The organism is Sphingomonas beigongshangi (assembly GCF_016820445.1).
In the GTDB taxonomy this organism is placed as follows: Bacteria; Pseudomonadota; Alphaproteobacteria; order Sphingomonadales; family Sphingomonadaceae; genus Sphingomonas; species Sphingomonas beigongshangi.
The window spans coordinates 1-52,347 of the sequence record NZ_JADHDT010000012.1 but is presented as its reverse complement, the minus strand read 5'-3'; the positions used below and the strand labels follow the sequence as shown (position 1 = coordinate 52,347).

The window sequence follows — 52,347 nt, the reverse complement described above, 5'->3', positions numbered from 1 at the left end:
GAACTTGTTCGTCGTCTTGCTCGTCATAGCCCCTTCCTCTCAGGAGTTAGAGCCTCCGACAAACCCGGCGCGGTTCAATAGCCATCGCACCCTGGCTCAAGCTCGATGTCGTGCATCACCTTCATACGTCCTTCCAGCAGACGGAGGAAGAGCTGGAGGCCTCGCGTATGGAGCGCGTCCAGGAACTGCAGCAAGCCGGCCTTCTGTCAGCCGAAGTCGGCGACGACGACTTCGACGACAAGGGTTCGACGGTCGCTTCCACTGCCGCGTCGACGGACGATTGAGCTCGGTTTCGCGCCCCTAGTTGTTGAAGAAACCAGCCGTCGGTCAGGAGCGACGAAGCGAGACGGAGCGGTGCTCGGCAAAGCTATTCGCCGAGCAGCGCTCCCGACCTGATCGCCTCCAGTTCATCGACCCACTCCGGCCGGGCCGTTTCGAGCAATTCGATGACGCGGGCGAGCTGCGCGAATTCGTTGGGGTTCAGCCCCGAGTTGACCAGCCGCCTCAGATGGCGTCCTAGAGAGGCGGTACGCTCGCCCTCGGGAAACGCGGCGCCCGCCGTAACGAGAAGTTGGACGACGGCGGGCACGGCGAGCCTGTATTCGGTTCGCCGGTCGACGATCCGGCAGGCGACGCCCTCCGCCAACGTCGAGATCCGCCAGCGGGCCGCGACCTGCATCGCGATGATCGGCGTCGTCGCTCTGCCCTCACCGGCGGCGCGGTCGACGTGCGCCAAAGCGCGTTCCTCCAGCACGGATGTGTCCGCCGGCGGGACGTAGCCCCAGCTGAAGCCGAAGAGCAGCGAGTCCGCCTCGTCCGGAGGTGCTTCCGCCAAGGACGTCACGGCTGCGTGACCGTCCTCCTCCTCGATCGGCCTCGCTTTGCCGAACTCGTCCAGCGGACCGGGCAGTCTGAGACCGAGTCCCATCCCGCGTGACTCGAGAATCTCGGATCGTGCGGTGGTGATCTCATGCCAGCGGTCGGGCCGCTCTTCCGAAGGAACAGCGTCGATGACCATCGCCACGCGAGCCACCAGATTGGCGGCGATGGCTTCCGGAACCAGCCATTCGCGCGCCCATACCGGCGCCTCCCACCGATCCATCGCCCCGCCTATCGCCCACGTCGAGAGGGCCCACCGCCGTACAGCTGACAGCAGCCCCGCCCGGTCCACAGCGAAGCGGCTCAGTGCGCGGCATGCGTGGCCGGCGTGCGCGAGAGCAAGGGCACGCCGGAATTCGGAGGGCGAACCGGCGAGCACGCCTTGATCGAGCGATGTCAGCGCGATCGTGGCGGTGATCGCAAGTAGCTCTACCGAAGTGTCGATAGCCCCCTCCTCGCCGAGAAGACGGTCGAGCGCCACCGTCGCGGCCTCCCGGCACGTCACGTCGCGCGCGCGACCGGCAAGCACGGTGAAGCCGGCGAGCTTGCTGAACGGGTCGGCCTCGCCAGACAGCGCTACGCCCAGGATGGCGACGTCCGCGTCGCTTAGTCCGTCAGTCATCACTTCCAGCGGCAGGTCGGGAGAGACCGCCAGGGTCGCCGACGCGCCGATCGCTGACGCGACATGCCGCGAGGCTGCGGTCGCTTCCGCCAGCGCGGCGAGCGCGCCCGGCAGCGTCCCGTCACCCAGTTCGGGGTCGAGGAGATTTCCGAGGTAGGTCGGCGACGTCGCCATCAGGTCGCCGAACGCGAGCTCGCTCTTCGCGGCGACGCCTTCCACGAAAGCCTGGGACGTGGTGTTCAGCTCCTTGAACAAGGTGGTGAACGCCTCCGGCGTCGGCTTCTCCGACCCGAGCAGAGCGCGCCAGCGCGCGGACCTGACCGGTGACAGCGTCCGGTTGGCCGTAAGCCGATCGAACGTGATCAGGCGGGTGTCGGCGTCGTCGGCGAAGAGTCCCGCCTCTCCGAACCCAACCGACTTGCCCTCGATCGTGGCGATGACTCTGCCGTCACCCCGGCGCGCCGGGTCGGTCGCGAGCGGCCTGCCGTCGGAGTCAAGCAGTTCGGTAGAGTTCCCCCGAAACGCTTCGCCAAGGAACGCGACGAGATCCTCGATTGCGACGTCGTGGCCCGAAATGACCACCTCGTCCCTCTCGTATCCAAGCGCGCGACGGGCATCCGCCCGCTCGGTGACCCTGTCGAGCAGCGAGGGTGGCATGTACCCGGCGACCATTCGCCGTACCTCGACGGCGGTCATGTTGATTTTCGCGCCGTCGACATCCTGCTCCAGGCCCTCTTGCATCAACAGGAAGAGCCGTACGCGCTCCACCGTCGTGTCGAGCGCCGCGCGGTCGCGGCCTTCCAGCCGCGATTCTACTGCCTCCGCCCACCACTCATGGTACGCGTCCAGCCTTTCCGCCGGCACGTTCATCGGGGTCGCTAGCAGAGCGTGCATGGTGGCGGTCGTGGCAACGCTCCAGACCCGGGCGTCGTCGAGGTCGTCCTTGGCGGCGAGGCCGGCTACGACGGGGATCATGGCGAAGAGCCAATCGGCAGCTACCCTGGCCGCGCTAACTTCAGGCAGCCGCGTCCAGCAAGCTCTGATGGCTCGCGCAATCGCAACAACGCTGTTCTCGAGCCATAGCCGATCGGCCGGCAGGTTCACCGCGCCGCGCAGTATCGGAAGGTGGATCGAGTCGCGGATCGCCCGCAGCGGACGCGGGGCGCCCCTGGTCCAGTCGCCGGTCGCAGCGGCCTCGAACACCTCGTCCGCCTCGATTGGGACCAGCGCCACGCCGGCCTCCCGCAGCTTGCGATAAGCGGACGCGCGCCTTGCCGCGTCGATCGCGCCAATGCGCTGCAGGTGGTCGATCATGTCGAGCGGGGTTGCAACCGGCCGGTTCATCCCCGCGGCATCGGTGAAATGGCCATGGCCGTTCACCATGCGATCTCCCGAGACGAGGACGTCAACGGGGGAACCCTCCTGCAGCAGCGACACCAGCGGCGTCATCTCGAGACCTCTTTCCGACCCGTCGCTCTCTCTAAGCCTACTGCGGTCGAAGGGGCCCAGCGTCACCTTGCCGGAAGCGAGCGCCGACGAGATCGCGCGCCGAACCGCCTCGATCGCGCGCTCCAGTTCGGTAGAGCGGCGCTGACCTGCGATCTCGGCCTCTGCGATGCGAATTGCATGAGCGTCGACGTGGAGTTCGACGCCGGCGGCGACCAGCGCGTCGAGCATGCCGCAGTCCTCGAACGAGTTGACGACGACGCCGTCGAGCAGGAGCGGCCGATCAAGGTCGATGTCGGGCTCATTCGGCCAGCGCCCGCCTAGACCGGAGACGCGGCCCAGCGCCTGGCCAGCCTCCTCCGCCGCGATCTCGCCTTGCCTGGCAAGGGCCTCCACCACAGCGTCGGGGCTGGCCAGTCTGTCGGCGAACGGAGCCGGATCGCGCTCGCGCTCGCCAAGCGATCCGGGCTCAAACAGCGGAAAGGTGTGCACCAAGCGTCCGTCAAGCGCTTCGGCATGCCGATGGAGGTGGACGATATCGTCCTCCTGGCCCGCGTCGTCGATTACGCGGAGCGAGCCGGCGTCCACTAGAGCCTTGACCCTGACCGCCTGTTCCACACGAGCTGGCTGCACACGGTGTGCCTGCTCAAGGTCGTGGAGGAGGAGCGGCAGGGTTCCCGCGGGGATCACGATACCGGGCACGTGATCCAATGTCTGCTGAAGGAGGCCGCAGAGCTGAAGCGCGAGAATGGCCGCAGGGTCGAGGCCGATGCGTGCGGCGTTCGCAAGGTCGAGCGGAGAGCGGTTGCCGGCCACGAGCGGCAGGCAGAGTCGCGCGCGGGGCGGCAGGGCAACGTTCTCGGCTAGCCGCGCGAGGATCAGCTCCGACATCGTCGTGCCTAGCGGTCGGGCGGCTAACGTTATCGGCAGCGCGCCCGACAGGATCATGCGGTCGAGCTCGGCGGCCCTCGCCTGGACCTCGTCTCGCATCCTGATCACCTCGCGCACGCTGCCCTTCTGGAGCGGCCCGTCCTCGCCCGAGGCAGCGATGGCGCGCCTTAGCCATTCACCAGCCTCGGTACCCCAGTCAGTCCCCCGGCGGACGGCGAGGGTGTAGGCCTGCACGAGGATGGAGGGATTGTCGGGCTCGCGCTCCACGGCGGCACGCGCAAGGTCATCGGCTAGAGGGTTCCCGGCGGCATGGGCGATACCCGCGGCCTGCAGGAGCTGCCGAGGGTCGCGATGTTCGCGGCGCTCCAGGTCCTGTACGACAAGGGGCGCGAGCCGGTGCCAGTCGCCGCCCTCGATCTCGATGTTGATCGCCAGCTGCCTGAGGCTGGGCCGGTCCGGATCATCCGCGCGAAGAGCTTCGGTAGCGGTACGCGCCTCATCCAGACGACCGCCTCGGTAGAGCCGCCAGGCGACGTGCTCGCGGAGCGAGGCCCGGGATTCGACGACGTCGCCGAGCTCATCGAGAAACGCATCCAGCTCGGCGTCGCGGCCTGCGTTGAACAGCGCGCGGCAGGCTCGCACTGCGTCGTCCGTTCTACGCCGTTCGCGCCAGAGCCGAATCGCGTAGTCGGCGGTGCGCTCGTCGTCCGCCTCCGCGAGCGCCTGAACCAGGAAGTGAAGCTCGGTCTCGGATTGGCTGGCCTCGTAGGCCGCGAGACGGAGCGCCACCTGGTTAGCACCCTCCTGCTCGGCGATGACCAGCTCGAGCCGGGAAATGGAGTCGGGTTCTAGCTTCTCCCCGGCGGCCGCGAGCCGCTCGCGCGCCTCCGCGGTTCTCCCCTTGCGGGCGAGGACCTCAACCTCCAGTCCGTGCGCGATCTCGGCCGGCAGTAGCCTTGCGGCGCGCTCCCGATGCGCGTCGATGAGATTGAGGATCTCGTCGCCGTCGTCGCCGCGGATTGCGAGCTGGAGCGCGGTCATGAAGTGTGCGTCCGTCCAGCCGCCCAGCGCCGCGGCCCGCTCGAGCTCGGCCCGAAGGTGCCGGTCATCGAACGGGAGGCCATGCTCTATGGCGATCCATGCGACGTCGAGCACCGTTGCCGGATCATCGAGCCTTAGGAGAAGGTCGGCGCGGGCGGCCTCGCGGATGCCGGCATTCGCCGAGCCGAGCGCAAGATAGAAGCGGGTGGCCTCCACCGTATTCATGAACTCCGGCGCGCGCAGCCGGGGTCCGATCGCCTTCAGGGCGTCAAGGTCGGCGAGGGCCGAAGTTCGCAGCCGCTCCCCCTCCGGATCGTCCCGCAGGTGGGTCGCCCGTGGGAACTGGCCAGCGTTCTCGAGCATGCCCTCGCGCCGGCCCTCGGGCACCATCATCGTTATCCTAAGGCGAGCCCGGTGGTACAGCAGGACCGGGTTCTCAGCCACATGGTCGCCATCGGCCGCGTCCAGCATGGCCTCCGCCTCGTCCCATCGTCCAGCCTCGGCGAGCCAGGTCGCGACCATCGGGAGCATGAAGCCGTTGAGCGAAGCGGCCGGGGCGTGGCCCGGCTGCACGTCCAGCGCGCGCTCCCGGCCGTCGCGGCCTGCGATGGCCTCCAGCATCAGCCCGAGCGAAGTCCGATCGTTTCGCCGGGAGACGAGCGCGATGGCGCCCGTCCAGTCCTTCCGCGCCAGCGCTACCCGCGCCCGGTCGGTCGCGAGATCGGTGGCGCCGATCGCCTCGGCTGCGGCAATAAGCTCGTCGGCCTCCTCAGGCCGCTCGGCTCGGGCCAGCAGCTGGGCGGCCAGCCGCATCGCGGCGATGCGGGCGTCGCGCGGTGCGGAGGCGAGGTCGCCGTCCCGTGCCCTTGCCGCCAGCGCGACCACGCGCCCGAGCCTTGCCGGGTCGTCTATTGACCTTGAGGCTGTCTCGAGCTCCACCTCGCGCTGGAGGTGGTCGCCGATCACGTCGATCGGTACGCGCGCCAGCGCGGCGCCCTCGGTTCTGATCAGGTTGCGCAGTATCTCAGGCTGTCCGTCCAGCCTGACGCCGACGTCGCGCACCTGCTGCTCGATGCGATCCGCTCTGGCGTTGGTCACCTGGATGCCGAGCCTGGCATGCGCCGGCAGCTTGGCGTCGACGCTGAACGCGAGGAATGCCACCGCTTGGTCGAACATCGCCTCGCCGTACCATTCGCCGTCGCCGGTTGCCGCCACGTATGCTGCGGCAGCCTCGCGTCGGTCCCTGCCATCATCATCTGTGCCAACGACAAGCGCGAAAGCGGCCCGCTTCAGGCAAGCTCGTACATCAGGATCTCTCAGCCACTCCCGCACCGGTTGGTCGCCGAGAGCGATCGGCGGGTCTGCCAAGATGTTCTTGGCGAGCTGAACCACGTGGCTGGCGAGCGTGGGGGCGTCGCCAGTCAGCAGGTCGAGCGCGGATTCCAGCTCCCGATCGACGGTCGCCGGGTCGGGCGCGCCGCCGGCCGAAGCGCCGCGGACGTGCCACTGCTCGCGTGCCGCCTTGAAGGCGGGCACCGCGAAACCCTTAAGGCCCTTGAACGCACTCCACGGATCAATCGACAAGCGCCCTCATCCTCGCTGCTGCTGCTGGCTATCTAGGTGAATTACGATCCTTATTCACCCCGCTCAAATGCAATGCCGCCATTCCCGAGCCGCGCATCGGGCGACTGCAGGAATGTCTGAGCATGAATTCGCGACAGACTGCGCTAGCAAGCCAAAGCTCCTTTCGGGACGACATAGATAATGAATGTCCGGTGAGAAAGCCGCTTTCTTAGCGTGTAAGACCTAGCGTGCGCGAGCGTGTTACTCTCGTAAGAAAGACACACTGTTAATGTGCGGGATTACTCTGATCGGCGGTCACCGGCGGCGCCTGCCCGGAGTCGGGAACGCTTCCCTTGCGGCGCAATGCCGCGCCGATCAGCGGCCCGCCAAGCGTCAGCGCCACGAGCACCGCGAGCGGCGAGATCATGCCGGCCACGAGGGCGAGCAGACCCAGAAATATGGGGATCATCGCGCCGCGGAGATGCTGTCGTTCCAGCTCGGGCGACACGCCGGGTTTGAGCAGCGTGCCTTGCGCGAAGGCGGCGCGGATCAGCACCAGATTGGCAAGCCCGAGCACGGTCAGCCACGCGCAATAGAAGCCCACGCCGACCCGCAGTTGCACGTAGGTACTGAGCACTGCGGCCGGAAACGGCATGAAAGCGACGGCGAGCAGGAACAGGGTGTTCGTCCAGAGCAGCCGCGTACTCGTCCGGTCCAGCAGGCCGAACAGCTGGTGGTGCGCTACCCAGAATCGGCCGATGACGAGGAAGCTCGACAAGAAGCCGATATAATGCGGCATCAGATTGATCAGGCGGATGCCCAGTCCGCGCTCGCTGAGCACGGGCAGTTCCGGCACATGGATCTCGACGATGAGCAGCGTCATGGCGATCGCGAAGACCGCGTCGGAAAAGAAGGTCAGCCGTTCAAGCTGCGATTCGTCGTGCGCCCAATCGACTCCGGTCTTCGCCGTCATGTCCATGCCCCCCGCTGGCCGATCCGGCCGGTGCGGCCGATCCTATACGAAGGGTGGTTCGGCAGTCACCGGCAAATACGCGAACCGCGCTGCCCACGGTCTGCCGTCTCCACGACGCGCCGCGTCCATCAATCCGCAATTCAGGGTTCAGGCCGCAAGGGCGTGTCGCTCCGATCGACGGTGAGGACACCGGCCCCATGCCGCAATGGATCAACGACCGCGACCGCCTGGTCGATCACAGCCTGTCGGCGCTGCTGGTGGTGCAGGGGGTGACGCTGTTCATCGTCGTCCCGCTCGCACAGGACTGGGCGGCCGGGCGAACGCTGCTCGACCTGTGCCATCTTGCCTTCGCGGCGATCTGTATCGCGGTGCTGACGCGCCATCGGCTCGTGCAGATGGTGCTCGCCGCGTCGATCGCCCTGCTCGTCGCCTGGCCGCTGTTCGGCCTGCGGCTCACCGGCGCCTTGCACCTTGATCCGGTGGAGCAGCATGAGGCGATCGCGGGCGCGGCGCTCGTCTTCAACGGCGCGGTGACGGGCGTAGTGGCGCATCATGTCTTCGCCGCGGGGCGCGTCACGGCACATCGTATCCGCGGCGCGGTGCTGCTGTACCTCGATATAGCCGCGCTGTTCGCCATCCTGTACGGGATCGTCGCCATGCACGTGCCGCATGCCTTCACCGGGCCCGACGTGCTGCACGCCGCTCCGGAGCGGTCGACGGCGGCCTTCACCTATTTCAGCCTGACGACGATCACCACTACCGGCTATGGCGACATCGTTCCCGCCGCCGCGCTGACGCGCAGCCTCGAGGCGGTGATCGGCCAATTGTTTCCCGCCACCCTGCTCGCGCGGCTCGTCGGCCTTCATCTGGTGCACGAACAAAGGGCGCGACGGGATTGATCATCCGGCACCGCCGCCCGCTCTTCCTCGATGAGGGCCAAGCGCCGTTCGGGAACGCCGGATCGCTTGACGGCCGCGTCGGTGCTCCCCACCCTCGCGCGTACACGTAAGGAACGCTAACGCCCCCGCCATGCAGCTTGTCATCGTCGAATCGCCGGCCAAGGCCAAAACCATCGAAAAGTACCTCGGCTCGGACTATCGCGTCCTCGCCTCCTACGGCCATGTCCGCGATCTGCCGGCGAAGGACGGCAGCGTCGACCCCGACGCCGGCTTCGCGATGGAATGGGAAAATTACGCCGACAAGACCCGCCAGCTGAAGGCGATCGCGGACGAGGCGAAGCACGCCGATCGCCTGATCCTCGCGACCGACCCCGACCGCGAGGGCGAGGCGATCAGCTGGCACGTGCAGGAAGTTCTCAGGGCGCGCAAGGCGCTGCCCAAGGACGTGCAGCGCGTCACGTTCAATGCGATCACCAAGCCTGCGGTGACCGCCGCCATGGCCGCCCCGCGCGAGCTCGATACCGACCTGATCGACGCCTATCGCGCGCGGCGCGCGCTCGACTATCTCGTCGGCTTCACGCTGTCGCCGGTGCTGTGGCGCAAGCTGCCGGGCGCCAAGTCGGCGGGGCGGGTCCAGTCCGTCGCGTTGCGCCTGATCGTGGACCGAGAACGCGAGATCGAGAAGTTCGTCGCGCAGGAATATTGGTCGGTCATCGCCCAGATGGAGCATGACGGCACGCCCTTTGCCGCGCGCCTCGTCACGTGGAAGGGGCAGAAGCTCGATCGGCTCTCGATCGGCAATCAGGGCGATGCGCTGGCCGCGAAGGCTGACGTCGAGGCGGGGCGGTTCACCGTCCAATCGGTCGAGACCAAGCCTGCGACGCGCAACCCGCCGCCGCCCTTCACCACCAGCACGCTGCAGCAGGAGGCCGCCCGCAAGCTTGGCTTCTCGGCCGACCATACGATGCGGATCGCGCAGGGGCTCTACGAGGACGGCGCGATCACCTACATGCGGACCGACGGCGTGCAGATGGACGGCAGTGCGATCAGCGCCGCGCGCCGGGCGATCGCCGACCGCTACGACGCGCATTACGTCCCCGATGCCCCGCGCCAGTACCAGACCAAGGCGAAGAACGCGCAGGAGGCCCACGAGGCGATCAGGCCGACCGATTTCGGCAAGGACCGGGTCGGGTCGGGGGACCATGCGCGCCTCTACGGCCTGATCTGGAAGCGCGCGCTCGCGAGCCAGATGGCGTCGGCCCGGCTGGAGCGGACCACGGTCGAGATGGCGGACGGTACGGGTCGGAACGTGTTGCGCGCGACGGGCCAGGTCGTGATGTTCCCCGGCTTCCTCGCGCTGTACGAGGAAGGTACCGACGACACCCAGGACGAGGAAGCGCGCCGCCTGCCGCGCCTGCGCGAAGGCGATTCGCCGGCGAAGAAGGCCGTCGACGCGGAGCAGCATTTCACCCAGCCGCCGCCGCGCTTCTCCGAGGCCTCGCTGGTCAAGCGGATGGAGGAATTGGGCATCGGCCGGCCGTCGACCTATGCCTCGATCATCAAGACGCTGAAGGACCGCGGCTATGTCCGCGTCGAGAAGAACCGCTTCTTCGCCGAGGAAAGCGGGCGGCTGGTCACGGCCTTCCTGGAGCGCTTCTTCGAGAAGTATGTCGGGTTCGACTATACGGCAGAACTGGAAGAGGAACTCGACGACGTATCCGGCGGCCGTGCGCAGTGGCAGAAGGTGCTCGAAGCCTTCTGGCGCGACTTCAAGCCGCGCACCGCGGAGGTGATGGAACAGCAGCCGAGCGCGATCACCGCCGAGCTCGACCAGTTCCTCGGCGACTATCTCTTCCCCGAAAAGGCGGACGGCTCCGATCCGCGCCTGTGTCCCAATTGCGGCGAGGGACGGCTGGCGCTGCGCGGCGGGCGCTTCGGCGCCTTCATCGCCTGTTCCAACTATCCGGAATGCAAGTTCACGCGCCGCTTCGCGCAGGCAGGCGCGGCGGACGGCGCCGACACCGGTCCGGAAAACCTCGGCAAGGATCCGGCGACGGGGCTCGAGGTGGAACGGAAGTCCGGGCGTTTCGGTCCGTACATCCAGCTCGGCGAAGGCAAGGACGCCAAGCGGGCGTCGATACCCAAGGATATCGGCGAACTCGATCTGGAATGGGCGCTGAAGCTGCTCAGCCTGCCGCGCACGATCGGCAACCATCCCGAGACGGGCGAGCCGATCACCGCCTCCATCGGCCGCTACGGCCCTTATCTGGCGCACAGCGGCAAATATGCGCGGCTACAGTCGACCGCCGAGGTGTTCGAGACCGGCATGAACGCAGCGGTCGCGAAGCTCGCCGATGCCGCGGCAGGCGGTGGCCGACCGCAGCGGGGCGCCGCGCGTGCGCCGCTGAAGGAACTGGGCAAGCATCCGCGCACCGAAGCCGAGATCAAGCTGATGGAGGGGCGTTATGGTCCCTACGTCACCGATGGGACGACCAATGCGACTCTGCCCAAGTCGATCACGCCCGAGGCGCTGACGCTGGAAGAAGCCGCGCAGCTGATCGACGCGCGTGCCGCGGCGGCCCCAGCGAAGAGCAAGGCCAAGAACAAGGCACCGGCGAAAAAGGCAGCCGCCAAGCCGGCCGCCAAGAAAGCGCCAGCCAAGGCAGCAGCGAAGAAGGCACCGCCCAAGAAGGCTGCCGGCTAACGGCGCGCGGTTCAGGCCGGCGAAACCCGGATACGGGCGAAGCCGGCGGGCGCGTCCGCGTGCGCCGACGTTGCCTGGCCCGGGCGACGGCGTCCGTCGGAAGGAAAAGGATGAGCGAGAGCCGCGGCCGTCCTTGTCCTACGCCGCGCGGCGCTGGTGCATCATCAGCCAGGCGCGAGCCTGGCGCTGCGCCTCGGCGATCTCGCGCGCGGTCATGTCCTCGGCCACTTCGGCACGGGCGTCGACCGCCTCGCTCAGTCCGTAGACCGCCGCGAGATTGAACCATTTGTGTGCTTCGATCAGATCGATCCCCGCCCCCGAGGTACCGGTCGAATAGCATACGCCCAGGTCGAACAACGCTTCGGGACGACCACCCGCGGCGTCCCGTATCCGGCTTTCTAGTAGAAACTGCGCACTCTTGAGACTGTTGCCCATTGGTAGCCCCTGTTTTTCATGGGGCCACCATGGCGCACGATTCGCTATGAAATAGTTAACGCAGAAAAAACCATAAGATCATGCATTTGGCTCGACAGCGATATTGTCGATCAGCCGCGTGGTGCCCATACGGGCCGCCGCGAGCAGCCGCCGCGGACGGTCGGCGAGCGGATGTTCGACGAGCGTTTCCGAATCGACGAGAGCGACATAATCCACCTCGAATCCTGCCGCGGTCAGGGTGCTGCGTGCTTCCGCGAGCGCGGTTTCGCTCGCGTCCCCGCGGCCAATGGCGCGCGCCGCAACGCCGAGCGCACGCGGCAGCGCCACCGCCTTCGTTCGCTGCTCCTCGTCGAGGTAGATGTTGCGCGACGACAGGGCGAGCCCGTCGTCGTCGCGCTGGGTGGGCACGCCGACGATCTCGATCGCCATGTCGAGGTCCGCGACCATGCGGCGGATGACGGCCAGCTGCTGGAAGTCCTTCTCGCCGAAATAGGCGACGTCCGCCCGCGCCTGGTTGAACAGCTTTGCGACGACGGTCGCGACGCCGTCGAAATGGCCGGGCCGCGACGCGCCGTCGAACCCCTCGCTGACGCCGGAGACGCTCACCGTGGTGGCGAAGCCGTCGGGATACATGGCCTCCACCGGCGGCAGCCAGAGCAGATCGCAGCCATTGTCGGCGAGCAGGCGCGCATCCGCCATCTCGCGCCGGGGGTAGCGGGCCAGATCCTCGTTCGGGCCGAACTGCTTGGGATTGACGAAGATCGAGGCGACCACCTTCGTGCCCGGCCGCCGCGCCGCCTCGACCAGCGCCATATGCCCAGCGTGGAGCGCGCCCATCGTCGGCACCAGCGCGACACGGCAACCGTCCGCCTGCCAGCCAGCAATGGCTTGGCGCAAGCTTTCCAAGTCCCTAACCGTCTGCACCGCGCGTACCCCCTCGAACATTCAGCGCGCGGCTTCTATGGAGGGAGCAACCATCGATCAACAAGGATGCGACCAGTGGCCGAAGGCCCCCCCGTCCCTAATGCCCCGCACGTCATCGTCTTCGCCAACGAAAAGGGCGGTACCGGCAAGTCGACCACCGCGGTCCATGTCGCCATCGCGCTCGCGGCCAAGGGCGCGAAGGTCGCGTGTTTGGACCTGGATCACCGCCAGCGGACCGTCGGCCGCTACCTCGACAATCGCGCCGCCACGATCAAGCGCACCGGAAGCGACCTGCCGATGCCGGTCCACGACACCCATGACGGCGTGAACGAGCACGTGTTCGAGGAGAAGTGGCACCGGCTTGCCGAGGGTGCCGACTATCTGATCGTCGACACCCCCGGCCGCGACGATCACTTCGCGCGCACCGCGGCGGCGCTGTCGAACACGCTGGTCACGCCGATGAACGACAGTTTCGTCGATTTCGACCTGATCGGACAGGTCGATCCGGAAACGTTCAACGTCACCCGGCCCAGCTTCTATTCCGAACTGATCTGGGATGCACGCAAGCAGCGCGCGCGCGCGGACGGAACGCAGATCGACTGGGTGGTGCTGCGCAACCGCCTCCAGCACATCGAGGCGCGCAACATGCGCCGCGTCTCGGACGCGCTGGGTCAGCTTGCGAAGCGTGTCGGGTTCCGCATCATTCCCGGCCTGGGCGAACGCGTCATCTATCGCGAACTCTTCCCGGCCGGCCTGACGATGATCGACTCGAAGGAATTCGGCGCGATGGGCCTTGGCCATGTCGCCGCACGCCAGGAACTGCGCGAGATGATGGCCGCGCTGCAGCTGCCGGAGCCCGGACTTCCGCTGTTCGCGGACGCTTCATGAAGTGGCTGATCGCGCTGGCGGCGATCTGGCTCGCCTGGCGGTATCTGCGTCCCGCGCCCAAACCGAAGATGTCGCCCGAGGCCGCGGCGCGACGCCTGCTCGGCGTACCGGCGAATGCCGATGAGGCGACGATCCGCGCAGCCCATCGCCGGCTGCTGGCCGAAGTGCACCCCGATCGCGGCGGGTCGGCGGACGAGGCACGTCGCGCCAATGCGGCGCGCGACCTGCTGCTGACGCGCCTGGGATGATCCCGCCGCGTCAATCGCGCGCCGCCGGTCGTCCACCGCTGCCTGCGGCTGCGGTTGGACCGCGTCGCGCACGAATGCATCGCCATCACCGGCCGTGATGGCGCGGCATCGGCTCGATCCCGCCATCCTGCGGGAATATGACGTGCGCGGCACGGTCGGGCGCAATCTCGACGGCGCGGACGCCTATGCGGTCGGGCGCGGGTTCGCGACCCGGCTGAGGCGCCTGGGCGGCACGCGGGTCGCCGTCGGACGCGACGGGCGTGTGTCGTCGCCGGAACTCGAGGAAGCCCTTGTCGCGGGTTTGACCCAGGGTGGCATCGACGTACTGCGTATCGGCGTTGGTCCGACGCCGATGCTCAACTACGCCGAGGCGACGCTGGGGGTCGACGGCGCCGTGCAGGTGACGGGCAGCCACAACCCGCCCGGCGACAACGGCTTCAAGCTGGTGGTGGGGCATCGGTCCTTCTGGGGCGACGATGTTGCGGATCTCGCACGCCTCGCCGCCGCGGGGGACTGGAGCAGCGGCACCGGCATGGTGCGCGAGGTCGACGTGCTCGACGCCTATGTCGGCCGGCTGCTCGCCGGCTATGCGGGCGGCACGTACCGGATCGGCTGGGATTGCGGGAACGGCGCCGCCGGGCCCGTCGTCGAGCGCCTGGTGCGCGACCTGCCCGGCGAGCACCACCTTCTCTACACCGACGTCGACGGCCGCTTTCCGAACCATCACCCCGATCCGACCGAGGAAGCCAACCTCGCCGACCTGAAGGCGCTGGTCCGCGACCGCGGCCTCGACTTCGGCGTCGCCTTCGACGGCGACGGCGACCGGATCGGGGCGGTCGACGGCGCGGGGCGCGTCCTGTGGGGAGATCAGCTGCTGTGCCTGCTGATGGCGCCCGTTCTCGCCGCCTGCCCCGGCAGCGCGGTGGTCGCCGACGTCAAATCCTCGCAATATGTCTTCGACCGCATCGCCCAGCTCGGCGGCCGTCCCGTGATGGGCGCCACCGGCCACAGCCCCATGAAGGAGGCGATGCTCACCCATGACGCAGGCATCGCCGGCGAGCTGTCGGGCCACATCTTCTTCCGCCACGGCTGGTACGGGTTCGACGATGCGATCTACGCCGCGATCCAGCTGATCCGCGCGGTGCATCTGTCCGGCGGCACGCTGCACGCGATGCGCGATGCGATGCCCTCGCTCGTCAACACGCCCGATCTTCGGATCCCGATCGATCCGGCCCGCAAATGGGCGGTCGTCGAGGCGGTCCGCACGCGCCTCGCCGACGCGGGAACGGACATGGTGACGATCGACGGCGTCCGCGTCGCCTCTCCCGACGGCTGGTGGCTGCTGCGCGCGTCCAACACGCAGGACATGCTCACGATACGCGCCGAGGGCCGGGATGCCTCAGCGCTCGCGCGTCTGCTGGCGGAGTGCGACGCGCACCTCGCCGCCTGTGGCGTCGCGCGCGATTGACAGCGACCGCGCGTCCGATAGGGTCCGCGATCATGGTGGGGACCTATATCGCCGAACGTCCGGTCGACGCTTTCCGGTCGAGCACGGGACGCTGGCTGTTCGGCAGCTTCCTGGGATGGATGACGGTCCTCGCCTGCGCGATCGGCGTGGGCCTCGTCATCATCGCGGTCCGCTGGCTGCAGAACATGGCGACCGCCTATGAGATCACCGATCAGCGGCTGATCGTGCGGCGTGGATTGGTGATGAAGTCGATCGACGAGATCGAATTGTACCGGATCAAGGACATTCGCGTCGATTTCTCGCTACTCAACCAGATCGCGGACATCGGCACGATCACGATCACTTCGACCGACCGCACGACGGGCAACGCGCAGTTCGTGCTGCGCGACGTTCCCGCCGCGCGCGAGCGGCGCGAGGGGCTTCGCAAGCTCGTCGACCGCGCCCGCCAGCGCCGCGGTGTCCGCGAGTTGGACGTCGACAGCGAGGAGTGGCGGTAGCGCATCCGGCCATCCGCCGGGGCAAGAACAGCCGTCGCCTCCTGTCTCGCGGCGATGCGCCACGCTGCCGCTGAATGCTTTCCCCTTTTCGTCCTGCGGACGACCGCTTCGCCATGCTGGCCGCATTTGCCGGTGGCGTTTCCGGGCCTGAACACCCATGTTGGCGTCAATGCGTCCCACTCCCCAGATCGTCCGCGTCATCGACCTCGAAACCACCGGCAGCGCGCCGCCTGCCCATGGCGTGTGCGAGATCGGCTGGCAGGATGTCGCGCTTCAGCCGTCCGGCCGATGGGAGCTTGAGGGCGAGGGCGGCTCGCTCCTGGTCAATCCGGGACGGGCGATCCCGCCCATCACCCAGGCGATCCACCACATCCTCGACGAGGACGTCGTCGAGGCGCCATGGTGGCACGATGTCGCCCGCCGGGTGCTCGACCCCTATCCGCGCCGCATTGCCCTTGCCGCGCATCGCGCCGATTTCGAGCAGCAGTTCTGTACCGCCAACCTGACGCATGGCGCAGACTGGATCTGCACCTGGAAATGCGCGCTGCGTCTGTGGCCGGACAGCCCCAGCTTCTCCAACCAGGTCCTGCGCTACTGGCGGCGGCCCGAAGGGCTGGATCAGCAGCGCGGCCTGCCGGTGCACCGGGCCTTCCCCGATGCCTATGTCACGGCGCATCACCTGCGCGACCAGCTGAACGAAGCGAGCCTCGCCCAGCTGCTCGAATGGTCGCGCGACCCCGGCCTGCTGCCCCGCGTCCGCTACGGTCCGCATCGCGGCAAGGAATGGCGCGAGCTGGATCATGAGAGCCTGATGGGCTTCCTGACCGACCGCGACCCGGACATCCGCTTCACCGCCAATGCGGAGATGGACCGTCGCAGCGGCGGCGGTCGGGTCGGCCGCGCCAGCGCGCAGGATCTGTTGCTCTAGAGTGTGATCCACGTGCGCAGAAGCGGTACCGCCCCTCACTCCCCCGGCCGCCCATCAGGATAGGCTGCGTGGGCTGCCGGGTGAGGGTGAGCGCCGGTACCGCGCCGATCCAGCCTCGCTTGATCGCACACTAGGGCCCGGCCGCAGTCGGCGATCCGCACCGGGCTCCCCTGCCCGACCGGTGCCCGGCCACCTGCCCTGTGCCCGCCGTACCACAGCGTCCGGGCGACTGGTGCCGGCTACTATGCAAGCCAGTACCCCTGCCCTAAGCAACGGATTGTGCTGGCAACTATCCGCAATCGTTTCGTCGTATCGCAGGGGCGCTTCGGACGCGTCATCCTGTCCTTCATGCTGGTCGGCTTCCTCGCGCTGATCGCCGCGGGCATTGCCGCGGCCTGGGCAACCGCGCGCAATCAGGACCACGCCCGCGCCGTCGTCCATACCTATGAGGTGGAACTGTCGATCGCGACGGCGCGCCGCCTCATCGAACAGGCGGAGGCGTCGCGTCGTGGCTACCTGTTGACCGCGAACCGGGAATATCGCGATGCCTATCGTCGCTGGGCGGCGGAAATGCCTGGGGCGATCGGGCGGCTGGGTCGATTGACGCAGGACAATCCCAACCAGCGCGCCAATCTCGCGGCGCTGCGCCGCGCGCTCGATACGCTGTTCGCGGCGCGGACGCAGTCGATCGCGATGGTCGACCGCGGCCGCATGACCGAGGCGATGATCCTGTTCTACCAGGAGGCGAGCGTCCGGCGGATGACTGCGATCCGCAGCACCTTCGACAGGATGGCCGCGGAGGAGCGGCGGCTGCTCGCGACGCGCGACGAGGCGCAGCGACAAAGCCTCCAGGCCTTCTACGTCATCCTCGCGGTCGCCGGCGTGCTGCTGGTGCTGGTGATGATCGCGTCGCTGCTGACCGTGATGCGCTACACCCGCGACCTGGCGCGGTCGCGCGACGCGCTTCGCCGCTTCAACGAGCAGCTGGAGGAGACGGTGGCCGAACGTACCGCCGACCTCAGCCGGGCGAACGAGGAGATCCAGCGCTTCGCCTATATCGTCAGCCACGACCTGCGCTCGCCGCTGGTCAACGTGATGGGCTTCACCGCCGAGCTGTCTGCCGCCACTACGCCACTGGCGGAACTGGTGGACCGGGCGGAAACGGAATGCCCCGGCATCGTCACCGAAGAGGCGCGGCTCGCGGCGCGCGAGGATCTGCCGGAGGCGATCGGATTCATCCGCACCTCGACGCAGAAGATGGACCGGCTGATCAACGCCATCCTCAAGCTGTCGCGCGAGGGGCGGCGCGTGATCACGCCGGAACGCATCGATCCGGCGGCGGTGGCGGAGACGATCGAGGCATCGATCCGCCACGTCCTCGACGATCGCGGCGTGACGTTGACGGTACGGCGGCCGATGCCGACGCTGACCACCGATCGCGTCGCCATCGAACAGATCCTGTCCAACCTGATCGAGAACGCGTCCAAATATCTCCAGCCGGGCCGCCCCGGACAGATCACCGTATCCGGCGAGGAGCGTCGGGGACGCGTCTTGCTGTCGGTCGCGGACAACGGCCGCGGCATCGACCCCCGCGATCACCAGCGGATATTCGACCTGTTCCGCCGGTCCGGGCAGCAGGACCAGCCGGGCGAGGGGATCGGGCTGGCGCACGTCCGCGCGCTCGCCTATCGCCTCGGCGGGACGATCGAGGTGGAAAGCACGCTGCGGGAGGGTTCGACCTTCCGCCTCAACCTCCCCAAGACCTTCGAAGCGCAGGATATCAAGCCATGAACGCCCATCAATCCGTCGGCATCGTGATGATCGAGGATGACGAGGGCCACGCGCGCCTGATCGAGAAGAACATCCGCCGCGCGGGCATCCTCAACGACATCAAGCATTTCACCGACGGCAATCAGGCGCTCCACTTCCTGTTCGAGGCGCCCGACGGCCCCGCACGGAACGGGCCGGCGCTGGTGCTGCTCGACCTCAACCTTCCCGATATGAGCGGCACGGACATCCTCGCGCGCATCAAGGACGAAGGCAGCCCGCTGAAGCGGACGCCGGTCGTCGTCCTGACCACCACCGACGACAAGGTCGAGATCCAGCGCTGCTACGATCTCGGCTGCAACGTCTACATCACCAAGCCGGTGAACTACGAAAGCTTCGCCCAGGCGATCCGCCAATTGGGCCTCTTCCTGTCGGTGATCCAGGTCCCCGAAGTCGAGGACCAGTGAGCACGACGCCCAGCGTCCTGTACATCGACGACGACGCCGGCATCAGGCGGCTGGCGGCGCGTGCGCTCGAACGGCGCGGTTATGCGGTGACGCTCGCCGATGGCGGCGCGGAAGGGCTCGCCCTCGCCGCCGATGCGGCTTTCGATCTGGTCGCGGTCGACCATTACATGCCCGGGATGGACGGGCTCGAGACGCTGGCGCGTCTGTCCGCGCTGCCGGTACCGCCGCCGGTCGTCTACGTGACCGGTTCCGACGAGGGCCGCATCGCCGTCGCCGCGCTCAAGGCGGGTGCAGCGGACTACGTGGTGAAGACGGTCGGCGAGGACTTCTTCGACCTGCTCGCCGCGACGTTCGCACAGGTGCTCGACCGGGCGCAGCTCAGCCGCGAGAAGGCTCGCGCGGAAGAGCAGTTGCGCGCGAGCAACGCGCGGCTGGAGGCTTTGCTCGGAGAGGTCAATCACCGCGTCGCCAATTCGCTGCAACTCGTCACCGCGATGGTGCGGTTGCAGGCGAGCGGCGTCACCGATCCCGCCGCCCGCGCCGCGCTGGACGATACCCAGCGCCGGATCGGCGCGATCGCCCAGGTGCACCGCCGGCTCTATACCACCAACGACGTCGAGAGCGTCGACATGCGCGACTATCTCGGCTCGCTGATCGAGGAACTGGCGGAGACGCTGTCGAGCGACACGATGCCGCATGCGCTGCGTCTCGTGGCCGATCCCATTCGGCTGCCAACCGACCGCGCGGTATCGCTGGGGGTCATCGTGACCGAACTCGTCACCAACGCGTGCAAATATGCCTATCCCGGCAGCGGTGGCGAGGTGCGCGTCGCCCTCACGCAGATCGACGATGCCGTCTATCTGCTGGCGGTCGAGGACGACGGCTGCGGCATGCCGGCGGAGGTAACGCCGCGTGGCACGGGTCTTGGCACCCGCATCATCCGCTCGATGGCACAGAGCCTGCAGGCGGCGGTCGAGTACGAACCCCGCGACTGCGGCGTGCGCGCGGTATTGCGCGGTGCCCTGGGGTGACGCCGGGGGGGGCGGCGTCGCCCTCCTTACATCATGCGCCCGTGCAGGTTGAACAGCACCACCAGCGTTCCCCCCACCATCAGCGCGATGATCAAGGCCGAGAACAGGACAAGCTGAAGATCGTCGCGCGCCGTCCGCGCAAGGCTGACGTGGAGAAAGCAGCGGAACTGCACCATGGCCTGCACGAGCCCGAGGAGCAGGACGGCGGCGAACGTCGCGCGCGGTCCGGCGATATGCCAGTGGACGGCGCCGAAGGCCGCGCCGGTCAGCAACAGCGCCGCCGCATAGCCGATGAGATAGATGCGCACCTCGCCCCGCGCCTCGCCCGAGCCGCCGCTCATCGGATCAGGCCCGGAAGATAGACGGTGGAGAAGATCGCTATCCAGACGATGTCGAGGAAGTGCCAGAACAGCCCCAGGCGCAGCAGGTTGATCTTCACCTGCGGATCCGTCCCGAACACGCGCAGCTGCACCATCATCACCACCAGCCAGAGCCCGCCGATCAGGACGTGGAGGCCGTGCAGCGGCACGAGCCCGAAGAAGGCGGAGAGGAACCCGCTGCGCGACGGATAGGCGCCATGTGCGAACATGTCGGCGAAGTCGTGCAGTTCGAGCGCGAGGAACAGCAGCCCGAGCGACAGCGTGACGGCCAGCCACAGCATGATGTGCCGGATCGCTGCGCCATGCTTCATGGCGACCGAGGCCATCCCATAGGTCACGCTGCTCGTCAGCAGCACCAGCGTCTCGATGAAGGTCGGTCCGATCTTGTATTCCGTCGCCGGTCCGGGTCCGCCCGCCGTCGCATGCTGCATGACCCCATACGTGGCGAAGAGCAGCGCGAAGACCAGGGCATCGCTCATCAGGAACATCCAGAAGCCGAACATCGCGCTTCCTGCGCCCTCGTCGGCTTGGGCGTCGGTGTCGCCGAGGTTCAGCCCGGCATGACGTGGCCTGCCCTCGCTCATCGATGCACCTCCGCCAGCCCCTGGTTGGCGGGAGTCAGTTCGCGCTCGCGTGGCACGGGATGCGCCTTATCGACGGCGTGGAGCCACAGCGCCTGCTCGCGTTCGACCTCCGCCGCCGGGATGGTGCGTTCGGTGTCGCGGACGAAGCTGCGCGCGATCACCGTGGCGATGATGGCAACGAGGCCGGCGATCGCCAGCCACCATATGTACCAGACCAGCGCGAAGCCGGCGATCGCGCTGGCGATGCCGATCACCGGCGCCACCGCGCTGTTCCGCGGCATCGCGATCGCATCGTAATGCGGCGGGGGCGCATAGGGGGCATGCCGGCGCTTGTCGTCGTAGAAGGCGTGGCGCTGCTCCACGTGCGGCAGATGCGCGAAATTATACTCGGGCGGCGGCGCCGAGACTGACCATTCGAGTCCGCGACCGTCCCACGGGTCGCCGGCGAAGACGCGGTTGGCATGCCGGTCGCGCACGCTGACCCACAGCTGCACGATCAATGCCGCCAGCGCGCAGAACAGGATCACCGCACCCAGCTCGGCGGCATAGAGCCAGGGCCGATAGGCCGCCTCGTCGATCGCCTGCGTCCGTCGGGCAAGACCTGCGGCACCCAGGACGTAGAGCGGCATGAAGGCCAGATAGAAACCGATGACCCAGCAGCCGCACGCGATCCGGCCCCAGGTCTCGTTGAGCCTGAACCCGAAGGCCTTGGGAAACCAGAACGTATAGGCCGCAATCAGCCCGTAGAGCGTGCCCGGGATCAGCATGTTGTGGAAATGCGCGACGAGGAAGGTCGTGTTGTGCACGACATAATCGAGCGGCGGAAAAGCCAGGATGATGCCGGTCAGGCCGCCCAGCACGAAGGTCATCATGAAGGCGAGCGCATACAGCATCGGCGTCGCGAACCGGACCTCGCCGCGAAACATCGTCCAGATCCAGTTGTAGATCTTGACACCGGTCGGCACGCCGATCGCCATCGTCGCGATGCCGAAAGCGGCGTTGATGCTGGGGCTCTGCCCCATGGTGAAGAAATGGTGCAGCCAGACCGTGAACGACAGCACCGCGATCCCCATGGTCGCGATCACCAGCGAGACATAGCCGTACAGTTCCTTCGACGAGAAGGTCGAGACGACCTCGGAATAGATGCCGAAGGCGGGCAGAATCACGATGTACACCTCCGGATGGCCGAACATCCAGAACAGGTTGGCGTAGTTCATCATGTTGCCGCCGGCCGCATTGGTGAAGAAGTGGAAGCCGAGATAGCGGTCCAGCGCCAGCAGGGCGGTCGCGACCGTCAGCGGCGGCATCGCGAACACCATCAGGATCGCGGTGCACAGGCTGGTCCAGCAGAACATCTGCATCCGCATCAGGTGCATGCCGGGGCAACGCATCTTGTAGATGGTGACCGCGATGTTGATGCCCGCCAGTGTCGACGCGATCGAGCCAAGGGTCACCGCCCAAATCCAATAGTCGGGACCGACGCCGGGATTGAAGGCGATCTCCGTATAGGGCGGATAGCCGCTCCAGCCGCCGGTCGAGAAGCGGCCGATCACCAGGCTGATCATCATCAGGGCCGCGCCGCTGCCGGTCAGCCACAGCCCGATCGCGTTCAGCAACGGAAAGGCGACATCCCGCGCGCCGATCTGCAACGGCACGAGATAATTGATGACGCCGGTCAGGAACGGCATCGCCATGAAGAAGATCATGATCGAGCCGTGCGTGCTGAACAGCTCCGCGAAATGCTCCGGCGCGACGATGCCGGGCGCGTTGATCGCCGTCGCCTGTTGCAGGCGCATCAGATTGGCCTCGATCAGCGCGCGCGCCAGCATGACGAACGCGATGACGATGTACATGATGCCGATCTTCTTGTGATCGAGGCTGGTCAACCATTCCGACCACAGCCACCGCCAGCGATGCGTCACCGTCAGCAGCAGCGCGACCACGCCCGCGCCGATCACCACCATCGCCGCGGCACCGGCGCCGATCAGCTCGTTGATCGTCGGATGTTGCCAGGCGAGGACGAACGGCAGGTCCTGCCAGCCGAAGCGCCCCAATACTGCCGGCCAGACCGGTGCGCTCATTGTCCCTCTTTCGTCCGGGTAACCGACATGACCCTGTCGAACAGGTGCGGCGGCACGCGCGAGAACGCCAGCGGCCGGGTCTCCACCGACCTGCGGGTGAGCCGTGCCAGCGCGGTGCCGTCCAGCATCGGCGTGCTGGCGCGTACCGCCGCCAGCCAGCGGGTATAGCGGGAAGCGTCCGTGGCGATCACCGCCACCTTCTGATCCTGGAACCCCCGGCCATTGTACTGGGTATTCTCACCGCGAAAGACGCCTTGGCGGCTGGCCGCGATATAGAGCTGCGTCCGCATGCCGCCCATGGCATAGACCTGGCCGGCCAGCTGCGGGATCAGCAGCGACTGCATCACGGTACCGCTGGTCAGGCTGAGGTGCACCGGACGTCCGACCGGGATCACCAGCCGGTCGACGCTCGCCACGCCCTCTCCGGGATAGATGAACAGCCATTTCCAGTCGAGCGCCACCGCCTGGACCTCGAGCGGGGGCTCGGCGGAGGCGAGCGGGCGATAGGGATCGAGCGCGTGCGTCGTGTTCCAGAGCAGGAATGCAAGGCCGATCACGATCCCGATCGGAGGAACCCACACGAGGATTTCGAGCGGCCACGAAAAACCCCAGTCGGGACGATAGGCGTCACCCTTGTTGGACAGGCGGTAATGCCATGCCATCAGCGGCACGAGGACGAGCACCGGCCCCGCCACGAACACCAATACGGCCGCGACGATCAGATACAGATGCCATTGGGCTGCCGCCACCGGACCGGCATGATCGACAATGCCCAGCCGCAGCGCGTCGCAGCCGCCAAGCGGCAGGGACGCGACGAGGACCGGTAGGAGCGCGCGAGGCGGCGTCATGCGCCGACGGCGCTGGCGCGGGACATGGTCAGCAGGAGCATGCAAGCCGGGTTCGCGCCGGAAGGCGGCATGGGCGCGCGCCGTCCGCCTCCTTCCGGCAAACGACACGCGTTAACGGCCGCGGCCGACGCAATGGTGCCGCGAACCGCATTCATGAAACCCGTCCTGCCACGATGCCGCAATCCGCGAACGCGGGCGGCGTTCCCGCGACATTGCACACAGACGTGCAAAAAGGGGATCGCAGACCGGTTAGGTCATGAAGGACCGGTCTCAGCCGGCGCACCCGGCGGGACCGCCAGGGCATCGATCCGGCCATGGTGCGCGCCCGGTGCGCGCACCATGTTCACCGGATTCAGGGCATCATCACCGTATCGATGACGTGAACCATGCCGTTCGACTGCGCGACGTCGGCGATCGTGATGCGGCCCGTGTCGCCCTTGCCGTCCATGATGGCCCAGCCGCCGCCAGCCTTGCGGAACATCAGCGGCTCGCCCTGTACCGTGGTGTAGGTCGCGGTTCCGCCCGAAGCCTTGGCCTTGGCGGCGATGTCCTTCGCGGTGATGCGGCCCGGGAGCACATGATAGGTCAGAACCGCGGTGAGCTGCGCCTTGTTCTCGGGCTTCAGCAGCGTGTCGACCGTACCCGCCGGCAGCTTCGCGAAGGCGGCATTGGTCGGCGCGAAGACGGTGAACGGTCCCGGCCCGGACAACGTATCCACCAGCCCGGCCGCCTTCACCGCCGCGACCAGCGTGGTGTGGTCCTTCGACTGGGATGCATTCTCGACGATGGTCTTGGTCGGGTACATCGCAGCCCCGCCGACCATCGGATTGTTCTTCGCATAGGCGCCGCCGGCGCTGATCAGCAGGAGTGCGGCGATTGCGGGGCGAAAATGTCGATTCATCCTGTCTCTCCTCGCGCCGTAATGGCGCTGGCGCAGCTACGAGACGGATGGTGCGCCGGATGCAGCATCGGCGCCCGACATGGCGCGTCAGATGCGGTCGAGCTGCCCCGTCGCTACGACGGGCCCCGTGGGCAGCGCGCGCGGCGAGCCGCCGAGCGGCTCGATCGAGATCGCCAGCGTCGTACCGGGCTCGATCCTGATGCCGCGCACCACGATGCGGGTCTTGCCGTCGCGCGTCAGCAGGCCGAGCGCGCGCGGCACGCCATCCTGGCCGATCGCCCACAATTCCGCGTCACGGTCGCGCGGCAGAGCGACACGGCCGAGCGTGCGGACCTGTCCCGTGCTCTGATCATAGACCGCGGCGAATGGCGCGACACCCGCGCCCGGCGCCAGCGTCGCCACCATCGGCACCACCGTCCGCGACGGCGGGCGCACCGCCGCCGGCGGCTCCGTCGCCCGGGTCAGCACCAGGACGAGCAACGCGGCGGCGACCGCGCTCATCCCGCCGCCGAACCAGCGCCATCGGCGCAGTGCGTGCACCGATGCGCGATCCCCGCCGCCCGCCGCGACCGCCGCGGCGATCCGGTGTTCCAGATAGGCGGGCGGAACGACCTCGGGCACCTCGGCGAACAGCGTCGCGAAATGCGCACGCCAATGCGCGACCTCGCGAGCAAAGGCGGGATCGGCGAGCAGCCGCCTGTGCGCCGCGGCGCGCGCCTCTCCGTCGAGAAGGCCCAGCGCCACTTCGGCGGCGGTCATGTCGGGATCGTCAGGCGTCGTCATCGAGACACTCCCGAAGACGCAGCAGCCCGCGGCGGATCCAGCTCTTCATCGTGCCGAGCGGCACGGCGCGGCGTTCCGCCAGTTCGGCATAAGTAAGGCCGCCGAAGAACGCGGCGCGGATCATCTCGCGCTGCGTATCCTGCAAGGCGTCCAGGCACAGATGCAGGCGGCGGTCGGTCTCGTCGAAGAGCAATGTATCGCATGCAGAGGGCGAGGGTTCGGGCAGATCGGCGACATCCTCCACGTCCGTCGTCGCGCGATGGGGATTGGCGCGGCGCCAATCGATCGCCCGATTGCGCGCGATCGTCGCCAACCAAGTGATCGGGCTTGCCCGACCCGGTTCGAAGCCGCTCGCGCGCTTCCACACCAAGGCATATACGTCCTGCAACACATCCTCTGCCGCGGTCCTGTCGCCACAGATACGCAGGCAAACGCCAAAAAGCTTCGCGGCGGTCATCCGATAAACGCGCAGGAAGGCCGCACGGTCCTGCTCCCCCGTCGCGACCAGCGCCTCGACCAGCGCGCGCCGCGCTTCGTCCGGGGATGAGGGCGCGTCCGAGGCCATGGCGAATGGCTAACCGGACAAAGCCGAACGAACAAGAAGCTGATCTCCGATATTTATTTCGCGCAGTCTGCGTCCATCCGCGCGTCTCGCGCGTACCTTGCCTGAGCGGCGCACAAAGGCCCGCCCGGCAGGTCCGAACCCAACCTGGCGCATCAAGGGAGAAATCGGGATGACCCAAAGCGAGCAGTTTATCGAAGCACTCGACGCGCGGGTCACCCGCCGCAACGAACGGCGCGAGTTGTTCCGGATGGTGCTGGGCGCGGCGGCGGTGGGCGGGGCGTTCGCCTATGCCGACAGCGCGGCGGCGCAAACCGCCCCGACCGACGCGGATGTCCTCAACTTCGCGCTCAACCTCGAATATCTCGAGGCCAATTTCTATTCCTATGCCGCCTTCAACACGCCGATCAGCAGCTCGCTGGTCAGCGGAACGGGGACGGCCGGCGCCGCGACGGGCGGACGACAGGTCACCTTCTCCGATCCGCTCGTCGCCGCCTATGCGAAGGAGATCGCGCAGGACGAGATCGCGCACGTCGCCTTCCTGCGCAACGCGCTCGGATCCGCCGCCGTGGCGCAGCCGGCGATCGACGTCGGCACTTCGCCCAACGGCGCGTTCAGCACCGCCGCACGTGCTGCCGGCCTTGTCGGCGCCGGACAGTCGTTCGACCCCTATCTGAACGACAACAACTTCCTGCTCGCCTCGTATATCTTCGAGGATGTCGGCGTCACCGCCTATAAGGGCGCTTCGCCGCTGATCAGCAACAAGACCTTCCTCGAGGCCGCGGCCGGCATCCTGGCGGTCGAGGCCTATCACGCCGCGATCGTGCGCACGGTGCTCTACGCCAAGGGCATCGCGACCCCGACGCTGCGCACGGCGGCAGACGCGATCTCCGATGCACGCGACAGCCTGGACGGCCCGAGCGACGACGACCAGGGCATTTCCCCGGTGACGATCAACGGCAATACCGCGTCGAACATCGTGCCGGTCGACACTAACGGTCTCGCCTACAGCCGGTCGACGGGCGCGGTGCTCAACATCGTCTACCTGACCAAGTCCGCCGTCACGATGGGCGGCTTCTTCCCCGCCGGTGTGAACGGCAACATCCGCAGCAGCACGGCCCAGGCCTGAGCCGGCCGGCACCTTTCAGGGAGACTGACGATGCACACCAAGGACATTCTGAACGAAGTGCTGGCCGCCGCAGAGCGCCGCCGCCACGACCGCCGCGCCTTCCTCCGCACCGCCGGTGCCGCCGCCGCGACCGCCGGCGTCGCGGGCCTGCTGACCGGGTGTAAGGACGACCACAACAACGACTATGCGCCGACGCCCTTTCCGACGCCGACGCCCGCGCCCACCGATGCGGACGTGCTGAACTTCGCGCTCAACCTCGAATATCTCGAAGCGCAATTCTATTCCTATGCGGCAAACGGCGTCGGCCTGCCCGCTTCGCTGCTGGGCGGGACGGGCACGCAGGGCACCGTGACCGGTGGCCGCCAGGTCTCGTTCAACGGCGACACGCTGGTCACCCAATATGCGCGGGAGATCGCCGCGGACGAGGCGGCGCACGTGGCGTTCCTCCGCACTGCCCTGGGCAGTTCGGCGGTGGCGATGCCCGCGATCAACATCGACGGCGGCGCGAGCGGCGCCTTCACCGCCGCCGCGCGCGCCGCCGGCGTGGTGAGCTCGACGGGTACGTTCGATCCCTATGCGTCGCCCGAGAACTTCCTGCTCGGCGCCTTCATCTTCGAGGATGTCGGCGTGACGGCGTACAAGGGCTCGATCGCCTCGATCAACAACAAGACCTATGTCGAGGCGGCCGCGGGCATCCATGCCGCCGAGGCCTATCACGCCGGCCTGATCCGCACCGTGCTCTACGCCAGGGGTCTGCAGACCCCGAGCCTGCGGACGGCGGCGGGACAGATCTCCGACGCGCGCGACAGCCTGGACGGCACGACGGACCTCGACCAGGGCATCGTCGGCAGCGACAGCACCGTGTCGAACATCGTGCCCGCGGATGCGAACGGGATCGCCTTCAGCCGCACGCCGGGACAGGTGCTGAACATCGTCTATCTCAGCGCCTCGGCGACGACGAGCGGCGGGTTCTTCCCGTCCGGCGTCAACGGCACCGTGCGGACCAGCTCGGGCGTCTGATCCGCGTCTTCTCGACGCTGTCTACAGGGAGATACGACATGCGCACCATCCTTCTCGGCCTCGCGCCGGCCCTCGTTCTCACCGGCGTCCTCGCCGCCCCAGCGGCGGCGCAGGACATGGATTCCGATCCGCAGCCGTTCAGCGGCGTCTATGTCGGCGCGGCGGGCGGCTATGACGTCCAGCCCAATCCGGTCGGCGCGCGGCTGCTGTTCGACCGCAACCTCGATGGCCGGTTCGGCGACACCGTGGTCACCTCCGGCAATACCAACGCCTTCTCGCCGGGCTTTTGCAACGGTGCGGCTCGCGGCGCGACGCCGCAGGCGGGTGGCTGTCGCAACGACAAGGACGGCTGGGCCTATTACGGTCGGATCGGCGCCGACACCCAGCGCGGCCACGTCGTCGTCGGCTTCGTCGGAGAGTTCGGCAAGTCCGAGATCACCGACAGCACCAGCGGTTTCTCGACGACGCCCGCCAATTACGTGCTGACGCGCGACGTGGATTACGAGGCGTCGGTGCGCGGTCGCGCCGGTCTCGCCTTCGGCACCACGTTGTTTTACGGCACGACCGGCGCGGGCTATGCCAAGATCAACCATACCTTCTCGACCACCAATACCGCGAACGCCTTCGCCCTGCGCGGCGACGACACGCGCTTCGGCTTCCTGGCCGGCGGCGGCATCGAGCAGAAGATCGGCCGGCACTTCTCGATCGGCCTCGAATATATGTACCATCGCTACAATGACGACCAGTTCCGCGTCCGCGTGACGCAGGGCAGCGCGGCGGCGACCAATCCGTTCGTGCTGACCCCGAACACGACGGGCACGGACATTGCTCGGTCGGACAATATCTTCCGCTGGCACAGCATGCGCGCCACCGCGGCGTTCCGGTTCTAGTTCGCGGACACCGCAGCCCTCTTCCCCAGCCTTTCCCATCCGCTGGCCGGCGGGAAAGGCACGGTCGGGCGGACCAGCCCCCCAAAGCGCCCGACCCTGGCGGGCGACGTTCCTGCGTCGCCCGCCCTGTTCCTGCCTGACTCTACCCTGACTATGCGGAAGCCAGCTTGTCCTGCGTGCGCGTATCGAAGTCCGTCGCATCGTGGCGCTCATGGAGCTGGCTGGCCGGGTCGCCTGTCACGCGATTGACCATGCGTCCCCGCCGGACCGCGGGACGCTGCGCCAGCTCACGTGTCCAGCGTTGCAGGTTGCGATAGCCGTCGACCTGCAGGAACGTGCCGGCGCCGTAGAGATCGCCCAGCGCGAGTTGGCCGTACCAGGGCCAGATCGCCATGTCGGCGATCGTATAGTCCGGTCCCGCCACGAACGCGCGATCCGCGAGAATGCGGTCGAGCACGTCGAGCTGCCGCTTGGTTTCCATGGCGTAGCGGTTGATCGGATATTCGAACTTCTCGGGCGCATAGGCATAGAAATGCCCGAAACCGCCGCCGAGGAACGGCGCGCTGCCCATCTGCCAGAATAGCCAGGACAGACATTCCGCCCGTGCCGCCCCCTCTTGCGGCAGAAAGGCGCCGAACTTTTCGGCCAGGTAGACAAGGATCGCGCCCGACTCGAAGACGCGGACGGGCTGGGTGCCGCTGTGGTCGACCAGCGCGGGGATCTTGGAATTGGGATTGGCCGCAACGAAGCCGCTGCCGAACTGGTCCCCCTCGCCGATGCGGATCAGCCAGGCGTCATAGTCGGCGCCCGCATGGCCGGCTTCCAGCAGTTCCTCGAGCAATATGGTCACCTTGACGCCGTTCGGCGTTCCCAGGGAATAGAGCTGCAGCGGGTGACGCCCGACGGGAAGCGCCGTGTCGTGCGTCGGGCCCGCGATCGGTCGATTGATGCTGGCGAAACGGCCGCCGCTTTCCTTGTCCCAGGTCCATATTTCAGGGGGCGTATAGGTGTCGTCTTGCATGGCAGGCCTTTCGCTACGAATCGCGGCATGAACGCGACCGTCGCCGAAACGGTGCCGACAGGGAAGCATGCCGCAGCAGGACGGGCGCGGCGGCCGCTTCCGCCCGCGGGCACCGCGCGCTAACGGTTCGCCATGGACGAAACGCAGATGTTCGATGTCGTGATCGTGGGGGGCGGGCATGGCGGCGCGCAGGCGGCGATCGCGCTGCGTCAGAACGGCTTCGGCGGTTCGATCGCGCTGATCGGGGCCGAACCCGATCCGCCCTATGAACGCCCGCCCCTGTCGAAGGATTACCTGGCGGGCGAGCGTCCCTTCGAACGGATGCTGATACGCCCCCTCGCTTTCTGGCAGGAACGGGAGGTCACGCTGATGCTCGGTCGCAGCGTGACGGCGATCGATGCGGCGGCGCATCGGGTCACGACCGACACGGGCGAACGGATCGGCTATGGACGCCTGATCTGGGCGGCGGGCGGCAGCCCGCGCCGGCTCGCCTGCGTCGGCCACGATCTTGTCGGCGTCCACACCGTCCGTACGCGTGCCGATGTCGACCGGATGATTGACGAGCTGCCGGAGGTTTCGCGCGTGGTGGTGATCGGCGGCGGCTATATCGGCCTGGAGGCCGCCGCCGCGCTGACGCGGAAGGGCAAGTCCGTCGTGTTGCTCGAGGCGCAGGATCGCGTGCTGGCACGGGTGGCGGGCGAAGCGCTGTCGCGCTTCTACGAGGCCGCGCATCGCGCCGAGGGCGTCGACGTGCGGCTCGGTGTCGCGGTCGACTGCCTGAACGGCGACGATCGCATCACCGGCGTGCGCCTCGCCACCGGCGAGACGCTCCCGGCGGACATGGCGGTCGTCGGCATCGGTATCGAACCCTCCGTCGAACCGCTGATCGCGGCCGGTGCGGAGGGCGGGAACGGTGTACTGGTCGATTCGGGATGCCGGACGACGCTGCCCGACGTCTATGCGATCGGCGACTGCGCGCTGCACGCCAATGCCTTTGCCGATGGTGCGCTGCTGCGCGTCGAGTCGGTTCAGAACGCCAACGATCAGGCGACCCTCGTCGCCAAGGCGATCGTCGGGCAGCCCGGCACCTATCGCGCGACGCCGTGGTTCTGGTCCAATCAATTCGACCTGAAGCTGCAGACCGTGGGCTTGTCCGCTGGGCATGACGAGGCGATCCTGCGCGGCGATCCCGCGACGCGCAGCTTTTCCGTCGTCTATCTCAAGCAAGGACGCGTCATCGCGCTCGACTGCGTCAACATGACGAAGGACTATGTCCAGGGACGCAAGCTCGTGGAAGCGGGAGCGAGGCCCGATCCGGAGCAGCTCGCCGATCCGACGGTGCCGTTGAAAGCGCTGCTGCCGGAGACATGAGGGCGGCGGGCCTTGGCGGCTGAACCTTTTCGCTCCCGACGCGTTGCGCCGCGAGGTGCGGCGATCTGGCCGTGTTGGGGGTGGTTATGGATCTTACGGTCAACGGCAAACCGGTGTCGGCAGAAGTCGATATCCGAACCTCCCTGCTCGACCTGCTGCGCGAGCATCTCGACCTGCCGGGCACGAAGAAGGGCTGTAACCAGGGCGCGTGCGGGGCCTGCACGGTCCTGGTCGACGGCGTTCGGATCAACAGCTGCCTCGCGCTCGCGGTACAATATCAGGGTCGCTCGATCACCACGGTCGAGGGGCTGGCCGATGGTGACACGCTGCATCCGTTGCAGGCCGCCTTCATCGAGCACGACGGCTTCCAGTGCGGCTATTGCACGCCGGGCCAGCTCTGCTCCGCCGTCGGCATGGCCGACGAACTGGCGCGGGGCGTGCCGAGCTACGTCACCGACGTCCTGGCCGCCGACACGCTGTCGCTGACGCATGACGAATTGCGCGAGCGGATGAGCGGCAATCTGTGTCGCTGCGGCGCGCATAACGGCATCGTCGCCGCCATCGCCGCGACCTATGGCGCCGACCGGCCGGCGGTGTCGGCATGACCCCCTTCACCTATTTCCGCGCCGACGATACGGCCGGCGCACTGCGCACCGGCGCTGGCGCGGACGCGCGCTATCTCGGCGGCGGCACCAACCTCGTCGACCTGATGCGCGAGGGGATCGAGCGGCCGAGAACGCTCGTCGACGTCACCGCCGTGTCGACGGAAATCGAGGACGACGCCGACGGCGGCCTCGTCATCGGCGCAGGCGTCACCAACACGGCACTCGCCAGCGACCGCCGCGTCCGCACCCGCTACCCTTTGGTGGCGCGTGCGATTCTCGCCGGCGCTTCGGCGCAGATCCGCAACATGGCGACGGTCGGCGGCAACCTGCTCCAGCGCACCCGCTGCACCTATTTCTATGACGAGGCCGCCGCTTGCAACAAGCGCGTGCCCGGCAGCGGCTGCGACGCACGGGAAGGCTTCAACCGCATCCACGCGATCCTGGGCGCGTCAAGCGCCTGCGTCGCCACCCATCCGTCCGATCTGTGCATTGCGCTCGCGGCGCTCGACGCGGAGGTGACGGTCGTCGGGCCGGACGGGGAGCGTCGCATCGCCTTTGCCGATCTCCACCTGCTGCCCGGCGAAACGCCCGAGCGCGAGACGAGCGTGCGGCAGGGCGAGCTGATCGTCGCGGTCCACCTCCCCGCGCCGCCCGTCGGCCGCTCCGCCTATCGCAAGGTGCGCGACCGCGCGAGCTACGCCTTCGCGCTCGTATCGGTGGCGGCCGTCCTCGACGTCGGCGAAGACCGGGTCGTGCGGGACGTCCGCCTGGCGCTCGGCGGCGTGGCGCACAAGCCGTGGCGCGCGACCCGAGCCGAGGCGATGCTGCGCGGACGGTTCGCCGACGAGGCGGCGTTCGCTGCAGCCGCGGCGGCGGAACTCGCCGATGCGGCGCCGCTGCGCGACAATGGATTCAAGATCGAACTGGCGCGGCGCACGATCGCTGCAGTGCTGTACGAACTGGCGGGAGAGGCTGCGTGACGATGATGGAATTCGCGCGCACCGCGCTCCGCTACGTTCCCGATGCGCTGTTGCCGGGCACGCGACCCAAGCCGGTGCGCGGCCAGCACGGCCATGTCGGCGAGCCCGTGTCGCGGATCGATGGCGCGCTGAAGGTGGGCGGCGCCGCGCGCTTCGCGGCGGAGGTGAAGCTCGACGGCATGCTCTATGCCGCGCTCGTCCATTCGACCATCGCCAAGGGGCGTATCGCGTCGATCGAAACGGCGGCGGCCGAGCAGGCACCGGGCGTCGCGCTGGTCATGACGCATCGCAACGCGCCGCGCATGAAGGCGCCGAAGGGCATGATGGACGGTGGCGGCGTCGCGGGCAGCAGCCTGCCCGTCATGCAGGATGCGACCGTCCACTGGAACGGCGAGGCCGTGGCGCTGGTGCTCGCGGAGACGCAGGAGCAGGCCGACCATGCCGCGGCGCTGGTCCGCGTCGCCTATGACCCCGCGCCCGCACTCACCGATTTCTCCGTGGCACGCGGCAAGGCGAAGCGCCCCGATTCGGTCTTGATGGAACCTGCCGCGGTGACGATCGGCGATGCGGAGAAGGCGCTCGCGAAGGCGCCGCATCGCGTCGACCGGCGCTATACGACGCCGCGTCACAACCACAATGCGATCGAGCTCCATGCCGCCACCGTCGCCTGGGACGGCGATACGCTGATCCTCCACGACGCCACGCAGATGCTCAACGGCACCGCCGGCACGATGGCGGGCGTGTTCGGCATCCAGCCGGAGCAGGTGCGTGTCCTGTCGCCGTTCGTCGGCGGCGGTTTCGGTGGCAAGGGATTGTGGACGCACCAGATCCTTGCCGCCGCGGCGGCAAGGCTGGCGGGTCGCCCGGTGCGGATCATGTTGAGCCGCGAAGGCGTCTACCGCCTCGTCGGCGGCCGCACGCTGACCGAGCAGCGCGTCGCGATCGGCGCCGATGCGGAGGGGCGATTCACCGCTCTGATCCACGAAGGCGTCGCGGCGATGACCGCGCACAACAACTGCCCGGAGCAGTTCACCTTTCCGGCGCGGCACCTCTATGCCGCCGGCAGCTTCCGCCTCGAGCAGACGATCGCCGAGATGGACATGCTGGCCAACACCTTCATGCGCGCGCCGGGGGAATCGGTCGGTACGTTCGCGCTGGAATGCGCGATCGACGAACTGGCCGAGACGATGGCGGTCGACCCGATCGAACTGCGCCGCCGCAACGAGCCGGAGCGCGATCCGACGAGCGGCAATGCGTTTTCCTCCCGCCATCTCACCAAGGCATTCGACGACGGCGCGGCGCGCTTCGGGTGGGATCGCCGCGATCCCGTGCCCGGCCGCCGGCGCGAGGGCGAGTGGCGCATCGGCATGGGCGTCGCGACGGCGACCTATCCCTATCTGCGTATGCCCGGCAATGCGGCAAGGATCCGCATCGACGCGCACGGCCATGCCACAGTGTCGACGGCGGGACACGAGATGGGCATGGGCACCGCGACGGTCCAGGCGCAGCATGCCGCCGACAGGCTGGGCCTGCCGCTCGACAGCGTAACGTTCGAATATGGCGATTCCGCGCTGCCAGCGGGCGCGATGGCGGGCGGATCGCAACAGACGGTGGCAACGCTGGCGGCGGTAACGGCGGCCGCCGAGGCGCTGATCAAGGAACTGCTGCGCATCGCGGGCAACGACAGCCCGCTCGCCGGCCTGCGCCTTGCCGATGTCGTGGCGGTGGACGGCGGCCTGGCGCAGGCGGGCGATCCGACGCGCCACGAGCGCTATGCGTCGATCCTGGCACGCGCGGGCAGGGATGCCGTAGAGGCGGAGGCGAAGGCACCACTGCCGCTCGAGATGCTGAAATATTCGATGCATTCGACCGGCGCGCAATTCGCGGAAGTGGCGGTCAGCGACGTGACCGGCGAAGTGCGGGTGCGCCGCCTGCTCGGCAGTTTCGATTGCGGCCGCATCCTCAATCCCAAAGCGGCGGCGAGCCAGTTCCGCGGCGGGATCATCATGGGGCTCGGCCTCGCGCTGACCGAGGAGACGCTGTTCGACGCGCGTACCGGCCGGGTGATGAACCCCAGCCTCGCGGAATATCACGTTCCGGTGCATATGGACGTCCCCGAGATCGACGTGATCTGGACCGATCTGCCCGACCCGCACGCGCCGATGGGTGCCCGCGGCATCGGCGAGATCGGTATCACCGGGGTCGGGGCGGCGATCGCCAACGCCGTGTACAACGCGACCGGAACGCGGGTCCGCGACCTGCCGATCACGCTCGACAAGTTGCTATAGGCTGCGGCGCGATCCTGCCTCCGGACTAGTTAGAGGCTGAGGATCTGATCCTATGCGGTCTTCTGAACCAGCGACTCGATGCGCAGGTTGACGATATCGCAGCGAGCGGATCGGGTGAGCACGAAGACGATGGCCTCGGCCACCTCCGCCGCGGGCAGCATGCGCCCGGCGTGAAGGCAGTCGCGGCCATGACTCCCAGCATCGCACGGCCGATCAGCCTCGACGCGACGGCGATCAGCTTGCGCCGCCGCAAGCGTTCGACGAGCGGGATCGCGGGCAATTGCAGCAGCTGCGTCAGAAACGGCTCGCTGGCGAGCAACCCGACCATGGCCGTCGAGGCGCCGAGGTGCAGCGCGAAGGCGGTCAGGATGACGCCGGTGGTCAGAGCGGCCGTCGCCCCCGATAGGCCGCCTCCCTCACCAGCAGGCGAAGCCCCCTGTCGCGGTCGGCGTCGGTCAGGACGGGTTGCGGGTGGAGCGTCATGGGCCGGCCAACGCGTCGCGATCGTGCCGGTGCCCGGCAAAGGACGTGTTGATCTAAGTTACTCAGAAAGTTGGAGATTATCAAACATACGATGACACCATTGGTCGGCGTGGCGGTTTTCAATGTTCATCATCGCACCGGAGAGACAGACATGACCCACCAGACCGACGCGCTGCGCGAACTGTTCATCACGGGGCTCGTCAACGCCCATGCCGTCGAGAAACAGGCTCTGGCGATCATGACGCCGCAGGTGTCGCGCATCGAACATTATCCGGAGGTCGCGGACCGGCTGCGCGCGCATATCGAGGAAACCAATGCCCAGATCGCGCGCCTCGACGAAATTTTGGGCGGCTTCGACACCAGCAGCTCGACGTTCAAGGATCTGGGATTGAGCATGTCCGGCGGCATGGCGGCACTCGGTCACAGCGTCGCGGGCGACGAGATCGTGAAGAACAGTTTCGCCAACTACGCCTTCGAGCATTTCGAGATCGCGGCGTACAAGTCGCTGCTCGTGCTGGCCGAGGACGGCGGCTTCGCGCCCGCGACCCCGCTGCTGAAGCAATCGCTGGGCGAGGAAGAGGCGATGGCGGCCTGGATCGACGAGGCGCTGCCGATGGTCACGCGCCGCTACGCTACGCTGTATGCGGAAGCCGGCGCGAGCAAGGCGAAGGTCTGATCGCAAGCGAGCCAATGCGGAAGGTCCCGCGATGAAAGCCGCACTGAAGACCGCCGAACGTCGCTTCACGATCTAGGAGGTCGACGAGCCATGCCTTCCCGCCGCCGACTGGGTGAAGGCGCGCGTGCGCATGGCGGGCATCTGCGGGACCGATCTGCGCTCGTGGGAAAAGCCCGAACCTTCGCTGCGCTGCTGCATCATAAGCCACCAACTTGCCGACGACGTCGTTGAGGTCGGCGCCAACGTCACCGCAATGGCCATGGGCGATCGGGTGCTGATCGAATAGCTGCTCGGTTGCGGTCATTGTGTCTGGTGCCGCGTGCGGCAGTATAACCGTTGCCCCGACCTCTATCCCACCCGCCGCGCCAGCGTGTCGCGGGCCTATGCCGAGTTCGTCGTCGGCCCGGCGCACAAATTCCAACGTCTGCCCGACACGGTCGGGTATGACGATACGGCGTTGCTCGATACCGATGCGCGGAGCATCTGTCGGGGCCAACGATCAACGCGCGGGTGGCGGTCATCGGCGCCGGGCCGATCGGCCTTGGCCAGACGATGCTTGCCAAAGCGAGCGGCGCGGACGTGCTGATCATCGGCACGGTGCCGCACGCGCTCGATCTGGCGCGGCGGCTCGGTGCGGACGAGACCATGGATTCATCGCAGGCGGATCCGATCGCCGCGGTCATGGCGATGACCGGCGGGCTGGGCGCGGATGTCGCGTTCGAATGCGCCGGCGGCAAATCCATGCCGGAAACGCTGCCACTTGCGACTCGCCTGGTCCGGCGCGGCGGCGGCGTCGTCATCGTCGGCGGGTTCGATGAGGGCGAAACCACGATCCCGCTCGAATGGCAGCGAATCCAGATGTCGGCAATCCGCCTGATCCCGAGCGCCAGCTTCGCCTTCCACGACATCCATTCGGAGAAGGTCGCGGTGCTCGATCTGGTACGCGCGGCAAGCTGCAGACGCAGCCTTTGGTAACGCATCGCTTCCCGCTCGGCCGCATCAACGACGCCTTTGCGACGGCGCAGGACCGACGCCGCAGCGGCGCGATCTTCGTCGGTCTCGAACTGTGATCGATGCAGGACCAGGCACCATCGCGCACCCGAAGAGCCGGGGCAACGCCCCCGGCTCGCGCACGAACCCGCCGCGTGTCGCGATCCCAGGGCGCGATCCAGCCAGGCTGGGTCGAGACGGTGCCGGCCCTCACCCTACATGGATCGGTCTCTAGTCCCTGTCGGGGGCGCCAAGCGGGAAGTAGCTGCGATAGGGGCGCGCATCGTCCACCACGCGCGCGACCGCGGGGCGTGCCAGCAACCGTTCGCGATAGGCCCGCACCTGAGCGCGTTCCGCCGGAATGGGATGAACCCAGTCGGCGTAGAACAACGCGGGTGCGCCCGCGCAGTCGGCGAGGCCGAACGTATCGCCGGCGGCCCAGATACGCTCGCCCAGTGTCGCGTCCAGCCAGGCGTACGCCTTGTCCAGCGCCTTGCCGCTTTCGGCGCGCACGCTGTCGAGGCGATCGCCGTGGCGCAATTTCTCGGCGACGGGCTGCTGCATCGGCGTCATCACATAATGATCGAAAAAGCGGTCGAGGAACCGCACCGCCAGCGCCGCTTCGGGATCCGCCGGGATCATGCGCGCGCCCGGGTGCCGCAGATCGAGGTGTTCGATGATGATGCTCGACTCGGCGACGGTCTGCTCGCCGTCCACCAGCACCGGCATCCGGCCGATCGGCCAGCGCGCGGCCATCGCCTCGGCTGCGCCAGGCTCCTCGAGATTGCGATATTCGAACGCGAGATCCTTTTCCCGAAGGGCGATCAGCACCTTCCAGCAATAGGAAGAGAAGGGATGGGCATAGAGCGCCAGCGACATGAAGCCTCTCCTGCAACCCGCCGCGCCCGGGCCGGGCGGAAGGTGGTCATCCGCTGTGTGGCCGGACGAACCGCGGCATTGCAAGGGCCGGCGCGTCGGCCGCCGGCCCCTGCATCGGCTTTGGCCGTCTTATTTGGCGGCCACGGAATGGCGTTCGCGATCGTTCGCCACCGCCGGCCCGGCGAGCAGCGACGAGCCTTTTTCGGACAATAGCATCCCGATCAACGCCTGAAGCCCGTTGGCACCGTCGTTGCCACCCGCGCCTCCGGTGCTGATCTGGACGCGCGGGACGATATCCACGCCCGACTTCTCGAGCGCGTCGGCGAGCCGTTCGATCACCTGACGCGTCAGCTGATACTGTGCGCCTCCGGACGCCGCCGCCTGTTTCTCGATCGTCTCGGCGGTGGCGAGACCGGTCTTGGTGATGCGATCCGCCTCGGCGGCGGCAAGCGCGACGACCTTCGCCGCCTCGCCCTCGCCGGTGATGCGGATACGATCCGCCTCGGCGCGTGCGATGGTACGCGTCTGCTCCGCCTCCTGCGTCGCCCGCTTCAGCGCCGCCTTGCCCTGATTTTCCTGCACCTGGATCTGCAGTTCGGAGCCGGTGATCGCTGTCTGCTGTTCGGCGCGCGCCTGCGCTTCCTTGAGCGCCTTCTCGCTCTCCGCGGCGATGCGCTGCTTCTCGTAGGTCGCGACACGCTCCTCCGCCACCTGGCGCTCGCGCAACTGCTGCAGCACCTTCTCGATCTGGTCGTTACCCGCCGTCGCGCGTGGCGTGCCAATCAGCACCTCCTGCAGCTCGAGATTATAGGCGCCGAACTTCGCGCGCATCTCGGCACCCGCCAGTTCCTGGATGTCGGACCGGTCCTGCAGCAGCTCGATCAGCGTCTTCTTCTGGGCGACGTTCTTGAAATAGGCCGATACCATCGGATCGAGCGTCTGCTCGACCAGCTTCTTGATATCCCCGAACCGCTGGATGACGAGCGGCGCCTTGCGATAGTCGATGTGGACCACGACGGAGAGCGGCAGCGTCGGCTCGAACGCGTCGCGGGTGATGAGCGAGACCTGGCTCAGATTCTCGTCCAGCTTGTGCTGGCCCGTCACATCCTCATCCCATTTCAGGATGAAGTTGGTGGTTGGCACGATCAGGATCTTGCCCGCGTAGGTGTTGAACGCATATTTGCCGGGCAGCAAGGGCTCCGACCAGACGCCGCGCGATCCGCGCGGGACGAGCTCGCCATGACGATAGTCGTCGCCCGACGTATCGGCGCTGTCGTCGCCCGTATAGCTGATGACGACACCGACATGGCCGACCTCGATCACCGTCTTGGCGACCATCTCAACGGTCGCGAACAGGCGATTGATGAAATAGCTGCCCTCGACGAGCACCTGCAGCTGGCGCGCGCGACGGCCACCGGCGGCGATGAACTTCTCCGGGTCCTGAAAGCTGTTGTGGAAGGTCGCGGGATCGTCTTGATCCGTGCCGACCTCCGGCGCGATGATGTGATCGGCGGTCAGCGCTGGGCCGTCATGCACCGTGACGATGCCGATCTGGTCGGCCGAGTCCTTGATCACGACCGCCTGGAAGCCGCCACGGCTCTCGATGACGTTCTGCATCTCCGCGAACAGCTGCGGGTCGTTCGCCTCCAGCATCAGGCCATAGATCTGTTCGCGCGTGATGATGACGAACTGCGCGAGGTTGATCGCATAGGTGCCCTCGCGCAGGATCGTGCGCTGGGGCCCCTTCTGCCCGCCATCCGCAAGAAAGCGCCGGACATCGAGGAAGTCGACGGCGCGGACGTTGCTTGCCAGCGTCTGCGTCGGGCCGAGCGGCGCGCCGTCGCGCGCGAAGATATAGCCGATCTGCCCCTGCGGTATGGTGACGAGGGGCTGCGCATGCACCTTGTACTGGAACGGCACGAAGAAATGATAGCCGCCGCGCAAGACGTCGGGCTGGTATCCCGCCTCGCCGTTCAGGGCGATCAGGCCGCTGGTGATCGAGCCGTTGCGGCTCCATAGCTTTTCGACGATCGCGACGCGGTTGTTTCCGACATAGCGCACCATGCGCGACGCGATAAAAAGACAAACGACGACAAGGGCCACGACAGCCGCGGCGCCGAGCACGAAAGTATTTGCCATCTGATGAAGGTGTCCTTGGGACCTGTGACGAGCGCCCCCTGAGCGCCCGCCTCTTACTTACGCCTCTTCAATCCGGCTTGATAGCGAAATCGGAAGCGCCGTATCGTTGCTGGACGTACAGTGCGGCGGCACGGGCCTGGTCGGCGGCGGCACTTGCTCGTGCCTGATCGAGCTCGGCAAGTGCCTGATCGATAAGGCCCAGCGCGACCGCGGTCTCGGTCGCGACCGCGGCGTGCCGTTCGCCCGCCGCTTCGGACAGCGCGGCGACGGCCGTACGGACCACGATATCCAGATCGCGCGCGCACGCCTGATAGCGGTCGTCGTCGTATATCCAGCCGCGGGCGGCGATCGACGCCAGCAAGCGCCGCGACTCAGGGTCGATGGCGACGCCATGCGGCCCGGTCGCGGTCGCGATACGATCGCGCGCGATGTCCGCTGCGCCCGACGAGCGGCGTCGCAGGCGACGGCGGGCACGACCATCCATGAGCCCGGCTATGATCGTGGCCATGATGCCGATCAGCAGGAAGCCGACGAGGAAAACGCCGCTCAGCTTCAATCCGAGCGCCAACACGCCTGCGACGCCGCCCCCGCTCGGTGCCAGCAGCAGTGAAAGCGGCACGACGACGACGAGATAGGCGAGGATGGCGAAATGCAGGAAGGCGGCAGCCACCAGGCGCCACGACGGCAGCCTTGCAGCGGGAACATCAGGCCGCGACACATGCATGATGCCATATTAGGCCCTGGCACGTCGGGACACCAGCCAACAGGGCGGCAGCGCCGCTCCGCGATACGGGCGACCGACGCGTGGCTAGGCGCGCTCCAGCATCAAGGCGATCCCCTGGCCCACGCCGATGCACATGAAGGCCATCGCGTAGCGGCCGTTGATGCGCGCCAGTTCCTCGACAGCGGTCATGACGATGCGTGCGCCCGACATGCCGAGCGGATGCCCCAGTGCGATCGCGCCGCCGTTGCGGTTGACGCGCGGATCGTCGGTGGCAATCTCCAGGTGCCGCAAGGTCGCGATCGCCTGGGCGGCGAACGCCTCGTTCAACTCGATCACGTCGAGCTGCTTCAGGTCGATGCCGGTGATGCGGCACAGCTTGCGGGCCGCCTCGATCGGGCCGACGCCCATGATCCGCGGTGCGATACCGACGGACGCCATACCGAGCACGCGCGCACGCGGCGTCAAGCCATGGCGTGCCGCCGCCGCCTCGCTCGCGACGAGCATCGCGGCCGCGCCGTCGTTGAGGCCCGATGCGTTGCCCGCGGTGACGGTCCCCCCGGCGCGCACGACCGGCTTAAGCGCCGCCAACGCCTCCAGGCTGGTCGCGCGGGGATGCTCGTCGGTGTCGAAGCGGATCGGATCGCCCTTTGCCCGCGGCACGTCGACCGCGACGATCTCCGCGGCCATGCGCCCGCTCGCGATCGCGGCCGCGGCCTTTTGCTGGCTCGCGAGCGCGAACGCATCCTGGTCCGCACGGGTGACGTGCCACTGTTCCGCGACATTCTCCGCCGTCTCCGGCATCGAATCGACGCCGAAGGCTTCGCGCATCCTGGGGTTGACGAAGCGCCAGCCCAACGTCGTGTCCTCCAGCTTCTGCGCGCGGTCGAACGGCGTGTGCGCCTTGCCCATGACGAAGGGCGCGCGGGTCATGCTCTCGACGCCCCCGGCGATCAGCAGCTCGGCGTCACCGCTGCGGATCGCCTGCGCCGCGCTGCCGACGGCATTGAGGCCGGACCCGCACAACCGGTTGATCGTCGCGCCGGGCACCACCTCGGGCAGGCCCGCGAGCAACGTCGCCATGCGCGCGACGTTGCGGTTGTCCTCGCCCGCCTGGTTGGCGCAGCCGAGCAGGACGTCGTCGACCGCGGCCCAGTCCACCCCCGGGTTGCGGTCCATCAGGGCGCGGAGCGGCACGGCGGCCAGATCGTCGGCCCGGACGGTCGACAGCGCGCCGTTCAACCTGCCGATCGGCGTGCGGATCGCATCACAGATAAAGGCCTGGGTCATCGTTCATCCTGCTCCGGCAGCGCGAGTCTTTCGCGCCTTGTCGCAAACCCTATAGCACCGGCCGATCCGGCATCGACCGCGATGTGCGTCGCCGCGGCCTCGGCAGGTGCCGATGGCCTTCAGCGCATCCGTTCCACGCCGTCGGCGCGTGGCGAAGGCCCGGTCCCGGTGTGGTTCGCTCGGCGCGGACCGAGGTTCAGAAACGATGCAGCACGGGTATCCGCGCGATCATCAGCGCCGACAAGCCGTAAAGGCTGCTCGCCACGAGAAACGCGCCGGCGATCTTGAGCAAGGTCTTGGGATCGATCCGCGCCACCACCGCGGGACCGATCGGTGCCGCCGCGAGGCTTCCGACGAGCAGGCCGCTCGCCGCCGTCGTGAAGGCCTGCACGCCCAACGTGCCGATGAAGCTCGCCAATACCGTGATGGTGACGAAGAACTCCGCCGCATTCACCGTGCCGATCACCGTGCGCACATTGCCACCCTGCGCCAGGAAGTTGCCGGACACGAACGGCCCCCATCCGCCGCCGGTGGCGTCCACCAGGGCGCCGACGAACCCGACCGGGGCGACCGTCCGCAGCGTCCTGTAGGTATGGGGTCGCCGCGGCGCCCGCCACAGCAGGTACAGACCGAGCACGCCGAGATAGGCGAACACCACCGGTCGGAGCAGCATCGCCCCGAGGTGGATGGTCAGCCAGCTGCCGACGACCGCGCCTGCGATCCCCGGCACCGCGAGGCGCGCGAACAGCACCCAGTCGACGTTGCCGCGCAGCGCGTGGCTCAGACCCGACGCCCCGCTGGCGAAGCTCTCGACGGTCCGGACGGTCGAACTCGCCAGCGCCGGCGGTATCCCCAGAAGCATGAGCGCACTGTTCGTCACGACGCCGAACCCCATGCCGATCGAACCGTCGATCGCCTGGGCGACGAAGCCGATGACCACGAAGGGCAGCAAAGTCGCCCAAGGGATGGCGGCCAGCATCTCGGTCATGCCTCGGCACCCGGCTTCTGGAGCAAGCGCCGCGCCCGGCCAGCCGGCGCCGTCAGCAGGAAGGTTGCCGGAAAGAGCAGCGCAACGAGGGAGAGCATGCCGCTGATCATCGATTCCGCGCCGGCGAGCCAGGGCATGATCGCGGCCCAGACGGCCACCGCGAGCACGCTGATCAACGTCCGTTCCTGCTCGTCCTGCTCGAGCAGTTGCTGCACCGGCACCGCGCGATCCTCGTACAGTCCGCGCAGCAGCCGCCCGCGGCCGCCGCGTCGATCGATCAGGATGCGCGGCAGGGTCGCATGGCCCAGCGCCGACAGGCCCGCGCCGATGAGGCGCCAGCCGATGGCGATGGCGAAACGATCGTAGCTCGCGCTCGTGTCGACGAGCTGATCGAGGCGGGAGCGGCCCGCGAAGACCAGGTCGACGATCGCCCCTTCCTCTGCCCGCGCGGATGGCGTGCCAGGCGCGCGATCCTGCGTGTCGCGGATCCAGGAGAGGATGATCGCCGGTATGTCGGCGCCGCTTGCCCGTTCCAGCCCCTGGAAGCCCGGGGCGGAATTGGCCTCGCAGATCCGGTAGCCCGTCTCGTCGAACAGGATGTCGATGCCCGTGACGTCAAGGTCGAGCGCGGCCGCGGCCTTGATTGCGATGTCGGCCATCTCCGGCGGCGGATTATAGGCGGTTCCGATACCGCCGAGCGATACGTTCGACTTGAAACCGCCGGTCAGCGAGCGGCGCTCCATCGCGGCAACCACCCGCCCGCCGACGACCAGGATGCGGACGTCGCGGCCGTGGCTGGCGCGAATGTAATGCTGCAGCACGAAGTCCGCCTGCGCGCGCGCACTTTCGAGCAGGCCGGCGAGATCCTCGAACTGCGCTCGGTCCTCGCACTTCAGAACGCCGGCACCGCGCGTGCCCTGCAGCGTCTTGACGATCACCGGGAAGCCGAGTTCGCGTTCGACGAGCGCCGCGTCGAACGGAAACCTGCCCAGCATCGTCCGCGGCACCGGAAGGCCGACGCGCGCGAGCTTCTGCATCGTATGCAGCTTGTCCGCGACGAGCTCGATCGTGGTCGCGCCGTTGATCAGCCTGACCCCCCGGCGCTCCAGCTGGCGCAGGAGGGCGAGCGTCGAATAATCCGTCTCCGCTCCCGTCCGGCACAATACGAAGTCGGGCCGCTGCACGGGAAGGCCGTCGTATCGCAGCGACCAATCGTCATGCCCGCCGCCGACGATCAGATCGAACAGCTGCGGTTTGTAGACGGCCAGCGCGATGCCAAGCTGCCCCGCTGCCTCGCGAAACCGCAGGATCTCCGGCACCTCCGGAATGCCGGGTTCGAGATCATGGAAGAAGAGGATCCATCCCTGCACGGTCCGCCCCCTAGCCGGCCCCGGGCATGAAGCATAGCGCGGTCGCCTCGCGACGGGGCCGCATGCGCTCAGGTCGCACGGATGGCGGTGGCGCGGCCATCGGCCGTCGTGTCGAGCATCGGCCGGACGGGAGGCAAGGTCCGGACGCGCCGGTCCGGCAGGTTGAGGTGGGGGAACAACAGTTCGGCCACGCGATAGGCCTCCTCCAGGTGCGGATAGCCTGAACCGATCACCGTATCGATGCCCGCGGCGGCATAGTCCTCGAGACGCGCCGCGACGGTGGCCGGGTCACCGACCAGCGCGGTGCCCGCCCCCGTCCGCACCAGACCGATACCCGCCCAGAGGTTGGGACGGATCTAGAGCGCGCACCGCGCGCCGCCGTGCAGCGCCTGCATGCGCGACTGGCCGACGGAATCGCTGCTTTTCGCCAGATAGGCCTGGAATTGCGCGATCTGGTCCTGCGTGACGTCGCGGATCAGATCGTTCGCGGCCGCCCATGCCGCCTCCTCCGTCTCGCGGACCACGAAATGGAGACGGACACCGAAGCGGAGCGTACGGCCCAGCGCCGCAGCCCGGGCCCTCACGTCGGCGATCACGTCCTTCAACTGATCGGCCGGCTCGCCCCACATCAGATAGGTGTCGGCATGCCGCGCGGCGATACCGCGCGCCGCGCCGGAAGAGCCGCCGAACCAGATCGGCGCGTGCGGCGCCTGGACGAAGGGGAACAGCAGCCTTCCACCCGCGATCGACAGGAATTCGCCGTCACGGTCGACCGTCTCGCCCCGCGCGAGCGCGCGCCAGATATCGAGGAACTCGTCGGTCTGGCGATAGCGCGCGTCATGGTCCAGAAAGAGCCCGTCGGCAGCGAGCGCGTCGGGATTGCCGCCGGTGACGACGTTCAGCAGGGCGCGTCCGCCACTGAGCCGGTCGAGCGCGGCAGCCTGACGCGCGGCTTCGGCGGGGGCGGTCAGCCCCGGCCGCAGGGCGACGAGCAGCCTAAGCCGATCGGTGAACGGCGCGACCGACGCCGCGGTGATCCAGGCGTCGGCGCACATCGGCCCGGTCGGCAGCAGCACGCCATAATATCCCAGTCGATCGGTCGCGGTGGCGATCTCGCGGAGATACGCCGGATCGGGCGGCCGATCGGTCTGCGGCGAGGCGAAGCGCTGCGAATCGCCGCCGGAGGGCAGAAACCAGAGAAAGTCGAGCGGATGTCGCGCTGTCATGGGGCCATAGTAGCGCCTTTGCATGGCCGGAGGGCGAAGCTAATCTTGGCTGCACGCTACTTCGTGCAGCCTTGCGGTGGCGCGCGTCAGTAGGCCCTCCCTCCCACTTGCCCCCCGACAGGACGGCGCTGGGCCTGTCACCCCTTGAAAAGCGGCATAGCCCTTCGGGGCGGCAGGACCGCCACTGGTCATCAGCCCTAGACGAAAGCGGAATAGTCCATAGCCGCAAGGTCGGTCAGGAGGTCGGGGCCGCTCGGTTCCCATGCCAACCGTGCTCGCGTCCAGGCACTGGATGCCGCCATGTCCAGCGCAGCGAACGGCGCCATCCAGCCGAAATAGCGTTCGACCTCTCCGCCATCGACCGAGCAGACCGGCAGCCCGCTGCCCTCGCCGATCGCCTCGGCGATGGCGCGCGCGGAGACGCCCTCCTCGACCGAGGCGTTGTAGCGCGCGCCGGGCTCGCCATTCTCGAGCGCCAGGACGTAGAGCCTGGCGACGTCGCTGACGTGCGCGGCCGCCCACCGGGTATTGCCCTCGCCGACATAGGCGATAGCGCCGGCCCGCCGCGCCTCGGCGATCAGCGGCGTGATGAGACCCGCCCTGGTCGTGTCGTGGACCTGCGGCAGGCGGATGGTGCGCACGTCGATCCGCCGCGCGATGAGCGCCGCGCCGGCCAATTCGGTCGCGATACGCGGGTTGGCATGGCGCGGGTTGAGCACGTCCTCCATCGCCTCGCCGCCGTTCAGCGGCGTGCCCGTGCCGACTCCCGACGTGATGAGGATCGGCTTCTCCGTTCCTGCCAGGGCCTCTCCCATGGCGGCGATGACGCGCTCGTCCTTTTTCGTGTTGTCGAGGAAGGTCGCGAAATTGTGGTCGAATGCGCAATGGATCACTGCATCGGCCGCAGCCGCGCCGCTGGCCAGCGTCTCGGGCCGTTCCAGGTCACCGCGGTGGACATCGACGCCGGCCGCTTCGAGACGCCGGGCACCGTCGTCGGATCGCGTGAGGCCGAGCACCTCATGGCCGCGGGCAAGCAGTTCGGGAACGATGTGCGAGCCGATGAAGCCGGTGGCGCCGGTCAGGAACACGCGCATGAAATGCCTCCTCTTGATATCGAGAGAAGGATATCGCCGATCGCCGCAACCTGTTAAAGTAGTGAGCTTATCGTGGTATAAACGTCAACAGGATGCGGCATGGCGAGTGAACCGGCCAATCAGCTCGGCAGCTATCTGCGCGACCGGCGCGTGCGGCTCGATCCGGCGGCATTCGGCTTCGCCGGCGGCAGGCGGCGCACGCCGGGTCTTCGCCGCGAGGAGGTCGCCGCCCGCGCGAACATCAGCCCGACCTGGTACACCTGGCTCGAGCAGGGTCGAGGCGGCGCGCCGTCGGCTGACGTGCTCGACCGCATCGCCAAGGGGCTGATGCTGACCGAGCCGGAGCGCGAGCATCTCTACATGCTTGGCCTCGGCCGCCCGCCCGAGACCCGCTATCGTCCGGTCGACGGCATCACGCCGCGGCTGCAGCGCGTGCTCGACGGCATGAGGCTGAGCCCCGCGATCATCAAGACCGCCATGTGGGATGTGGTGGGCTGGAACCGGGCGGCCGCGGCGTTGCTCACCGATTATGCCGCGTTGCCCCGCGATCAGCGCAACATATTGCGCCTGATGTTCGTGAACGGCCGCGGTCGCAAGGCCAACGAGGATTGGGAGAGCGTCGCGCGCTTCGTCGTCGGCGCCTTTCGCGCGGACATGGCACGAGCGGGCGCCAACCGCAGTTCGGAGGCCGCGAGGCTCGTCGACGAACTATGCCGCGTCAGCGACGAGTTCGACGCTTTGTGGCGCGACAACGATGTCGTCGCGCACGGCGAGGGCGTGAAGCGCATCCACCATCCCGACGCGGGGCGCGTGCAGCTCGAATTCTCGTCGTTCGCGGTGGAGGGGCGGCCCGAACTCGGCATGATCGTCTACAATCCCGCGACCGAGGCCGACGCGGAGAAGGTGCGGGCGCTCGTCGAAGCGCGGGCGGACTGAGCCACTCGGATTGGCCCGATAGCCGGCGCCGCCTCCGCGCACGTGGATCGGGCGCCAGACGATTCCCGGCAACAGGCGCTTGGTCATGGGAGGCGCGGCATGACGCTCAACGCGATGCCCATGGGGCCTGCGCGAGCTCGCGAGCAAGGTAGTCGACCAGAACCTGGACCCGGAGCGGGCGCAGCGGGCTTGGCGGCATGACGAGGTGGAGCCCCAGGGACGTCACGGACCATTCGGGCATCGCGACCGCCAGCTGCCCGTCGCGCAGCTCGCGCCAGATCAGGAATTCGGGCTGGATCGCAAGCCCTTGGCCGGCGACGAGAGCCGGGTTCAACAGGTCGGCATTGTCCGTCCAGACCCGCACGGGTGGCTCGACGGTCTCCTCCCCGAACGTCGGATGCGTGAAGCGCCACATCCTTGATGCACCACCGGTATAGGCCAGCGCACAATGCCGGCTTAGCTCCGCCGGATGCGTCGGCATGCCGTGACGCGCGAGATAGTCGGGGGACGCCACCAGAAGCAGTCGCACCGTGCAGAGCCGGCGCGACAGCAAGGAGGAATCATCCAGGCTTGCGATCCTGAGCGCCACGTCGAACCCCTCCGCCACCAGATCGACCTTGCGGTCGCTCAAGGCGAAATCGACCGTGATCTCCGGGTAGGCCTCGAGGAAGGCCGGCAGCATCGCGCCCAGGTAGGCGATACCGAACGAGAGCGGTGCGCTGATCCGAACGCGACCGCGAGGCCTCTTGGATTGTTCGCCGGCTTCGTCCTCGGCCGCCTCGCCTTCGCTCAATATGCGCGTCGCGCGCTCCACCGCGGCACGGCCCGCGTCCGTAAGCGCGATACGCCGGGATGTCCGTGCGATCAGCGTCAGGCCGAGGCGCGCCTCCAGTCGCGCGATCGCTTTGGAGACGGTGGGATCGGACATGCCCATCTCGCGCGCCGCGCGCGAGAACGAGCCGTGTTTGGCGACCTTGGCGAAGATCGCCCAGGCTTCGAGATCGGGAAGACGCTTCATCATTTTCGGAAAGGATGAGATGCCGGCCTTGCCGTTTCGTCAAGTGCCATCGTGCTGCATCTTCAGGTCATCGGAGCAACAGGCTCCTTCAGGAGACCGAACCATGATCGACCGTCGCCCCTTCGCAAGCCTCGGTGGCGCCAACCACGGATGGCTCGACGCCAAGCACCACTTCTCTTTCGCCAGCTATTATGATCCGGCCCGGATGGGCTGGGGCGGCATCCGCGTCTGGAACGACGATACGATCGCGCCCGGCACCGGCTTCCCGCCGCATCCGCACGCCGACATGGAGATCATCACCTATGTCCGCGAAGGCGCGATCACGCATCAGGACTCGCTCGGCAACATCGGCCGTACCGAGGCCGGCGACGTGCAGGTGATGAGCGCAGGCTCGGGCGTACGGCATTCGGAATACAACAAGGAGCCGGGCATTACCCGCATCTTCCAGATCTGGATCGAACCCAGGACGCGCGGCGAGGCGCCGTCATGGGGGGCCAAGCCCTTCCCAAAGGGCGAACGCTCCGGACAGTTCGTGACGCTGGCGAGCGGCTTCACGAACGATGGCGACGCGCTGCCGATCCGCACCGATGCGCGCATCGTCGCCGCCACGCTGAAGGCGGGCGAGACCGCCGAATATCCGCTCGGCGCCGACCGTCAGGGCTACCTCGTCCCCGCGAGCGGCGCGATCGAGGTCAACGGCACGCGGCTCGACGCACGCGACGGTGCCGCCATCGCCGACGAGGCCGTGCTCCGCGTCACCGCGATCGACGATGCCGAGATCGTGCTCGTCGACGCCGCCTGACCGATCCGTCCGGTACCGCGCATTTTCCAGCTCGAAAGGATATTTCCCATGCCCTTCATCACCACCGCCGACGCGACCGAAATCTACTACAAGGACTGGGGCCCGAAACACGCCCCGGTCATCATGTTCCACCATGGCTGGCCGCTCAGTTCGGACGACTGGGACGCGCAGATGATGTTCTTCGTACAGAAGGGCTATCGCGTCATCGCCCACGATCGCCGCGGCCATGGCCGCTCGACGCAGTCGGCCGACGGCCACGACATGGACACCTACGTCGCCGACGTCATCGCGCTGACCGATGCACTGGACCTGCGCGATGCGGTCCATGTCGGCCATTCGACCGGGGGTGGCGAAGTCGCCCGCTACGTCGCCCGCACCAAACCGGGCCGGGTCAGCAAGGCGGTACTGGTCAGCGCGGTCGCCCCGATCATGATCAGGACCGACACCAACCCCGAAGGTGTGCCGATGGACGTGTTCGACATGGTGCGCGAACAGACCGCCACCAACCGTTCGCAATTCTACTATGACTTCACCCTGCCCTTCTTTGGCTACAATCGCGAGGGTGCCGAGGTGAAGGAAGCGGTGCGGCTCAATTGGTGGCGACAGGGCATGATGGGGGCGGCGCTGGCCCATACGCTCGGCATCAAAGCGTTCTCCGAGACCGACTTCACGGACGATCTCAAGGCGGTCGACGTACCGACCCTGGTCCTGCATGGCGAGGATGACCAGGTCGTGCCGTTCGCCACCACGGGCAAAATGTCGGCGGCTATCGTGAAGGGCGCCAAGCTCATCTCCTACCCTGGCTTTCCGCACGGCATGCCGGTCACCAACGCGGAGCGGATCAACGCCGATCTGCTCGCTTTCATCGAAGGCTGATCCACGACGGACCACGGGGTGGTTGCCCGCCCCGTGGTTTCGCACGACATTGAGGCATCACAAGGAGACGTCGCGATGGGCGATCGAATCATGATCTTCTACGGCTCCTATCGCTCCGATCGGCAAGGGATCCGCCTGGCCGAATGGCTGGTCCGCGCCTTCGCCGCACGCGGCGCATCGGCCGAACTGGTCGACGCCCGCGCCATCGGCCTGCCCATGCTCGACCGCATGTACAAGGAATATCCAAAGGGCGAGGCGCCGCCCGCGCTGGAGGCGCTCGCGGCGAAGATCAGGGCGGCCGATGCCTTCGTGGTCGTTACCGGGGAATATAATTGGGGCGTCCAGCCCGGTCTCAAGAATCTCACCGACTATTTCCTGGAAGAATGGTACTGGCGCCCTGCGGCGATCGTCAGCTACTCGGCCGGTCGCTTCGCCGGTGCACGCGCCGGGCTCGCCTGGCACGGCATCCTGTCGGAGATGGGCATGGTAGTGGTATCCAGCACGATTGCGGTGGGAGGCATCGGCCATGCCTTCGACGCGGCCGGAGAGCCTGCGGGCGATGGCGGCGGCGCCCTCGCCCATGCCTTCCCGCGCTTCGCCGATGATCTCGCCTGGTGGACGGAGGCCGCCCGCGCTCAGCGCGAGCGTCGGGCCCCACCCTATTGATCCGGTCTGCCGCCGCTTCGATGGACGAGCATGGGCGGGCTTGGGCGCGGAGTGCCTAGCAGCGGGCCGGTGACGATCACCTTCGTCCGCCCTGCGCCGTGAGCGGCACATCATCGTTGATCGCGCTTATGACGCCGCGAAAGTTGGCGTGGGACGCTTTGCATCGCCCTCCCCGGGCGCCGCAGCTGTCGCTAGACACGGGCCTGCGCCTGCTCGCGTACACGCCCAGTACACGCAGGCGCTACGCCCGCGCGTCATCGCGTCGAGGCCGACGCGACTTCCTGTGCCGCACGACGCTTCCGGCTGTGCGAGCATGATGAGACGACTGGGGGCTTGATAAGACCCGGCAAATCGGCTGGCGTCCATTTACCTTGCGCTGCGCATCGGCAAACGACACCATCAACATCTCGGCGATCGAGCTGCGCCATCGAACAGGCCTCCACGCCTCGCGCCGATCATGCTCACTAGACTGATCTGCCGCCGCAATTCGCCGGACAGGTCTAAGCGTTTGTTCAAAACCAGTGAGCGGTGCTTGCATACGGCACCTTCCAACCGATCGGCGACGTCGCGCGGCACGGCTGCTTCCGCCGCGATCGATCTCGGTCCTCCACTGCCAATCCTGCAGCATCTGCGGCGCACAATCGGTCCGTGCCACATGGGTCACGACAGCCGCCCGGCGGGAAGGGGCGCGTTCTCGAGATTCAACGGCAGCCGAAGTGGCTGGGAGCGCAGCTCGGTATGCATGTGTCCGCCGCCTAGACCGTCATAGCCCTCCCAAGAGGGACGGTGCCGGCAGACCCGGCAGATTCTTGTCGGGATACGCGCTGGACGCGGAGGTGGCGAACCGCTGCCCTATTACCCTTCGATAGTGCCGCCGACAGAAGCCACTGAGCTGGCGATCGGGCGGCGCGGGCCGGTATTGTCCGAGACGCCGTTGCCATGCATTCGGCGCAAAACGCAAAAAGCCTCCGCGGCGGAGGCCGTGGAGGCTATGCAAATAAAGTTGGTTGCGGGGACAGGATTTGAACCTGTGACCTTCAGGTTATGAGCCTGACGAGCTACCGGGCTGCTCCACCCCG

The 52,347-nt window shown here is 67.7% G+C and carries 47 protein-coding genes; 25 read left to right on the top strand and 22 right to left on the bottom strand.

The features are described 5' to 3' along the window. Positions 1 to 110: 110 nt before the first annotated feature. A complete protein-coding gene (locus tag IQ292_RS17015; RefSeq protein ID WP_203311522.1) occupies positions 111 to 284 on the top strand; it encodes a hypothetical protein in 174 nt (57 codons plus the stop codon). Between the two features lie 83 nt (positions 285 to 367). Here IQ292_RS17015 and IQ292_RS17010 read toward each other — a convergent pair whose 3' ends face one another. Both IQ292_RS17010 and IQ292_RS17005 read right to left on the bottom strand, forming a co-directional pair. After that, a complete protein-coding gene (locus tag IQ292_RS17010; RefSeq protein ID WP_203311521.1) occupies positions 368 to 6,463 on the bottom strand; it encodes an HTH domain-containing protein in 6,096 nt (2,031 codons plus the stop codon). 265 nt (positions 6,464 to 6,728) lie between these two features. Then, positions 6,729 to 7,415, bottom strand: a complete 687-nt coding sequence (locus tag IQ292_RS17005; protein WP_238941205.1) for a TMEM175 family protein — start codon at positions 7,413 to 7,415, stop codon at positions 6,729 to 6,731. A 197-nt stretch (positions 7,416 to 7,612) separates the two neighbouring features. On the opposite strand from IQ292_RS17005, the gene IQ292_RS17000 reads away from it, so the two are divergent. After that, complete coding sequence (locus IQ292_RS17000; protein WP_203311519.1) at positions 7,613 to 8,314, top strand: potassium channel family protein; 702 nt, start codon at positions 7,613 to 7,615, stop codon at positions 8,312 to 8,314. A 130-nt stretch (positions 8,315 to 8,444) separates the two neighbouring features. Next, on the top strand, positions 8,445 to 11,018 hold the full coding sequence (gene topA, locus IQ292_RS16995; protein WP_203311518.1) for a type I DNA topoisomerase: 2,574 nt from the start codon (positions 8,445 to 8,447) through the stop codon (positions 11,016 to 11,018). A 138-nt stretch (positions 11,019 to 11,156) separates the two neighbouring features. On the opposite strand, the gene IQ292_RS16990 is transcribed toward topA, so the two are convergent. Together IQ292_RS16990 and panC are read right to left on the bottom strand one after the other, a co-directional pair. Beyond that, positions 11,157 to 11,453 carry an SEL1-like repeat protein gene (locus IQ292_RS16990; protein WP_203311517.1) on the bottom strand — a complete coding sequence of 99 codons (297 nt, stop codon included), beginning with the start codon at positions 11,451 to 11,453 and terminating at the stop codon, positions 11,157 to 11,159. Positions 11,454 to 11,531: 78 nt separating this feature from the next. After that, positions 11,532 to 12,377: a pantoate--beta-alanine ligase gene (gene panC / locus IQ292_RS16985; RefSeq protein ID WP_203311526.1), complete on the bottom strand. Its 846-nt coding sequence runs from the start codon at positions 12,375 to 12,377 to the stop codon at positions 11,532 to 11,534. A gap of 66 nt (positions 12,378 to 12,443) precedes the next feature. On the opposite strand from panC, the gene IQ292_RS16980 reads away from it, so the two are divergent. From IQ292_RS16980 to IQ292_RS16945, 8 genes are all read left to right on the top strand, one after another. Beyond that, on the top strand, positions 12,444 to 13,265 hold the full coding sequence (locus IQ292_RS16980; protein ID WP_203311516.1) for a division plane positioning ATPase MipZ: 822 nt from the start codon (positions 12,444 to 12,446) through the stop codon (positions 13,263 to 13,265). Then, positions 13,262 to 13,513: a J domain-containing protein gene (locus IQ292_RS16975; protein WP_203311515.1), complete on the top strand. Its 252-nt coding sequence runs from the start codon at positions 13,262 to 13,264 to the stop codon at positions 13,511 to 13,513. Before IQ292_RS16980 ends, IQ292_RS16975 begins: the two co-directional genes overlap by 4 nt. A gap of 97 nt (positions 13,514 to 13,610) precedes the next feature. Further along, the gene (pgmG, locus tag IQ292_RS16970) at positions 13,611 to 14,981 is read left to right on the top strand and encodes a phosphoglucomutase/phosphomannomutase PgmG (protein WP_203311514.1); all 1,371 of its coding nucleotides are present in this window, start codon (positions 13,611 to 13,613) and stop codon (positions 14,979 to 14,981) included. A gap of 32 nt (positions 14,982 to 15,013) precedes the next feature. Beyond that, positions 15,014 to 15,478 (top strand): PH domain-containing protein, encoded by a 465-nt coding sequence (locus tag IQ292_RS16965; RefSeq protein WP_203311513.1) that lies wholly within the window; start codon positions 15,014 to 15,016, stop codon positions 15,476 to 15,478. A 169-nt stretch (positions 15,479 to 15,647) separates the two neighbouring features. Then, positions 15,648 to 16,406, top strand: coding sequence for a 3'-5' exonuclease (locus IQ292_RS16960; RefSeq protein ID WP_203311512.1), 759 nt, complete (start codon positions 15,648 to 15,650; stop codon positions 16,404 to 16,406). Positions 16,407 to 16,685: 279 nt separating this feature from the next. Then, positions 16,686 to 18,197: a sensor histidine kinase gene (locus IQ292_RS16955; protein WP_287980769.1), complete on the top strand. Its 1,512-nt coding sequence runs from the start codon at positions 16,686 to 16,688 to the stop codon at positions 18,195 to 18,197. Beyond that, on the top strand, positions 18,194 to 18,640 hold the full coding sequence (locus IQ292_RS16950; RefSeq protein WP_203311511.1) for a response regulator: 447 nt from the start codon (positions 18,194 to 18,196) through the stop codon (positions 18,638 to 18,640). The genes IQ292_RS16955 and IQ292_RS16950 overlap by 4 nt, the downstream gene beginning before the upstream one ends. Next, a complete protein-coding gene (locus tag IQ292_RS16945) occupies positions 18,637 to 19,671 on the top strand; it encodes a sensor histidine kinase (RefSeq protein ID WP_203311510.1) in 1,035 nt (344 codons plus the stop codon). Before IQ292_RS16950 ends, IQ292_RS16945 begins: the two co-directional genes overlap by 4 nt. A 26-nt stretch (positions 19,672 to 19,697) precedes the next feature. Here the strand turns inward: IQ292_RS16945 and IQ292_RS16940 are convergent, their stop codons facing one another. From IQ292_RS16940 to IQ292_RS16910, 7 genes are all read right to left on the bottom strand, one after another. After that, positions 19,698 to 20,012, bottom strand: a complete 315-nt coding sequence (locus IQ292_RS16940) for a cytochrome o ubiquinol oxidase subunit IV (protein ID WP_203311509.1) — start codon at positions 20,010 to 20,012, stop codon at positions 19,698 to 19,700. Then, on the bottom strand, positions 20,009 to 20,635 hold the full coding sequence (locus tag IQ292_RS16935) for a cytochrome c oxidase subunit 3 (RefSeq protein ID WP_203311508.1): 627 nt from the start codon (positions 20,633 to 20,635) through the stop codon (positions 20,009 to 20,011). The genes IQ292_RS16940 and IQ292_RS16935 overlap by 4 nt, the downstream gene beginning before the upstream one ends. After that, a complete protein-coding gene (locus tag IQ292_RS16930) occupies positions 20,632 to 22,716 on the bottom strand; it encodes a cbb3-type cytochrome c oxidase subunit I (RefSeq protein WP_203311507.1) in 2,085 nt (694 codons plus the stop codon). The genes IQ292_RS16935 and IQ292_RS16930 overlap by 4 nt, the downstream gene beginning before the upstream one ends. Then, complete coding sequence (locus IQ292_RS16925) at positions 22,713 to 23,564, bottom strand: cytochrome ubiquinol oxidase subunit II family protein (protein WP_203311506.1); 852 nt, start codon at positions 23,562 to 23,564, stop codon at positions 22,713 to 22,715. Before IQ292_RS16925 ends, IQ292_RS16930 begins: the two co-directional genes overlap by 4 nt. A gap of 352 nt (positions 23,565 to 23,916) precedes the next feature. Further along, positions 23,917 to 24,465, bottom strand: a complete 549-nt coding sequence (locus tag IQ292_RS16920) for a fasciclin domain-containing protein (protein WP_203311505.1) — start codon at positions 24,463 to 24,465, stop codon at positions 23,917 to 23,919. A gap of 87 nt (positions 24,466 to 24,552) precedes the next feature. Next, positions 24,553 to 25,248 carry an anti-sigma factor gene (locus IQ292_RS16915; protein ID WP_203311504.1) on the bottom strand — a complete coding sequence of 232 codons (696 nt, stop codon included), beginning with the start codon at positions 25,246 to 25,248 and terminating at the stop codon, positions 24,553 to 24,555. Beyond that, the gene (locus IQ292_RS16910) at positions 25,235 to 25,813 is read right to left on the bottom strand and encodes a sigma-70 family RNA polymerase sigma factor (protein WP_203311503.1); all 579 of its coding nucleotides are present in this window, start codon (positions 25,811 to 25,813) and stop codon (positions 25,235 to 25,237) included. The genes IQ292_RS16915 and IQ292_RS16910 overlap by 14 nt, the downstream gene beginning before the upstream one ends. 169 nt (positions 25,814 to 25,982) lie before the next feature. Here IQ292_RS16910 and IQ292_RS16905 point away from each other — a divergent pair, with 169 nt between their 5' ends. Genes IQ292_RS16905 through IQ292_RS16895 form a run of 3 tightly spaced genes read left to right on the top strand, consistent with a single transcriptional unit; the run spans position 25,983 to position 28,849 of the window. Beyond that, positions 25,983 to 26,939: a ferritin-like domain-containing protein gene (locus IQ292_RS16905; protein ID WP_203311502.1), complete on the top strand. Its 957-nt coding sequence runs from the start codon at positions 25,983 to 25,985 to the stop codon at positions 26,937 to 26,939. Between the two features lie 30 nt (positions 26,940 to 26,969). Continuing rightward, positions 26,970 to 27,959: a ferritin-like domain-containing protein gene (locus IQ292_RS16900; RefSeq protein ID WP_203311501.1), complete on the top strand. Its 990-nt coding sequence runs from the start codon at positions 26,970 to 26,972 to the stop codon at positions 27,957 to 27,959. 38 nt (positions 27,960 to 27,997) lie between these two features. Then, positions 27,998 to 28,849: an outer membrane protein gene (locus IQ292_RS16895; RefSeq protein ID WP_203311500.1), complete on the top strand. Its 852-nt coding sequence runs from the start codon at positions 27,998 to 28,000 to the stop codon at positions 28,847 to 28,849. A 151-nt stretch (positions 28,850 to 29,000) separates the two neighbouring features. Here the strand turns inward: IQ292_RS16895 and yghU are convergent, their stop codons facing one another. Beyond that, entirely contained in the window at positions 29,001 to 29,870 is an 870-nt protein-coding gene (gene yghU / locus IQ292_RS16890) for a glutathione-dependent disulfide-bond oxidoreductase (RefSeq protein ID WP_203311499.1), read from the bottom strand. A 132-nt stretch (positions 29,871 to 30,002) separates the two neighbouring features. Here yghU and IQ292_RS16885 point away from each other — a divergent pair, with 132 nt between their 5' ends. The 7 genes from IQ292_RS16885 (at position 30,003) to IQ292_RS16855 (ending at position 37,248) form a co-directional block, all read left to right on the top strand. Continuing rightward, complete coding sequence (locus IQ292_RS16885; RefSeq protein ID WP_238941203.1) at positions 30,003 to 31,241, top strand: NAD(P)/FAD-dependent oxidoreductase; 1,239 nt, start codon at positions 30,003 to 30,005, stop codon at positions 31,239 to 31,241. Between the two features lie 86 nt (positions 31,242 to 31,327). Further along, positions 31,328 to 31,846 carry a 2Fe-2S iron-sulfur cluster-binding protein gene (locus IQ292_RS16880; protein WP_203311498.1) on the top strand — a complete coding sequence of 173 codons (519 nt, stop codon included), beginning with the start codon at positions 31,328 to 31,330 and terminating at the stop codon, positions 31,844 to 31,846. After that, positions 31,843 to 32,826 (top strand): FAD binding domain-containing protein, encoded by a 984-nt coding sequence (locus IQ292_RS16875; protein WP_203311497.1) that lies wholly within the window; start codon positions 31,843 to 31,845, stop codon positions 32,824 to 32,826. The genes IQ292_RS16880 and IQ292_RS16875 overlap by 4 nt, the downstream gene beginning before the upstream one ends. 2 nt (positions 32,827 to 32,828) lie before the next feature. After that, positions 32,829 to 35,114: a xanthine dehydrogenase family protein molybdopterin-binding subunit gene (locus tag IQ292_RS16870; protein ID WP_203311496.1), complete on the top strand. Its 2,286-nt coding sequence runs from the start codon at positions 32,829 to 32,831 to the stop codon at positions 35,112 to 35,114. 634 nt (positions 35,115 to 35,748) lie between these two features. Continuing rightward, on the top strand, positions 35,749 to 36,273 hold the full coding sequence (locus tag IQ292_RS16865; protein WP_203311495.1) for a ferritin-like domain-containing protein: 525 nt from the start codon (positions 35,749 to 35,751) through the stop codon (positions 36,271 to 36,273). A gap of 130 nt (positions 36,274 to 36,403) precedes the next feature. Then, positions 36,404 to 36,559: an alcohol dehydrogenase catalytic domain-containing protein gene (locus IQ292_RS16860; protein ID WP_203311494.1), complete on the top strand. Its 156-nt coding sequence runs from the start codon at positions 36,404 to 36,406 to the stop codon at positions 36,557 to 36,559. Between the two features lie 224 nt (positions 36,560 to 36,783). After that, on the top strand, positions 36,784 to 37,248 hold the full coding sequence (locus tag IQ292_RS16855) for a zinc-binding dehydrogenase (protein ID WP_203311493.1): 465 nt from the start codon (positions 36,784 to 36,786) through the stop codon (positions 37,246 to 37,248). A 246-nt stretch (positions 37,249 to 37,494) separates the two neighbouring features. Here IQ292_RS16855 and IQ292_RS16850 read toward each other — a convergent pair whose 3' ends face one another. From IQ292_RS16850 to IQ292_RS16810, 9 genes are all read right to left on the bottom strand, one after another. Then, a complete protein-coding gene (locus IQ292_RS16850; protein ID WP_203311492.1) occupies positions 37,495 to 38,142 on the bottom strand; it encodes a glutathione S-transferase family protein in 648 nt (215 codons plus the stop codon). A 129-nt stretch (positions 38,143 to 38,271) separates the two neighbouring features. Continuing rightward, complete coding sequence (locus IQ292_RS16845) at positions 38,272 to 40,281, bottom strand: SPFH domain-containing protein (protein WP_203311491.1); 2,010 nt, start codon at positions 40,279 to 40,281, stop codon at positions 38,272 to 38,274. Between the two features lie 67 nt (positions 40,282 to 40,348). Then, positions 40,349 to 40,951 (bottom strand): hypothetical protein, encoded by a 603-nt coding sequence (locus IQ292_RS16840; RefSeq protein WP_203311490.1) that lies wholly within the window; start codon positions 40,949 to 40,951, stop codon positions 40,349 to 40,351. Between the two features lie 138 nt (positions 40,952 to 41,089). Then, a complete protein-coding gene (pcaF, locus tag IQ292_RS16835; RefSeq protein ID WP_203311489.1) occupies positions 41,090 to 42,292 on the bottom strand; it encodes a 3-oxoadipyl-CoA thiolase in 1,203 nt (400 codons plus the stop codon). 196 nt (positions 42,293 to 42,488) lie between these two features. Continuing rightward, positions 42,489 to 43,280 carry a sulfite exporter TauE/SafE family protein gene (locus IQ292_RS16830; protein ID WP_203311488.1) on the bottom strand — a complete coding sequence of 264 codons (792 nt, stop codon included), beginning with the start codon at positions 43,278 to 43,280 and terminating at the stop codon, positions 42,489 to 42,491. Further along, positions 43,277 to 44,650, bottom strand: a complete 1,374-nt coding sequence (locus IQ292_RS16825) for an ATP-grasp domain-containing protein (protein WP_203311487.1) — start codon at positions 44,648 to 44,650, stop codon at positions 43,277 to 43,279. Before IQ292_RS16825 ends, IQ292_RS16830 begins: the two co-directional genes overlap by 4 nt. 68 nt (positions 44,651 to 44,718) lie before the next feature. Further along, the gene (locus tag IQ292_RS16820; protein ID WP_203311486.1) at positions 44,719 to 44,973 is read right to left on the bottom strand and encodes a hypothetical protein; all 255 of its coding nucleotides are present in this window, start codon (positions 44,971 to 44,973) and stop codon (positions 44,719 to 44,721) included. 33 nt (positions 44,974 to 45,006) lie between these two features. Beyond that, positions 45,007 to 45,876, bottom strand: coding sequence for an LLM class flavin-dependent oxidoreductase (locus tag IQ292_RS16815; RefSeq protein WP_203311485.1), 870 nt, complete (start codon positions 45,874 to 45,876; stop codon positions 45,007 to 45,009). Between the two features lie 197 nt (positions 45,877 to 46,073). Beyond that, positions 46,074 to 46,970 carry an SDR family oxidoreductase gene (locus IQ292_RS16810; protein WP_203311484.1) on the bottom strand — a complete coding sequence of 299 codons (897 nt, stop codon included), beginning with the start codon at positions 46,968 to 46,970 and terminating at the stop codon, positions 46,074 to 46,076. A gap of 99 nt (positions 46,971 to 47,069) precedes the next feature. On the opposite strand from IQ292_RS16810, the gene IQ292_RS16805 reads away from it, so the two are divergent. Continuing rightward, the gene (locus IQ292_RS16805) at positions 47,070 to 47,906 is read left to right on the top strand and encodes a helix-turn-helix transcriptional regulator (protein WP_203311483.1); all 837 of its coding nucleotides are present in this window, start codon (positions 47,070 to 47,072) and stop codon (positions 47,904 to 47,906) included. 106 nt (positions 47,907 to 48,012) lie between these two features. On the opposite strand, the gene IQ292_RS16800 is transcribed toward IQ292_RS16805, so the two are convergent. After that, positions 48,013 to 48,927 carry a LysR family transcriptional regulator gene (locus IQ292_RS16800; RefSeq protein WP_238941202.1) on the bottom strand — a complete coding sequence of 305 codons (915 nt, stop codon included), beginning with the start codon at positions 48,925 to 48,927 and terminating at the stop codon, positions 48,013 to 48,015. Positions 48,928 to 49,027: 100 nt separating this feature from the next. Between IQ292_RS16800 and IQ292_RS16795 the strand changes: the two genes are divergently transcribed. From IQ292_RS16795 to IQ292_RS16785, 3 genes are all read left to right on the top strand, one after another. Continuing rightward, positions 49,028 to 49,726: a pirin family protein gene (locus IQ292_RS16795; RefSeq protein ID WP_203311482.1), complete on the top strand. Its 699-nt coding sequence runs from the start codon at positions 49,028 to 49,030 to the stop codon at positions 49,724 to 49,726. Between the two features lie 48 nt (positions 49,727 to 49,774). Next, positions 49,775 to 50,602, top strand: coding sequence for an alpha/beta fold hydrolase (locus IQ292_RS16790; protein ID WP_203311481.1), 828 nt, complete (start codon positions 49,775 to 49,777; stop codon positions 50,600 to 50,602). Positions 50,603 to 50,677: 75 nt separating this feature from the next. Next, positions 50,678 to 51,268, top strand: coding sequence for an NADPH-dependent FMN reductase (locus IQ292_RS16785; RefSeq protein WP_203311480.1), 591 nt, complete (start codon positions 50,678 to 50,680; stop codon positions 51,266 to 51,268). Positions 51,269 to 52,347 lie beyond the last annotated feature (1,079 nt).

What these genes read in the sequence shown, in the direction of transcription:
- IQ292_RS16990 (WP_203311517.1), bottom strand. Translation starts at nt 11,453, where the DNA reads ATGGGCAACAGTCTCAAGAGTGCGCAGTTTCTACTAGAAAGCCGGATA.
- IQ292_RS16870 (WP_203311496.1), top strand. Translation starts at nt 32,829, where the DNA reads ATGATGGAATTCGCGCGCACCGCGCTCCGCTACGTTCCCGATGCGCTG.
- IQ292_RS17000 (WP_203311519.1), top strand. Translation starts at nt 7,613, where the DNA reads ATGCCGCAATGGATCAACGACCGCGACCGCCTGGTCGATCACAGCCTG.
- IQ292_RS16795 (WP_203311482.1), top strand. Translation starts at nt 49,028, where the DNA reads ATGATCGACCGTCGCCCCTTCGCAAGCCTCGGTGGCGCCAACCACGGA.
- IQ292_RS17005 (WP_238941205.1), bottom strand. Translation starts at nt 7,415, where the DNA reads ATGACGGCGAAGACCGGAGTCGATTGGGCGCACGACGAATCGCAGCTT.
- IQ292_RS16790 (WP_203311481.1), top strand. Translation starts at nt 49,775, where the DNA reads ATGCCCTTCATCACCACCGCCGACGCGACCGAAATCTACTACAAGGAC.
- IQ292_RS16895 (WP_203311500.1), top strand. Translation starts at nt 27,998, where the DNA reads ATGCGCACCATCCTTCTCGGCCTCGCGCCGGCCCTCGTTCTCACCGGC.
- IQ292_RS16810 (WP_203311484.1), bottom strand. Translation starts at nt 46,970, where the DNA reads ATGCGCGTGTTCCTGACCGGCGCCACCGGCTTCATCGGCTCGCACATC.
- IQ292_RS16975 (WP_203311515.1), top strand. Translation starts at nt 13,262, where the DNA reads ATGAAGTGGCTGATCGCGCTGGCGGCGATCTGGCTCGCCTGGCGGTAT.
- IQ292_RS16845 (WP_203311491.1), bottom strand. Translation starts at nt 40,281, where the DNA reads ATGGCAAATACTTTCGTGCTCGGCGCCGCGGCTGTCGTGGCCCTTGTC.
- IQ292_RS16850 (WP_203311492.1), bottom strand. Translation starts at nt 38,142, where the DNA reads ATGTCGCTGGCGCTCTATGCCCATCCCTTCTCTTCCTATTGCTGGAAG.
- IQ292_RS16830 (WP_203311488.1), bottom strand. Translation starts at nt 43,280, where the DNA reads ATGACCGAGATGCTGGCCGCCATCCCTTGGGCGACTTTGCTGCCCTTC.
- IQ292_RS16875 (WP_203311497.1), top strand. Translation starts at nt 31,843, where the DNA reads ATGACCCCCTTCACCTATTTCCGCGCCGACGATACGGCCGGCGCACTG.
- IQ292_RS16980 (WP_203311516.1), top strand. Translation starts at nt 12,444, where the DNA reads ATGCGACCAGTGGCCGAAGGCCCCCCCGTCCCTAATGCCCCGCACGTC.
- IQ292_RS16805 (WP_203311483.1), top strand. Translation starts at nt 47,070, where the DNA reads ATGGCGAGTGAACCGGCCAATCAGCTCGGCAGCTATCTGCGCGACCGG.
- IQ292_RS16910 (WP_203311503.1), bottom strand. Translation starts at nt 25,813, where the DNA reads ATGGCCTCGGACGCGCCCTCATCCCCGGACGAAGCGCGGCGCGCGCTG.
- IQ292_RS16865 (WP_203311495.1), top strand. Translation starts at nt 35,749, where the DNA reads ATGACCCACCAGACCGACGCGCTGCGCGAACTGTTCATCACGGGGCTC.
- pgmG (WP_203311514.1), top strand. Translation starts at nt 13,611, where the DNA reads ATGGCGCGGCATCGGCTCGATCCCGCCATCCTGCGGGAATATGACGTG.
- IQ292_RS16915 (WP_203311504.1), bottom strand. Translation starts at nt 25,248, where the DNA reads ATGACGACGCCTGACGATCCCGACATGACCGCCGCCGAAGTGGCGCTG.
- IQ292_RS16940 (WP_203311509.1), bottom strand. Translation starts at nt 20,012, where the DNA reads ATGAGCGGCGGCTCGGGCGAGGCGCGGGGCGAGGTGCGCATCTATCTC.
- IQ292_RS16815 (WP_203311485.1), bottom strand. Translation starts at nt 45,876, where the DNA reads ATGACAGCGCGACATCCGCTCGACTTTCTCTGGTTTCTGCCCTCCGGC.
- IQ292_RS16860 (WP_203311494.1), top strand. Translation starts at nt 36,404, where the DNA reads ATGGCGGGCATCTGCGGGACCGATCTGCGCTCGTGGGAAAAGCCCGAA.
- IQ292_RS16935 (WP_203311508.1), bottom strand. Translation starts at nt 20,635, where the DNA reads ATGAGCGAGGGCAGGCCACGTCATGCCGGGCTGAACCTCGGCGACACC.
- yghU (WP_203311499.1), bottom strand. Translation starts at nt 29,870, where the DNA reads ATGCAAGACGACACCTATACGCCCCCTGAAATATGGACCTGGGACAAG.
- IQ292_RS16930 (WP_203311507.1), bottom strand. Translation starts at nt 22,716, where the DNA reads ATGAGCGCACCGGTCTGGCCGGCAGTATTGGGGCGCTTCGGCTGGCAG.
- IQ292_RS16950 (WP_203311511.1), top strand. Translation starts at nt 18,194, where the DNA reads ATGAACGCCCATCAATCCGTCGGCATCGTGATGATCGAGGATGACGAG.
- IQ292_RS16965 (WP_203311513.1), top strand. Translation starts at nt 15,014, where the DNA reads ATGGTGGGGACCTATATCGCCGAACGTCCGGTCGACGCTTTCCGGTCG.
- IQ292_RS16880 (WP_203311498.1), top strand. Translation starts at nt 31,328, where the DNA reads ATGGATCTTACGGTCAACGGCAAACCGGTGTCGGCAGAAGTCGATATC.
- pcaF (WP_203311489.1), bottom strand. Translation starts at nt 42,292, where the DNA reads ATGACCCAGGCCTTTATCTGTGATGCGATCCGCACGCCGATCGGCAGG.
- IQ292_RS16925 (WP_203311506.1), bottom strand. Translation starts at nt 23,564, where the DNA reads ATGACGCCGCCTCGCGCGCTCCTACCGGTCCTCGTCGCGTCCCTGCCG.
- IQ292_RS16785 (WP_203311480.1), top strand. Translation starts at nt 50,678, where the DNA reads ATGGGCGATCGAATCATGATCTTCTACGGCTCCTATCGCTCCGATCGG.
- IQ292_RS16800 (WP_238941202.1), bottom strand. Translation starts at nt 48,927, where the DNA reads ATGATGAAGCGTCTTCCCGATCTCGAAGCCTGGGCGATCTTCGCCAAG.
- IQ292_RS16920 (WP_203311505.1), bottom strand. Translation starts at nt 24,465, where the DNA reads ATGAATCGACATTTTCGCCCCGCAATCGCCGCACTCCTGCTGATCAGC.
- topA (WP_203311518.1), top strand. Translation starts at nt 8,445, where the DNA reads ATGCAGCTTGTCATCGTCGAATCGCCGGCCAAGGCCAAAACCATCGAA.
- IQ292_RS16885 (WP_238941203.1), top strand. Translation starts at nt 30,003, where the DNA reads ATGGACGAAACGCAGATGTTCGATGTCGTGATCGTGGGGGGCGGGCAT.
- IQ292_RS16905 (WP_203311502.1), top strand. Translation starts at nt 25,983, where the DNA reads ATGACCCAAAGCGAGCAGTTTATCGAAGCACTCGACGCGCGGGTCACC.
- IQ292_RS16900 (WP_203311501.1), top strand. Translation starts at nt 26,970, where the DNA reads ATGCACACCAAGGACATTCTGAACGAAGTGCTGGCCGCCGCAGAGCGC.
- IQ292_RS16960 (WP_203311512.1), top strand. Translation starts at nt 15,648, where the DNA reads ATGCGTCCCACTCCCCAGATCGTCCGCGTCATCGACCTCGAAACCACC.